This is a genomic window from Pseudomyxococcus flavus, assembly GCF_050038885.1.
Taxonomy (GTDB): Bacteria; Myxococcota; Myxococcia; order Myxococcales; family Myxococcaceae; genus Myxococcus; species Myxococcus flavus.
Map to the genome: position 1 here is coordinate 7698044 of NZ_CP143624.1, position 53882 is coordinate 7751925.

The 53882-nt window shown below is 68.3% G+C and carries 62 protein-coding genes (2 of these 62 running past the window's edge); 49 read left to right on the forward strand and 13 right to left on the reverse strand.

Features of this window, described 5'->3' with window-relative positions; all coding sequences use genetic code 11:
• The 3 genes from VZL07_RS32210 to VZL07_RS32220 form a co-directional block, all read right to left on the reverse strand.
• A protein-coding gene (locus VZL07_RS32210; protein WP_426751784.1) for an ATP-binding response regulator crosses the window boundary here: on the reverse strand, nt 1-1247 show its 5' portion. 454 nt of this gene lie to the left of the window's left edge; the window shows 1247 of its 1701 coding nt (coding positions 1-1247); the start codon lies at nt 1245-1247; its stop codon lies off the left edge, out of view.
• Nucleotides 1248-1347: 100 nt separating this feature from the next.
• Entirely contained in the window at nt 1348-2079 is a 732-nt protein-coding gene (locus VZL07_RS32215; RefSeq protein ID WP_426751785.1) for a HEAT repeat domain-containing protein, read from the reverse strand.
• A 91-nt stretch (nt 2080-2170) separates the two neighbouring features.
• The gene (locus VZL07_RS32220; protein ID WP_426751786.1) at nt 2171-3340 is read right to left on the reverse strand and encodes a DnaJ C-terminal domain-containing protein; all 1170 of its coding nucleotides are present in this window, start codon (nt 3338-3340) and stop codon (nt 2171-2173) included.
• A gap of 112 nt (nt 3341-3452) precedes the next feature.
• Between VZL07_RS32220 and VZL07_RS32225 the strand changes: the two genes are divergently transcribed.
• From VZL07_RS32225 to rplQ, 35 genes are all read left to right on the forward strand, one after another.
• Nucleotides 3453-4151, forward strand: coding sequence for a hypothetical protein (locus VZL07_RS32225; RefSeq protein WP_426751787.1), 699 nt, complete (start codon nt 3453-3455; stop codon nt 4149-4151).
• Nucleotides 4148-4642 (forward strand): ribosomal protein S18-alanine N-acetyltransferase, encoded by a 495-nt coding sequence (gene rimI / locus VZL07_RS32230; RefSeq protein WP_426751788.1) that lies wholly within the window; start codon nt 4148-4150, stop codon nt 4640-4642. Before VZL07_RS32225 ends, rimI begins: the two co-directional genes overlap by 4 nt.
• A gap of 221 nt (nt 4643-4863) precedes the next feature.
• Entirely contained in the window at nt 4864-5235 is a 372-nt protein-coding gene (rpsL, locus tag VZL07_RS32235; protein WP_002637381.1) for a 30S ribosomal protein S12, read from the forward strand.
• A 154-nt stretch (nt 5236-5389) separates the two neighbouring features.
• Nucleotides 5390-5860: a 30S ribosomal protein S7 gene (gene rpsG / locus VZL07_RS32240; protein ID WP_426751789.1), complete on the forward strand. Its 471-nt coding sequence runs from the start codon at nt 5390-5392 to the stop codon at nt 5858-5860.
• A gap of 144 nt (nt 5861-6004) precedes the next feature.
• Nucleotides 6005-8080 carry an elongation factor G gene (gene fusA / locus VZL07_RS32245; RefSeq protein ID WP_426751790.1) on the forward strand — a complete coding sequence of 692 codons (2076 nt, stop codon included), beginning with the start codon at nt 6005-6007 and terminating at the stop codon, nt 8078-8080.
• Between the two features lie 144 nt (nt 8081-8224).
• Nucleotides 8225-9415, forward strand: coding sequence for an elongation factor Tu (gene tuf, locus VZL07_RS32250; RefSeq protein ID WP_426751448.1), 1191 nt, complete (start codon nt 8225-8227; stop codon nt 9413-9415).
• A gap of 200 nt (nt 9416-9615) precedes the next feature.
• The gene (gene rpsJ / locus VZL07_RS32255) at nt 9616-9924 is read left to right on the forward strand and encodes a 30S ribosomal protein S10 (RefSeq protein ID WP_002633608.1); all 309 of its coding nucleotides are present in this window, start codon (nt 9616-9618) and stop codon (nt 9922-9924) included.
• A gap of 53 nt (nt 9925-9977) precedes the next feature.
• A complete protein-coding gene (rplD, locus tag VZL07_RS32260) occupies nt 9978-10601 on the forward strand; it encodes a 50S ribosomal protein L4 (protein ID WP_426751791.1) in 624 nt (207 codons plus the stop codon).
• Nucleotides 10598-10891, forward strand: coding sequence for a 50S ribosomal protein L23 (locus VZL07_RS32265; RefSeq protein ID WP_002633606.1), 294 nt, complete (start codon nt 10598-10600; stop codon nt 10889-10891). Before rplD ends, VZL07_RS32265 begins: the two co-directional genes overlap by 4 nt.
• 34 nt (nt 10892-10925) lie before the next feature.
• Nucleotides 10926-11771, forward strand: a complete 846-nt coding sequence (gene rplB / locus VZL07_RS32270; protein ID WP_426751792.1) for a 50S ribosomal protein L2 — start codon at nt 10926-10928, stop codon at nt 11769-11771.
• Between the two features lie 9 nt (nt 11772-11780).
• Complete coding sequence (gene rpsS, locus VZL07_RS32275; RefSeq protein ID WP_002633604.1) at nt 11781-12068, forward strand: 30S ribosomal protein S19; 288 nt, start codon at nt 11781-11783, stop codon at nt 12066-12068.
• 35 nt (nt 12069-12103) lie between these two features.
• Complete coding sequence (gene rplV, locus VZL07_RS32280) at nt 12104-12448, forward strand: 50S ribosomal protein L22 (RefSeq protein WP_013939877.1); 345 nt, start codon at nt 12104-12106, stop codon at nt 12446-12448.
• Nucleotides 12449-12489: 41 nt separating this feature from the next.
• Entirely contained in the window at nt 12490-13152 is a 663-nt protein-coding gene (gene rpsC / locus VZL07_RS32285; protein WP_426751793.1) for a 30S ribosomal protein S3, read from the forward strand.
• 66 nt (nt 13153-13218) lie between these two features.
• Nucleotides 13219-13638: a 50S ribosomal protein L16 gene (gene rplP, locus VZL07_RS32290; protein WP_426751794.1), complete on the forward strand. Its 420-nt coding sequence runs from the start codon at nt 13219-13221 to the stop codon at nt 13636-13638.
• A 45-nt stretch (nt 13639-13683) separates the two neighbouring features.
• The gene (gene rpmC, locus VZL07_RS32295) at nt 13684-13896 is read left to right on the forward strand and encodes a 50S ribosomal protein L29 (protein ID WP_426751795.1); all 213 of its coding nucleotides are present in this window, start codon (nt 13684-13686) and stop codon (nt 13894-13896) included.
• A gap of 82 nt (nt 13897-13978) precedes the next feature.
• Nucleotides 13979-14305, forward strand: a complete 327-nt coding sequence (rpsQ, locus tag VZL07_RS32300; RefSeq protein WP_426751796.1) for a 30S ribosomal protein S17 — start codon at nt 13979-13981, stop codon at nt 14303-14305.
• Between the two features lie 67 nt (nt 14306-14372).
• Nucleotides 14373-14741, forward strand: coding sequence for a 50S ribosomal protein L14 (gene rplN / locus VZL07_RS32305; protein ID WP_002633598.1), 369 nt, complete (start codon nt 14373-14375; stop codon nt 14739-14741).
• Between the two features lie 43 nt (nt 14742-14784).
• Nucleotides 14785-15120: a 50S ribosomal protein L24 gene (gene rplX / locus VZL07_RS32310; protein WP_426751797.1), complete on the forward strand. Its 336-nt coding sequence runs from the start codon at nt 14785-14787 to the stop codon at nt 15118-15120.
• Nucleotides 15121-15301: 181 nt separating this feature from the next.
• On the forward strand, nt 15302-15955 hold the full coding sequence (gene rplE, locus VZL07_RS32315) for a 50S ribosomal protein L5 (protein WP_426751798.1): 654 nt from the start codon (nt 15302-15304) through the stop codon (nt 15953-15955).
• A gap of 27 nt (nt 15956-15982) precedes the next feature.
• Nucleotides 15983-16168, forward strand: a complete 186-nt coding sequence (locus VZL07_RS32320) for a type Z 30S ribosomal protein S14 (RefSeq protein WP_002633595.1) — start codon at nt 15983-15985, stop codon at nt 16166-16168.
• A 188-nt stretch (nt 16169-16356) separates the two neighbouring features.
• Complete coding sequence (rpsH, locus tag VZL07_RS32325) at nt 16357-16773, forward strand: 30S ribosomal protein S8 (protein ID WP_426751799.1); 417 nt, start codon at nt 16357-16359, stop codon at nt 16771-16773.
• Nucleotides 16774-16837: 64 nt separating this feature from the next.
• Nucleotides 16838-17404 carry a 50S ribosomal protein L6 gene (gene rplF / locus VZL07_RS32330; RefSeq protein ID WP_426751800.1) on the forward strand — a complete coding sequence of 189 codons (567 nt, stop codon included), beginning with the start codon at nt 16838-16840 and terminating at the stop codon, nt 17402-17404.
• A 108-nt stretch (nt 17405-17512) separates the two neighbouring features.
• Nucleotides 17513-17869, forward strand: a complete 357-nt coding sequence (gene rplR / locus VZL07_RS32335) for a 50S ribosomal protein L18 (RefSeq protein WP_426751801.1) — start codon at nt 17513-17515, stop codon at nt 17867-17869.
• A 16-nt stretch (nt 17870-17885) separates the two neighbouring features.
• The gene (gene rpsE / locus VZL07_RS32340; RefSeq protein WP_002633591.1) at nt 17886-18407 is read left to right on the forward strand and encodes a 30S ribosomal protein S5; all 522 of its coding nucleotides are present in this window, start codon (nt 17886-17888) and stop codon (nt 18405-18407) included.
• A 3-nt stretch (nt 18408-18410) separates the two neighbouring features.
• Complete coding sequence (gene rpmD, locus VZL07_RS32345; protein ID WP_426751802.1) at nt 18411-18680, forward strand: 50S ribosomal protein L30; 270 nt, start codon at nt 18411-18413, stop codon at nt 18678-18680.
• A 20-nt stretch (nt 18681-18700) separates the two neighbouring features.
• Nucleotides 18701-19228, forward strand: a complete 528-nt coding sequence (gene rplO / locus VZL07_RS32350; RefSeq protein WP_426751803.1) for a 50S ribosomal protein L15 — start codon at nt 18701-18703, stop codon at nt 19226-19228.
• 134 nt (nt 19229-19362) lie between these two features.
• The gene (gene secY / locus VZL07_RS32355; protein WP_426751804.1) at nt 19363-20709 is read left to right on the forward strand and encodes a preprotein translocase subunit SecY; all 1347 of its coding nucleotides are present in this window, start codon (nt 19363-19365) and stop codon (nt 20707-20709) included.
• Nucleotides 20710-20871: 162 nt separating this feature from the next.
• On the forward strand, nt 20872-21519 hold the full coding sequence (locus VZL07_RS32360) for an adenylate kinase (RefSeq protein WP_426751805.1): 648 nt from the start codon (nt 20872-20874) through the stop codon (nt 21517-21519).
• Between the two features lie 330 nt (nt 21520-21849).
• On the forward strand, nt 21850-22068 hold the full coding sequence (infA, locus tag VZL07_RS32365; RefSeq protein ID WP_002614803.1) for a translation initiation factor IF-1: 219 nt from the start codon (nt 21850-21852) through the stop codon (nt 22066-22068).
• Between the two features lie 73 nt (nt 22069-22141).
• Complete coding sequence (gene rpmJ, locus VZL07_RS32370; RefSeq protein ID WP_002633586.1) at nt 22142-22258, forward strand: 50S ribosomal protein L36; 117 nt, start codon at nt 22142-22144, stop codon at nt 22256-22258.
• Nucleotides 22259-22312: 54 nt separating this feature from the next.
• Nucleotides 22313-22693 carry a 30S ribosomal protein S13 gene (rpsM, locus tag VZL07_RS32375; protein ID WP_426751806.1) on the forward strand — a complete coding sequence of 127 codons (381 nt, stop codon included), beginning with the start codon at nt 22313-22315 and terminating at the stop codon, nt 22691-22693.
• A gap of 62 nt (nt 22694-22755) precedes the next feature.
• Nucleotides 22756-23193, forward strand: a complete 438-nt coding sequence (gene rpsK / locus VZL07_RS32380; RefSeq protein WP_426751807.1) for a 30S ribosomal protein S11 — start codon at nt 22756-22758, stop codon at nt 23191-23193.
• A gap of 66 nt (nt 23194-23259) precedes the next feature.
• Complete coding sequence (gene rpsD, locus VZL07_RS32385) at nt 23260-23886, forward strand: 30S ribosomal protein S4 (protein WP_426751808.1); 627 nt, start codon at nt 23260-23262, stop codon at nt 23884-23886.
• Nucleotides 23887-24029: 143 nt separating this feature from the next.
• Nucleotides 24030-25052 (forward strand): DNA-directed RNA polymerase subunit alpha, encoded by a 1023-nt coding sequence (locus VZL07_RS32390; RefSeq protein WP_426751809.1) that lies wholly within the window; start codon nt 24030-24032, stop codon nt 25050-25052.
• Between the two features lie 182 nt (nt 25053-25234).
• Complete coding sequence (rplQ, locus tag VZL07_RS32395; RefSeq protein ID WP_426751810.1) at nt 25235-25657, forward strand: 50S ribosomal protein L17; 423 nt, start codon at nt 25235-25237, stop codon at nt 25655-25657.
• Between the two features lie 102 nt (nt 25658-25759).
• On the opposite strand, the gene VZL07_RS32400 is transcribed toward rplQ, so the two are convergent.
• The 3 genes from VZL07_RS32400 to VZL07_RS32410 all read right to left on the reverse strand — a co-directional run bounded on the left by VZL07_RS32400 (nt 25760) and on the right by VZL07_RS32410 (nt 28659).
• Entirely contained in the window at nt 25760-26341 is a 582-nt protein-coding gene (locus VZL07_RS32400) for a hypothetical protein (RefSeq protein WP_426751811.1), read from the reverse strand.
• A 132-nt stretch (nt 26342-26473) separates the two neighbouring features.
• Nucleotides 26474-27853, reverse strand: a complete 1380-nt coding sequence (locus tag VZL07_RS32405) for a tetratricopeptide repeat protein (RefSeq protein WP_426751812.1) — start codon at nt 27851-27853, stop codon at nt 26474-26476.
• A 14-nt stretch (nt 27854-27867) separates the two neighbouring features.
• Nucleotides 27868-28659 (reverse strand): lysophospholipid acyltransferase family protein, encoded by a 792-nt coding sequence (locus tag VZL07_RS32410; RefSeq protein WP_426751813.1) that lies wholly within the window; start codon nt 28657-28659, stop codon nt 27868-27870.
• A 235-nt stretch (nt 28660-28894) separates the two neighbouring features.
• On the opposite strand from VZL07_RS32410, the gene VZL07_RS32415 reads away from it, so the two are divergent.
• Genes VZL07_RS32415 through VZL07_RS32425 form a run of 3 tightly spaced genes read left to right on the forward strand, consistent with a single transcriptional unit; the run spans nt 28895 to nt 32435 of the window.
• Nucleotides 28895-29509, forward strand: a complete 615-nt coding sequence (locus VZL07_RS32415) for a deoxynucleoside kinase (RefSeq protein ID WP_426751814.1) — start codon at nt 28895-28897, stop codon at nt 29507-29509.
• Nucleotides 29506-30681: a DUF2314 domain-containing protein gene (locus VZL07_RS32420; protein WP_426751815.1), complete on the forward strand. Its 1176-nt coding sequence runs from the start codon at nt 29506-29508 to the stop codon at nt 30679-30681. The genes VZL07_RS32415 and VZL07_RS32420 overlap by 4 nt, the downstream gene beginning before the upstream one ends.
• A 56-nt stretch (nt 30682-30737) precedes the next feature.
• Nucleotides 30738-32435, forward strand: a complete 1698-nt coding sequence (locus tag VZL07_RS32425) for an FHA domain-containing protein (protein ID WP_426751816.1) — start codon at nt 30738-30740, stop codon at nt 32433-32435.
• 12 nt (nt 32436-32447) lie between these two features.
• Here VZL07_RS32425 and VZL07_RS32430 read toward each other — a convergent pair whose 3' ends face one another.
• Nucleotides 32448-33356, reverse strand: coding sequence for a DMT family transporter (locus VZL07_RS32430; protein ID WP_426751817.1), 909 nt, complete (start codon nt 33354-33356; stop codon nt 32448-32450).
• A 76-nt stretch (nt 33357-33432) separates the two neighbouring features.
• Here VZL07_RS32430 and VZL07_RS32435 point away from each other — a divergent pair, with 76 nt between their 5' ends.
• Entirely contained in the window at nt 33433-34344 is a 912-nt protein-coding gene (locus VZL07_RS32435) for a pseudouridine-5'-phosphate glycosidase (protein ID WP_426751818.1), read from the forward strand.
• A 19-nt stretch (nt 34345-34363) separates the two neighbouring features.
• On the opposite strand, the gene VZL07_RS32440 is transcribed toward VZL07_RS32435, so the two are convergent.
• Nucleotides 34364-34849, reverse strand: a complete 486-nt coding sequence (locus tag VZL07_RS32440) for a GAF domain-containing protein (RefSeq protein ID WP_426751819.1) — start codon at nt 34847-34849, stop codon at nt 34364-34366.
• A 99-nt stretch (nt 34850-34948) separates the two neighbouring features.
• Between VZL07_RS32440 and VZL07_RS32445 the strand changes: the two genes are divergently transcribed.
• Nucleotides 34949-35686, forward strand: coding sequence for an SIR2 family NAD-dependent protein deacylase (locus tag VZL07_RS32445; RefSeq protein WP_426751820.1), 738 nt, complete (start codon nt 34949-34951; stop codon nt 35684-35686).
• Nucleotides 35687-35760: 74 nt separating this feature from the next.
• Here VZL07_RS32445 and VZL07_RS32450 read toward each other — a convergent pair whose 3' ends face one another.
• Nucleotides 35761-37467, reverse strand: a complete 1707-nt coding sequence (locus VZL07_RS32450; protein ID WP_426751821.1) for a protein kinase domain-containing protein — start codon at nt 37465-37467, stop codon at nt 35761-35763.
• 122 nt (nt 37468-37589) lie between these two features.
• Between VZL07_RS32450 and VZL07_RS32455 the strand changes: the two genes are divergently transcribed.
• Nucleotides 37590-39545: an ABC-F family ATP-binding cassette domain-containing protein gene (locus VZL07_RS32455; protein WP_426751822.1), complete on the forward strand. Its 1956-nt coding sequence runs from the start codon at nt 37590-37592 to the stop codon at nt 39543-39545.
• 43 nt (nt 39546-39588) lie between these two features.
• On the opposite strand, the gene VZL07_RS32460 is transcribed toward VZL07_RS32455, so the two are convergent.
• Both VZL07_RS32460 and VZL07_RS32465 read right to left on the reverse strand, forming a co-directional pair.
• Entirely contained in the window at nt 39589-40278 is a 690-nt protein-coding gene (locus VZL07_RS32460; RefSeq protein ID WP_426751823.1) for a zf-TFIIB domain-containing protein, read from the reverse strand.
• Nucleotides 40279-40499: 221 nt separating this feature from the next.
• Nucleotides 40500-42746, reverse strand: coding sequence for an ATP-binding protein (locus VZL07_RS32465; protein ID WP_426751824.1), 2247 nt, complete (start codon nt 42744-42746; stop codon nt 40500-40502).
• Between the two features lie 107 nt (nt 42747-42853).
• Here VZL07_RS32465 and VZL07_RS32470 point away from each other — a divergent pair, with 107 nt between their 5' ends.
• The 8 genes from VZL07_RS32470 (at nt 42854) to VZL07_RS32505 (ending at nt 52329) form a co-directional block, all read left to right on the forward strand.
• Complete coding sequence (locus tag VZL07_RS32470) at nt 42854-45262, forward strand: transglycosylase SLT domain-containing protein (RefSeq protein WP_426751825.1); 2409 nt, start codon at nt 42854-42856, stop codon at nt 45260-45262.
• Between the two features lie 230 nt (nt 45263-45492).
• A complete protein-coding gene (locus VZL07_RS32475) occupies nt 45493-45696 on the forward strand; it encodes a cold-shock protein (RefSeq protein ID WP_011553379.1) in 204 nt (67 codons plus the stop codon).
• 134 nt (nt 45697-45830) lie between these two features.
• Nucleotides 45831-47228 (forward strand): L-seryl-tRNA(Sec) selenium transferase, encoded by a 1398-nt coding sequence (gene selA, locus VZL07_RS32480; RefSeq protein WP_426751826.1) that lies wholly within the window; start codon nt 45831-45833, stop codon nt 47226-47228.
• Nucleotides 47225-47818, forward strand: coding sequence for an HNH endonuclease (locus tag VZL07_RS32485; RefSeq protein ID WP_426751827.1), 594 nt, complete (start codon nt 47225-47227; stop codon nt 47816-47818). Before selA ends, VZL07_RS32485 begins: the two co-directional genes overlap by 4 nt.
• Before the next feature lie 232 nt (nt 47819-48050).
• Nucleotides 48051-49004 carry a P-loop NTPase gene (locus VZL07_RS32490; protein ID WP_426751828.1) on the forward strand — a complete coding sequence of 318 codons (954 nt, stop codon included), beginning with the start codon at nt 48051-48053 and terminating at the stop codon, nt 49002-49004.
• Nucleotides 49001-50959 (forward strand): helix-turn-helix domain-containing protein, encoded by a 1959-nt coding sequence (locus VZL07_RS32495; protein WP_426751829.1) that lies wholly within the window; start codon nt 49001-49003, stop codon nt 50957-50959. The genes VZL07_RS32490 and VZL07_RS32495 overlap by 4 nt, the downstream gene beginning before the upstream one ends.
• Nucleotides 50960-51044: 85 nt before the next feature.
• Nucleotides 51045-51308 (forward strand): hypothetical protein, encoded by a 264-nt coding sequence (locus tag VZL07_RS32500; RefSeq protein WP_426751830.1) that lies wholly within the window; start codon nt 51045-51047, stop codon nt 51306-51308.
• 10 nt (nt 51309-51318) lie between these two features.
• On the forward strand, nt 51319-52329 hold the full coding sequence (locus VZL07_RS32505) for an RluA family pseudouridine synthase (RefSeq protein WP_426751831.1): 1011 nt from the start codon (nt 51319-51321) through the stop codon (nt 52327-52329).
• Here the strand turns inward: VZL07_RS32505 and VZL07_RS32510 are convergent.
• Both VZL07_RS32510 and VZL07_RS32515 read right to left on the reverse strand, forming a co-directional pair.
• Nucleotides 52310-53620 (reverse strand): HD-GYP domain-containing protein, encoded by a 1311-nt coding sequence (locus tag VZL07_RS32510; protein ID WP_426751832.1) that lies wholly within the window; start codon nt 53618-53620, stop codon nt 52310-52312. The genes VZL07_RS32505 and VZL07_RS32510 overlap by 20 nt on opposite strands.
• A 4-nt stretch (nt 53621-53624) precedes the next feature.
• A protein-coding gene (locus tag VZL07_RS32515) for a HEAT repeat domain-containing protein (protein ID WP_426751833.1) crosses the window boundary here: on the reverse strand, nt 53625-53882 show its 3' end. 1509 nt of this gene lie beyond the right edge of the window; the window shows 258 of its 1767 coding nt (coding positions 1510-1767); the start codon falls outside the window, past its right edge; the stop codon is at nt 53625-53627.

Consider the following 53882-nt stretch of genomic DNA (forward strand, 5'->3'; position numbering starts at 1 on the left):
ATCTGGAAGGTGCTGCCCTCGCCGAGCACGCTGGCGCTCTCCATCCGTCCGCCGTGAAGGGCGACAATCTTCCCCACCAACGGCAGTCCCAGCCCCGCGCCGGGGGGCCGGGGCATGCCGGGGGTGGCGCGGTAGAAGGCGTCGAACACGTGCTCCAGCGCCTCGCTGGACATGCCCGGCCCGCTGTCCTTCACGGTCAGCATGGCCAGCCCGTCCTCGGAGGACACGCGCACCTCGACGGTGTCGTCGGCCTCGCTGTGGTGGATGCCGTTCTCCACGAGGTTGTGGATGGCCTCGGCGATGCGCTCGCGGTCGCCGCGGACGAAGACTTCGGGGCAGGGGGGAATCACCACCCGGACCTTGCAGTGCTCCGCCAGGGCACCCAGTGCACGGACCACTTCCTCGGCCACCGCCTTGAGCCCGAAGGGCCGCTGGTTGAGCTGCATCTTCCCGGACTGGAGCCGGGACATGAGCAGCAGGTCGTTCACCATGCGCAGCATGCGGTCCGAGTTCCGGTCGCAGATCTGCACCGCGCGCCGCTGGGCGTCCGTGAGGGGCCCCAGCTTCTCGCGGCCCATCATCGCCAGGTAGGACTTGATGGTGGTGAGCGGGTTCTTCAGGTCGTGCGAGACGTTGCCCAGGAGCTCCTCGCGGTTCTGCTCCAGACTCTTGAGTCCGGCGATGGCCGTTTGCAGGTCCTTGTTGCGTCGCGCGCTGTCATCGCGCAGGCGCGCTACCTCGTAGGCGGCCGTGAGCTGCGCGGCCAGTGACTGAAGCAGCGTGTCGGAGGGCTCGCGCCGGGCACCCAGCACCACCAGCACGCCGCCCACGCCCGAGGGGCCCTCGAGCGGCACGGCGATGGTGTCTCCGTCGCGCAGCAGGGCCTTCTGCGAGAAGGCCTTGCCCACCACGCCCTCTCCGGGGACGGCTGCCGTCACGCGGTCGTCGTAGCGGCCCCGCACGTGCTCGACGTGGAGCTGCTCCCGGGACGGGAAGTAGCGCGCCACGTAGCAGACCTTTGGCTTCAGCAGCGTGTGGAGCGTCTGCAGATGGGAGCGGAGCGCCTCGGTGGGCCCCGCGTTGTCCGTCAGGTGCCGCGCCATCTCCAGCAGGGCGCGGTGGGCGGCATCCGCATCCACCGGGGGAACCGGCTTCGCTGCACGCTTCTTGGGAGTCTTCTTCGTCGCCTTCGCAATCGGACGCAGCGGTACGACTTCCGCCAGCGTCGCCTTCTTCTTGGAGCGCACGGGTGAATCCTCGCTCAACTTCCGCGCGCATGGGAACGGCCCCCGCCCTCCGGGGCCTTCCGGAGGACAGTGGCCGTGTCACCTGGACGACAGCCGGGGCTCAGGCCCGGCGCTGGATGCGCTGGTCGTTGCCCAGGGCGTAGGGCTCCACCAGGAGCGGCTGCACCTTCTCCTGGTAGCCCTCCACGGAGAAGCCGCCCTCGGCCAGGGCGCTCAGGGCGGAGGTCTGCACCCGGCGAGCCGTCTCGTCGGCGGTGAGCAGCTTCAGCATGGGCTCGCGCGCCGGCTCGTACTTGAAGGCGCCCAGCGCCTTGAGCGCGGCGATCTTCACGTCGTCGGACATGTCTTCCAGGAAGGGCACCACCACGGGGGGGATGCGAGGGTCCTGGCTCCCGGCCACATGGTGCAGCAGCACCACCTTCTTCTCCGGGTTGCGCGTGTAGTGGGCCGACAGGTGCTGGAGCGCGTCCACGCAGGCGGTGATGACCTCTTCCTCGGACGTCAGCTCACCCAGCAGACGAAGTGCCCACGACGCGGCCTGCTCGCTGGTCCGGAGGAACTCCAGGATGGGCGGTACGGCGACGTCCTTGCCGAAGCTCTTCACCAGCTCGAAGGTGTGCTCCTTCTCGTCGGCGTCCGTGGTGAGCGGGTCCACGGTGATGGTGAAGCGGCTGAGCAGCACCGTGACGGCCTCGGGGATCTTCATCTCCCCCAGCTGCTGAATGGCCTTCTGCCGGGTCGAGGGGTCACCGTACTTCTGAATGACCTTGGGCTTGAGCTTGAGGGCTTTCTCGGGGCCCGAGCCGCCCGTGAAGAAGTCAAAGAGGCCCATGTTCGCGTGTGCTCCGTTTGGTTCGGCGGCGTGAAGAGATGGGGCGCCGTCCGTCTATGACGGTGCGGCGCCCAGGACAAGAGGCAAGAGGTTAGAGCGTCAGCTCGCGGCGGACGTCACCCTGGTACGCCCGGGCAAGGGCCTCCGCGGCGGCCCGGGCTTCGGGGGTGGTCTCCTCGGGGACCTTCACCTGGAGGTGGAGGTACAGGTCGCCCGGCGTCCCGCCCTTGAGCGAGGGGACGCCGCGTCCCTTCAGCCGCATGCGGCGGCCCGATTGGGAATGCGGCAGCACCTTCACGGTGACTTCTCCCTGGAAGGTGGGCACGCGCACGTCGGCGCCCAGCAGGGCTTCGGACACCGTCACGGGCAGGTCGAGGTGCAGGTCGTCGCCCTCGCGGCGCACCAGCGGGTGTTCCGCCACCTCGGTCTCGATATAGAGGTCGCCCGGTGGCCCGCCGCGGGTGCCCGCCGCGCCCTGGCCCGCGAGCCGGACCTTGGAACCCGTCTGGACGCCGGCGGGGATCTTCACTGTCAGCCGGGTCTGCTCCTCACGGACGCCCGTGCCCCCGCACTGGGGGCAGGACGGCGCGGCCTTGCCCGTGCCGTGGCAGTTGGGGCAGGCGCCAGCGCTCCCGAACAGGCTCCCGGCCCGGCGCGCCCTTCCGGTGCCGTTGCAGACGGTGCAGGTGGTCACCGCGCCCGACGTGCCCCGGCCACTGCACGTGGCGCACCGGCCCGGACGGGTGATGGCGAGCTGGCGCTCGGTGCCGGAGACGGCCTCGGCCAGGCTGAGGTGGACGCGGGCGGAGAGGTCCTCACCGCGCTCCGGACCGGAGCTCCGGGCGCGCCGGCCGAACATCTCGCCGATGTCGAAGCCGCCCGCGGCGCCCGCGCCGCCACCCCGGCCTCCGAACAGATCGCCAAAGAGGTCGCCCAGGTCGAAACCCTCGGCGCCGTAGGGGATGCCCCCCGCGCCCGCGCTCCCGGCTGAGGCTTTGTAGGCCCGGTAGGCCTCCGCCTTCTTCTCGTCGAAACCAATCTTCTCCGCGTCGGGGCCGAACTCGTCGTACAGCTTGCGTTTCCTGGGGTCCGACAGCACCTCGAACGCGGAGCTGAGCTGCTTGAACTTCTCCTCGGCGGCCTTGTTGCCCGGGTTGACGTCCGGATGGTACTTGCGTGCCAGCTTGCGGTACGCCTTCTTGACGTCCTCCGCAGAGGCCGACCGGTCGACGCCGAGGATCTGGTAGTAGTCGTCCGCCATTTGTTCCCGCCGTGGTGTACCCGTCTGAACGTAACCAGCCGGTAGGCACGCGCCAGCACGGACTGTCCGAACCGTGCGAGATGTATAAAGTCGCCGGAGGATGAGGGAGCCCATGTCACCGCCTCGCTGGCTCGGAGCGGATACCCTGTGGTTGGCGGGCTGGCTCTCACTGATGCCCGCCGCGGGCGCCGCGGCCGCGCCTCCGTCCAGCGTGGAGGGCAGGGTGGCGGACCGGGTGGTCGCCATCATCGAGGGCCAGGTCCTCACCCTGAGCGAGCTCCGCTTCGAGGCGCGGGTGGCGCTCATCCAGCGAGGAGGCGGCCAGGCCCTGGACCTCCCGCTCGACGAGGACACGCTCCGGGGCGCCCTGGAGCTCATCATCAATCAGCGGGTCCAGGTCCTGAATGCGGACCGGCTCCAGGCGTTTCCGGCCGAGCCCGCCGAGGTCCAGGCGCGCCTGGCGGCCTTCCAGGCGGCGCTGGGGGGCGCCACGGCGTTGAAGCAGTTCCTGGCCCGCCATGACGTCGATGCCCAGGGGCTGGAGCAGGTGCTGGCCCGGGGCCTGCGGGCCGAGCGCATCCTGGACAGCCGCATCCGGCTGCGGGCGCAGGTGGGGGAGACGGAGGTCCGGCGGCACTACGAGCAGCACACGGAGGAGTACCCGGAGGGCTACGAGGCCGCTCGGGCCACCATCCGGGAGAAGCTGGTTCGGGAGCGGTATGGGGCGCTGGCGGCAGAGGAGCTGGCGCAGGTGCGGGCCTCGGCGCAGGTTCGCCGCGTGGCGCCGTTTGCCCGGGAGGGAAGTCGATGAGGCGGATGCGCGAGGAGCCGGCGCCTGGTGCCCGGCACGGCTACACCATCCGGCAGATGATGGCGGAGGACCTGCCCGCCGTCATGGCGCTGGAGCAGGCCGCGTTCAAGAACCCCTGGTCCCAGGACCTGCTCAAGCGGGAGCTGCAACACGAGTGGTCCACCATCCTCCTCGTGGAGGAGGAGCGGGAGGAAGGCCCCCCCGAGCTGCTGGGGCTGGCCATCTTCTGGATCGTCCATGATGAGGTGCACGTGCTGAACGTGGCCACCGCCCCCAAGCACCGGCGCCGGGGCGTCGCACGCGCCGTCATGGAAGAGGTCCTGGAGCGCGGCCGGGCCCGCCGCTGCACGCTGGCGACCCTGGAGGTGCGCAAGAGCAACGAGGCGGCGCTCCAGCTCTACCGTGCCTTCGGCTTCCGCCCGGTCGGCATCCGTCCGAACTACTACGTGGACGAGGGTGAGGACGCCGTGGTGATGGTCCTCGACTTCTAGCCGCACGCGGAGTAGACGACCGCCCCGTTGTAAACCGGCCGTGCGCAGGCGCATCGAGGCTGGGAATGGGACCTGGGGCCCTCGCCGGTTGTAGGCAAGGGCCAGGCCGTGCTTGACACGGATAGGCCCCTTCCTATACTCGCGCGCCTTTCCGTAGTCTTGTAGGTAGATATGCGCCGCCTCGTGTCTCTGGCGGCGACGAACCCGAAGAAGAGGTATCAGTGCCGACCATTAGCCAGCTGGTCCGCAAGGGCCGCGAGAAGCTCGTCGTCAAGGGCAAGAGCCCCGCGCTCAAGGAGTCCCCCCAGAAGCGTGGCGTCTGCACGCGCGTGTACACCACGACCCCGAAGAAGCCGAACTCGGCACTCCGCAAGGTGGCCCGTGTTCGCCTGACGAACGGGATCGAGGTCACGTCCTACATCCCCGGCGTGGGTCACAACCTCCAGGAGCACTCGGTGGTGATGATTCGCGGTGGCCGTGTGAAGGACCTCCCGGGTGTCCGCTACCACATCGTCCGTGGAACGCTGGACTCCGTGGGTGTGGCAGGCCGCAAGCAGAGCCGCTCGAAGTACGGTGCGAAGCGCCCGAGCTGATTCGGTCGTCTCGCGGATCACCTTCTGAATCGAAGTGTCCGGACGTTTCGCCCCGCACCCTGGGGAGCGTCCTCGAGAAGTTCCTCCAGCAGTACGTGAAGCCCCGTGAGTGCTCTCCCAAGAGGAGGGTGGGGCGTAAGGGAAGAGAGAAGAGATGCCTCGCCGTCGCGTAGTCGCCAAGCGCAAGATTCTTCCGGATCCGAAGTTCCAGGACCGGCTCGTCACCAAGTTCGTCAACGACCTGATGCGGAAGGGCAAGAAGTCCATCGCGGAAGGCGTTTGCTACGGTGCCTTCGCCCTCATCGAGGAGCGCGCGAAGGAAGACCCCCTCAAGACCTTCAAGAAGGCCCTCGACAACGTCAAGCCGGTGCTCGAGGTGAAGAGCCGCCGCGTCGGTGGCGCCACCTACCAGGTGCCCGTCGAGGTCCGTCAGGACCGCCGCGTGGCGCTCGGCATGCGCTGGATCATCACCTACTCCAAGGCGCGTGGTGAGAAGACCATGAAGGAGAAGCTGGCCGGCGAGATCATGGACGCCGCCAACAACCGCGGCAACGCGGTGAAGAAGCGTGAAGACACGCACAAGATGGCGGAGGCCAACAAGGCCTTCGCTCACTACCGCTGGTAGGCCCTCGAGGCTTCGCGGTCGCCGCCCGGATGCAGAGGATGCATCCGGGCGGTTTTGTTAGATGAAGCAGGTTCTCTGAAATCGTCCGGCCGGCAGGTGTCGAGGCCTTGGGCCCGCCCTTCCTACCTGGAGAGGTATTGAGTCATGGCCCGTGAGTACCCCCTCGAGCGCTACCGCAACATCGGCATCATGGCGCACATCGATGCCGGCAAGACGACGACCACGGAGCGCATCCTCTTCTACACCGGCGCCATCCATCGGATGGGCGAGGTGCACGAGGGCAACACCACCACCGACTGGATGGTGCAGGAGCGCGAGCGCGGCATCACGATCACGTCCGCCGCCATCTCCGCCTTCTGGAATCGGCGCGAGCAGCGCTACCGCGTGAACATCATCGACACGCCGGGGCACGTGGACTTCACCATCGAGGTGGAGCGCAGCCTGCGTGTGCTGGACGGCGCCATCGCCGTCTTCGACGCGGTGAACGGCGTGGAGCCGCAGTCCGAGACGGTGTGGCGCCAGGCGGACAAGTACAAGGTCCCCCGCATCTGTTTCATCAACAAGATGGACCGGGTGGGCGCGGACTTCGAGATGTCCGTGGGCACCATCCGCGAGAAGCTGGGCGCGCGGGCGGTCCGCATGCAGCTGCCGCTGGGCGCGGAGGAAAAGCACCGCGGCGTCATCGACCTGCTGAAGATGAAGGCCCTGGTGTTCCACGACTCGGAGCAGGGCAGCCGCTACGACGAGACGGACATCCCCGAGGAGCTCAAGGAGGCCGCCGAGGCCGCCCGCGCCGAGCTGCTCGAGGCCGCGGCCGAGCAGGACGACGCGCTCACGGAGAAGTTCCTGGAGGGGGTGGAGCTGACCGAGGACGAGATCCGGGGCGCCATCCGGAAGGGCTGCGTGGGCCTGAAGCTGTTCCCGGTGTTCTGCGGCTCGGCCTTCCGCCACAAGGGCGTGCAGCCGCTGCTGGACGCGGTGGTGGACTACCTGCCGAGCCCGCTGGAGGTCCCCCCCATCCACGGCAAGACGCCCAATGGCGAGGACGCCGTGCGCGAGACGCGGGACGACGCGCCCTTCAGCGCGCTGGCGTTCAAGATCATGAACGACCCCGCGTTCCAGTCCCAGACGCTGACCTTCCTCCGGGTGTACTCGGGCAAGCTGGAGGCGGGCTCTGCGGTGTGGAACTCGGTGAAGGGCAAGCGCGAGCGCGTCAGCCGGCTCGTGCAGATGCGCGCGGACAAGAAGGACGAGATCACCGAGTGCTACGCCGGTGACATCTGCGCGGTGGTGGGCCTGAAGCTGGCGGGTACGGGTGACACGCTCTGCGACGACAAGCACCCCGTCATCCTGGAGCGGATGGAGTTCCCTGAGCCCGTCATCGACATCGCCATCGAGCCCAAGTCGACGGCGGACCAGGACAAGATCCTCCAGTCGCTGCAGCGCCTGGCCATGGAGGACCCGTCCTTCCGCGTGAAGACGAACGAGGAGACGGGGCAGACGCTGATCGCCGGCATGGGCGAGCTCCACCTCGAGATCATCGTCGACCGCCTCCTGCGCGAGTTCAAGGTCGACGCGAACATCGGCAAGCCCCAGGTGGCCTACCGCGAGACGGTCACCTCGCAGGTGGAGATGGAAGGAAAGTACATCCGCCAGACGGGGGGCCGCGGTCAGTACGGCCACATCTGGCTGCGCGTGGCGCCCAACGAGCCGGGCAAGGGCTTCTCCTTCGAGAACAAGGTGACGGGCGGCGTGGTGTCCAAGGAGTTCGTCGAGGCCGTGAAGGCCGGCTGCGCCGAGGCCATGCAGAACGGCCCGGTGGCGGGCTACCCCATGGTGGACGTGAAGGTGGAGGCCTACGACGGCTCCATGCACGACGTGGACTCCAGCGAGATGGCGTTCAAGATCGCCGGTTCGCTGGCGTTCAAGGACGCCGTCCGCACGGCCGCGCCCGTGCTGCTCGAGCCCATCATGAACTGCGAGATCGTCACCCCCGAGGAGTTCATGGGCGACGTCATCGGCGACCTGAACGGCCGTCGCGGGAAGGTGCTGGGCATGAATCCCCGGCCTGGCCGCGTGCAGGCCATCCAGGCACAGGTCCCGCTGGCGGCCATGTTCGGGTACTCGACCGACCTGCGCAGCCGCAGCCAGGGAAGGGCGACCTACACCATGCAGTTCAGTCACTACGCGCCCGCGCCGAAGACGGCGCTCAACCGCTGAGTGCCCTCCGCCCGGCGGGGTGCCTGCCGGGCGATTTCAGTTGACGTTGTGGCAGCTTTGGAGCAGGACGCAGCACCTTCGCAGTTGTTTTCCGCGAGTCGAGACGTGCCGGGCTTCGGACCGGCAACCCCGTGAGGAGAGGCCATGGCCAAGGAGAAGTTCGAGCGTAACAAGCCCCACGTGAACATCGGCACGATCGGACACGTGGACCACGGCAAGACGTCGCTGACCGCCGCCATCACGAAGGTGCTGGCGAAGACGGGCGGCGCCACGTTCCTGGCGTACGACATGATTGACAAGGCGCCGGAGGAGCGTGAGCGCGGAATCACCATTTCGACGGCGCACGTGGAGTACCAGACGACGAACCGGCACTATGCCCACGTCGACTGCCCGGGCCACGCCGACTACGTGAAGAACATGATTACGGGCGCGGCGCAGATGGACGGCGCCATCCTGGTGGTGTCGGCGGCGGACGGCCCGATGCCGCAGACGCGTGAGCACATCCTGCTGGCGCGCCAGGTCGGCGTTCCCTACATCGTGGTCTTCCTGAACAAGGTGGACATGCTGGACGACCCCGAGCTGCGCGAGCTCGTGGAGATGGAAGTCCGCGACCTGCTGAAGAAGTACGAGTTCCCTGGCGACACCATCCCCATCATCCCGGGCTCCGCGCTCAAGGCGCTGGAGGGTGACACCAGCGACATCGGCGAGCCGGCCATCCTGAAGCTGATGGAGGCGGTGGACAGCTACATTCCGACGCCGCAGCGCGCGACGGACAAGCCCTTCCTGATGCCGGTGGAGGACGTGTTCTCCATCTCGGGCCGCGGTACGGTGGCCACCGGCCGCGTGGAGCGCGGTGTCATCAAGGTGGGCGAGGAAGTGGAAGTCGTCGGCCTGCGTCCGACGCAGAAGACGGTCGTCACGGGCGTGGAGATGTTCCGCAAGCTGCTGGACCAGGGCATGGCGGGCGACAACATCGGCGCGCTGGTGCGTGGCCTGAAGCGCGAGGACATGGAGCGCGGCCAGGTGCTGGCCAAGCCGGGCAGCATCACGCCGCACACCAAGTTCAAGGCGCAGATTTACGTGCTGTCGAAGGAGGAGGGCGGCCGTCACACCCCGTTCTTCAAGGGGTACCGTCCGCAGTTCTACTTCCGCACCACGGACGTGACGGGCACGGTGAAGCTGCCGGACAACGTCGAAATGGTGATGCCGGGCGACAACATCGCCATCGAGGTGGAGCTGATTACCCCGGTGGCCATGGAGAAGGAGCTGCGCTTCGCCGTTCGCGAAGGCGGCCGCACGGTGGGCGCCGGCGTCGTGTCGGACATCATCGCGTAGCGTAGACCCCCAGCGGCTCCCTGGGTTCCCATTTGGGGAATTTTCAGGGAGCTGATGGGAATCCAGTTGCACACCCTGGGGCGGGATGGTAGACACCGCGCCCCTTCGTTCTGAAGAAACGGCTCTGTGAAATCCAGGGGACGTCGGTCGTAACGCCCTCCCGCGGCAGAGGCAGAGTCCGTTCAAAGAGGTTCTTGCGAATGGCGACACAGAAGATCCGCATCCGGCTGAAGGCGTACGACTCGAAGCTCCTGGACCAGAGCGCGGGTGAGATCGTCGAGACGGCCAAGCGCACGGGCGCGAAGGTGGCCGGTCCGATCCCCCTTCCCACGCGCATCAACAAGTTCACGGTGCTGCGGTCCCCGCACGTGGACAAGAAGAGCCGTGAGCAGTTCGAGATCCGCACGCACAAGCGCCTGCTCGACATCCTCGAGCCCACGCAGCAGACGCTGGATGCGCTGATGAAGCTGGATCTTTCGGCTGGCGTTGACGTCGAGATCAAGTCCTAGGAAGCGGGTGGGCGTCCGAGTGGTTTCACTCCGACCCCCGCGAGGAAAGTGCCATGGCGAAGTTTGACGTAGTCGACCTGGATTTGAAGAAGGTGTCGGAGATCGAGCTCTCCGACGATGTCTTCGGCGCTCAGCCGAACGCCCACCTGTTCTACGAGGTGGCGAAGATGCAGCAGATCAACCGGCGCCGCGGCACGGTCGGGGTGAAGAACACCTCGCTGGTCAGCGGCGGCGGCAAGAAGCCCTGGAAGCAGAAGGGCACCGGTCGCGCCCGCCAGGGCTCCATCCGCGCTTCCCACTGGGTGGGCGGCGGTAAGGCGATGGCTCCCAAGGCTCGCGACTACTTCTACCGGCCGCCCCGTAAGGTGCGCCGCGGCGCCCTGAAGTCCGCGCTGTCCCTGCGGGCCCAGGAGAAGACGCTCATCATCCTGGATGGCTTCTCCCTGGATGCTCCGAAGAGCAAGCAGGCCTTCGAGGTCCTCACCAAGCGCTTGAAGCTCCAGAACGCGCTGGTGATCGACGACAAGGGCAACACCAACCTGCACCGCAGCGTGCGCAACCTGGCGAAGTTCGACGTGCTCCCGCCCGAGGGTCTCAACCTCGAGGCTGTTCTCCGGCACTCGCACCTCGTGCTCACGTCCGCGGCCGCGAAGACCCTCGAGGGGGCGCTGTCATGAATCTGAACGACGTCATCAAGGGCCCGCTCATCACCGAGAAGCTGGACAAGGCCCGCGAGAAGTTCCGGCAGTACTCGTTCATCGTCGACCGCAAGGCGACGAAGCACGACGTGGCCCGCGCGGTGGAGACGCTGTTCAAGGTCACCGTCGAGGGCGTGAACACCAACATCGTCCGCGGAAAGATCAAGCGGGTGGGTCGTAGCATCGGCAAGCGGCCCAACTTCAAGAAGGCGGTTGTGACGCTGAAGCAGGGCGACTCGATCGAACTCTTCGAGGGAGGGGCGGCCTGACGCCACGGCGTCGAGCCAGCCTGAGGAACACACCATGGGCATCAAGAAGTACAAGCCGACTAGCGCCGCCCGCCGTCTGATGACGGTGTCCGACTTCGCGGACATCACCAAGGACTCGCCCGAGAAGAGCCTCACCGAGCCGCTCAAGCGCTCCGGTGGTCGCAACGTCCACGGGCACATCACCCGCCGGCACCAGGGCGGCGGCCACAAGCGCCGCTACCGCGTCATCGACTTCAAGCGCCGGGACAAGGATGGCGTCCCCGCGAAGGTCGTGGCCGTCGAGTACGACCCCAACCGCACCGCCAACATCGCGCTGCTGCACTACGCGGACGGCGAGAAGCGCTACATCCTCGCTCCGGTGGGTCTGAGCGTGGGTGACACGGTGTTCGCCGGCGAGTCCGCGGACATCCGGCCTGGCAACAGCCTGCCGCTGCAGAACATCCCGGTGGGTACGGTCATCCACAACGTGGAGCTGAAGCCGGGCCGTGGCGCCCAGGTCATCCGCTCCGCCGGCACGTCTGGCCAGCTGATGGCGAAGGAGGACCGCTACGCGCAGGTGCGTATGCCCTCCGGCACCGTCCGCAAGGTCCTCATCGAGTGCCGCGCCACCGTGGGCCAGGTGGGCAACATCGAGCACGAAATCATCCGTATCGGCAAGGCGGGTAAGAGCCGCTGGCTGGGCATCCGTCCCACCGTCCGCGGTCTGGCGATGAACCCGGTCGACCACCCGCACGGCGGTGGTGAAGGCAAGTCCGGTCAGGGTAACCCGCACCCGGTGTCGCCTTGGGGCAAGAAGACCAAGGGTCTCACCACGCGCACCAACAAGCGCACTGACAAGTTCATCGTGTCCGGCCGCCGCCAGGGCGCGCGCAGCCAGTAAGAGGATTCCATGGCTCGTTCGATCAAGAAGGGTCCGTTCGTCGACGACTTCCTCGTGAAGAAGATCGAGGACATGATCAAGACGAACAAGAAGGCCGTCGTAAAGACGTGGTCCCGCCGCTCCACCATCCTTCCGGAGTTCGTGGGTCACACCTTCGCGGTGCACAACGGGAAGAAGTTCATCCCGGTGTTCGTCACGGAGAACATGGTTGGCCACAAGCTCGGCGAGTTCGCCCCGACGCGTACGTTCGGCGGTCACTCGGCGGAGAAGAAGGTCGCCAAGGCCCCGGGCAAGTAGCCTGGCGCATTGCCTGAGAGCCTGAGGAGAAGACCATGGAGTCGACTGCACATCTGCGTTTCCTGCGCATGAGCCCCCGCAAGATTTCCACCGTTGCGGAGCTCGTCCGGGGCAAGCCTGTCGAGGCGGCCCTCAACATCCTGAAGTTCACCAAGCGCGCCGCGGCCAAGCCGGTGGAGAAGCTCATCAAGAGCGCCGTGGCCAACGCGACTGACAAGTCCAAGGGCCAGGTCGACGTGGACACGCTCTACGTGAAGACCATCTCCGTGGACCAGGGCCCCACCCAGCGCCGGTTCATGCCGCGCGCCATGGGCCGGGCCACCCCTATCAAGAAGAAGACGGCCCACGTCCACGTGGTGCTCGCCGAGGCGAAGAAGTAGGACCCGTCGGGCCCTGCCCGGACGCTTCAAGGAGATTCACGTTGGGACAGAAAGTTCATCCGATCGGGTTCCGGCTGGGAGTCATCAAGACCTGGGACTCCAAGTGGTTCGAGCACAAGAACTACGCGCAGTGGCTCCATGAGGACATCCGCATCCGCGAGTTCGTGAAGAAGTCGCTGAACCACGCGGGCGTGTCCAAGGTGGAGATCGAGCGCGCCGCCAACAAGGTCAAGGTCAACGTCCACACCGCGCGGCCGGGCATCGTCATCGGCAAGCGTGGCGCGGGCATCGAGACGGTGAAGAAGGACCTCCAGCAGTTCACGAAGAACGAGGTCTTCCTCAACATCGTCGAGGTCCGCAAGGCGGAGACCGACGCGCAGCTCGTGGCGGAGAACATCGCCACGCAGCTCGAGCGCCGCATCGCCTTCCGCCGCGCCATGAAGAAGGCGCTGCAGACGGCCATGAAGTTCGGCGCCAAGGGTATCCGCGTGTCCTGCTCGGGCCGCCTGGGCGGCGCGGAGATGGCGCGCTACGAGTGGTACCGCGAGGGCCGCGTGCCCCTGCACACCCTGCGCGCGGACATCGACTACGGTTTCGCCGAGGCGAAGACGACCTACGGCAAGATCGGCTGCAAGGTCTGGGTCTGCAAGGGCGAGGTCCTCCCGGGCAAGGGCGGCCAGGCCCCCATGCCCTCCAACCGGTAATCAGCCCACCCGCACCGGGCGCTCTCTCTGGGAGCGTCCGGGGCAGGGCGGCGAAGGACAGCGACGATGCTTCAGCCTGCTCGTACGAAGTACCGCAAGATGCACAAGGGCCGCACGCCCGGCAGTGCCCACCGTGGTAGCGACATGACCTACGGTGAGTACGGCCTGATGAGCCTCCAGCCTGGGTGGATCACCTCCCGGCAGATCGAGGCGGCCCGTATCGCGATGACGCGTCACGTGAAGCGTGGCGGCAAGATCTGGATCCGTATCTTCCCGGACAAGCCCATCACCAAGAAGCCCGCTGAGACCCGTATGGGTACCGGTAAGGGTGGCGTGGAGTACTACGTCGCGGTGGTGAAGCCCGGCCGCATCCTCTACGAGATGGAGGGCATGACGCCGGAGGTGGCCACCGGGGCGCTGAAGCTGGCGCAGGCGAAGCTGCCGGTGCTCACGAAGATCGTGAAGCGGGCGGACCTGAGCCTCTAAGGCACCGAGCGGCGGGGGCCGGTCGTCAGGACGGCTTCCGCTCGCATGGAGAGAGAAATGGCGACTGCGAAGGAATTGAAGGAACTGTCGGCGGACGACCTGAAGCAGCGCGCGGCCGAGCTGCGCGAGACGCTGTTCCAGGACCAGCTGAAGCGGCGGACCGGTTCGCTGGACAACCCGGCCGAGCGCACCCAGCACCGACGGGACCTGGCGCGGGTTCTGACCGTGCTGACCCAGAAGACGAAGGCTCAGGGCTGAACCCCACGACTCCAAGCGCGCCCAGGTGAGTGAGGGGCGCGTGCGGCCATCCGGGCAGGAAGGCCCGGGTGCATGAGAGACAGTGAGAGAGAAGATGGCTGAAGCGACCGAGACGCAGGCTCCCGCGACTTCCACCCGTGGCCGTCCCAAGACGCGCGTGGGGATCGTCACTTCCAACAAGATGCAGAAGACGGTCGTCGTCACCGTCCAGCGCCGGGCTCCGCACCCGAAGTACGGGAAGATCATGAGCCTGCGCGAGAAGTACAAGGCGCACGTGGAGGACCACGACTACCCCAAGAAGATCACCATCAACGAGGGTGATCGGGTCCGGATCGCCGAGACCAAGCCCGCTTCGAAGGACAAGCGTTGGCGCGTGGTCGAGGTGCTGGAGAAGAGCAAGAACGTCTAGCACGCATGTCCCTTCCGCGTGGCCGTGAGGCGGCGCGGGACGGTCACCGGCGACAGGAGATTCCCAGATGATTCAGATGACGAGCGTGCTCGACGTGGCGGACAACTCGGGCGCGAAGAAGGTGTTCTGCATCAAGGTGCTCGGCGGCTCGAAGCGCAAGTACGCGTCCATCGGCGACGTGATTGTCGTGTCGGTGCGCGAGGCGCTGCCCAACTCGAAGGTGAAGAAGGGTGACGTGGCCAAGGCCGTCATCGTCCGCACCAAGCGCGAGGTGGGTCGTCCGGACGGCAGCTACATCAAGTTCGACGGCAACTCCGCGGTTCTCATCAACAAGGACATGGAGCCCATCGGTACGCGTATCTTCGGGCCTGTTGCCCGTGAGCTCCGCGCCCGCAAGTTCATGAAGATCATCTCGCTGGCGCCCGAGGTCCTCTGAGAGGACGGCAGGCCGGACGGCGAGCAGCCAGAGAGAGGAAGCCATGCAGAAGCTGAAGGTGGGAGACACGGTCCAGGTCATGGCCGGGGCCGAGGCCTCCGAGAAGAATCCGGCGACCAAGCGCGGCAAGGTGCTGAAGATCGATCGCGAGGCGGAGCGCGTGACGGTCGAGGGCCTGCGCCTGGTCAAGCGTCACTTGAAGAAGACGCCCCAGAGCCCCGAAGGCGGCATCGTCGAGAAGCCGGGCACGATCGCGCTGGCGAACGTGCAGGTGGTTTGCGCCAAGTGCGACAAGCCGACCCGGGTGGGCATCCGTACCGAGGGTGAAGAGGGCAAGAAGAAGCGGTTCTGCAAGAACTGCGACGCCCTGATTGACTAGGTGTCCGCGTTGGTGCATGTATGCGCGCCCTTTTCCCACCCGGGTGGTGGGGAAGGGCGGGCGTGCAGGCATTGGGGGCCCGTGGAGCAACAGGGGCCCTCGCGGTGTTTCCAGGTTCCAAACGAAGGACTGATCGGGCGTGCTGGGTCCACGACGGCGCCCCGAAGCAGAGGACAGGACGATGGCTGACGAGAAGAAGGCCGAGCAGAAGGAAAAGAAGGCGAAGCGCGGTAAGAAGGAAGAGGCCAAGAAGGTTGGCTTTGCCGCCAACATCGAGGAGGGCCTCGAGTCCAAGCCGGCGCGCCTGAAGGTGCGTTTCTTCAAGGAAGGTGTTCCCTCCCTCCTGAAGGAACTGAACCTGAAGAACCCGATGCAGGTTCCCCGGCTGGAGAAGATCGTCGTCAACATGGGTCTGGGCGAGGCGCTCGCCAACAACAAGATCCTGGAGTCGGCGGTGGATCAGCTCGCGGCGATCACCGGCCAGAAGCCCATCGTTACGCGCGCTCGCAAGTCCATCGCGAACTTCAAGCTGCGCCAGGGGCAGGCCATCGGTGCCGCCGTGACGCTGCGCGGCGACCGCATGTACGAGTTCATGGACCGCCTCATCACCGTGGCGCTGCCGCGCGTGCGTGACTTCAAGGGCGTGTCCCCCAAGGCGTTCGACGGGAAGGGCAACTACACGCTCGGCGTGCGGGAGCAGATCATCTTCCCTGAGATCAACTACGACCAGATCGAGAAGGTGAAGGGGCTCAACATCAGCTTCGTCACCACTGCGGTCAACGACGAGCAGGGGCTGGCGCTGATGCGTCACTTCGGCATGCCGTTCCGTCAGTAAGCCCTCGAGCCAAGGACCCGACGAAACATGGCCAAGCTCTCCAAGATCGCCCAGGCAAAGCGCAAGCCGAAGTTCTCGGTGCGCCAGTACAACCGCTGCCCGCTGTGTGGCCGGCCGCGCGCGTTCCTGCGCAAGTTCAAGATGTGCCGTATCTGCCTCCGCAATCGCGCCCTCCGCGGCGAGATCACCGGCGTCACCAAGTCGTCCTGGTAGTCGGAAGGGCAGGGCGCCTGGTCGGAAGCTCCCACCAGGCGCACTCGCGGTGGCTCCTCCGGAAGCCTCCGCACTGATGTCCGCAGTTCGAAGTGGCGGTCGCTGCGAACCCCCGGGATGGGCCCGGCAGGCGTAGTGGCTGCAAACGCGGGGCGCCCGGACAGGGGCCTCGCTTCGGAAGGTACTCCATGCCGGTCAATGATCCCGTCGGCGACATGCTGACCCGCCTGCGCAACGCTTCGCGCGCGCGTCACGACAAGGTCGTCATTCCCCACTCGAAGCTCAAGCTCGAGATCATCAAGGTCCTCAAGGACGAGGGCTACATCGGCGAGTACGTGGTTCACGAGCGCACCGTGCAGAACAAGCGCACCGTGTTCCCGGAGATCTCCGTGCAGCTGAAGTACGGCCCGGACCGCGCGCCCGCCATCACCGGCATCCGCCGCATCTCGAAGCCGGGTCTGCGCCGCTACGCGACCGTCCGCGAGATTCCTCAGGTGCTGGGTGGCCTGGGTATCTCCATTCTCTCCACCTCGCGCGGCGTCATGGTGGATTCCGAGGCCCGCAAGCAGAAGGTCGGCGGCGAGCTGCTCTGCACCGTCTACTAGCCAGCCGCCAGGGAGCGGCGCCCCGTGAGGGTGCGCCCCCCAGGCACAGAGGACCGAGGCAACCATGAGTCGGATTGGAAAACTGGCGATCAAGCTCGGCGACAAGACGAAGGCCGTCATCGCCGGCGAGCAGGTGAACTTCGAAGGCCCCAAGGGCAAGCTGTCGGTGAAGGTGCCTGGCAAGGTCAAGGTCGAGATCAAGGACGGCCAGGTGACGGTGCAGCGCGTGGATGACTCGCGCGAGGCGCGCAGCCAGCACGGCCTGACGCGCACCATCCTCGCGAACGCCGCGAAGGGTGTGACGACGGGCTTCGAGAAGAAGCTGGACATCCGCGGCGTCGGTTTCCGCGCCGAGGTGAAGGGCAAGGCCATTCACTTCGCGCTGGGCTACTCGCACCCGGTGGTCTTCAACCTGCCCGAGGGCGTGACGGCCGAGGTCGACAAGGCTCCCCGCACCGAGGACAGCCTGCCCACCGTGGGCCTGACGCTGCGCTCGTCGGACAAGGAAGTCCTGGGCGCGACGGCGGTGAACATCCGCTCGCTGCGTCCGCCCGAGCCGTACAAGGGCAAGGGCATCAAGTACGCCGAGGAGCGCATCCGCCGCAAGGAGGGCAAGACGGGTACGACCTAGTCGTTCCGCCTTCCCTGAGTGTTCCAAACTCCACCAGGTCCTCAGGCCCTGGTGGCATCATCCGGCGGCGGAAGGCCGCATCGCCGCCGGACGGAAAAGGAAGCAGCCATGCCTACGAAGATCGACGCCCGTCTCAAGAGGAAGAACCGCATCCGCAAGAAGCTGTCGGGAACGACGGAGCGGCCGCGGCTCACCGTTTACAAGAGCCTCAAGCACATCTACGCGCAGGTGGTGGACGACACCACGGGCAAGACGCTCGCGTTCGCCTCGTCGCTGTCCAAGGACCTGAAGGGTCAGGACGAGGGCGACAAGAAGGCGGATGCGAAGCGTGTTGGCACCCTGATTGCGCAGAAGTGCAAGGCCGCCAACGTCGAAGCGGTGGTGTTCGACCGCAACGGCTTCCCCTATCACGGGCGCATCGCCGCCGTGGCCGACGCCGCGCGCGAGGCCGGGCTGAAGTTCTAAGAAAGGAATCCCCCAAGTGGCAACTCCGATCAATCCGAACGATCTGGACCTCACCGACCGCGTGGTGAACATCAACCGCGTGGCGAAGGTCGTGAAGGGCGGCCGCCGTTTCTCGTTCGCCGCCCTCGTGGTGGTGGGGGACGGTGCCGGGCATGTGGGCGTCGGCCTGGGCAAGGCCAACGAAGTGCCCGAAGCCATCCGCAAGGGTGGTGAGAACGCGAAGAAGAACCTGTTCCGCGTTCCGCTCGTGGGTCACACGATTCCGCACGAGGTGCTCGGGCACTTCGGCGCTGGCTGGGTGCTGCTGAAGCCGGCCAGCCAGGGTACGGGCGTCATCGCCGGCGGCGCGGTTCGCGCGGTGCTGGAGGCGGCTGGTATCCGCAACATCCTGACGAAGAGCCAGGGGTCGCGGAACCCGCACAACGTGCTGAAGGCCACTGTCGCGGGCCTGAAGCTGCTGCGCAGCGCGGAGCAGGTCTCGCGCCTCCGTGGCAAGGACGTCGAGCCGGCGAAGCTCGCCGGGGAGCAGAGGGCTTAGTCCATGGCGCTCAAGGTGAAGCTGGTGAAGAGCTTTGCGGGTGCGTCCAGCGACATGCTGGACACCATCCGTGGGCTGGGCCTGAAGAAGTTCGGTGAGGAGCGGATCCTCAAGGACACGCCCGCGATTCGCGGCATGTGGTTCAAGGTGAAGCACCTGGTCACCCTGGAAACCGTTTCTGGCGAGGCGCCGGCGCCCAAGCGTCGCAAGCCGGCCAAGGTCGCCCTGCGTGAGCGGGCGCGCGCGTATCAGGCCAAGCAGAACCAGGCCTGAGTCACGAGAGGATCGAGACGATGAGCACTCTGAACAAACTGCAGCGTCCGGCGCGCTCGTGGCACCGCAAGAAGCGCGTGGGCCGCGGCCAGGGTAGTGGTCTTGGCAAGACGGCCGGCCGGGGTGGCAAGGGCCAGAAGGCCCGCACCGGCAACATGCGGTTCGAAGGCTTCGAGGGTGGCCAGAGCCCCCTGCAGCGGCGCCTGCCGAAGTTCGGCTTCACGCCGCCCAACCGCACCATCTACGCGGTCATCAACCTGTCGGACCTCGAGCAGCACTTCGACGCGGGCGCCACGGCGGACGTGGAGACGCTGCGCAAGGTCGGGCTGGTGAAGGGGCGCTACCACGGCGTCAAGCTGCTGGCCCGCGGCGAGCTGACCAAGAAGGTCACCGTGGTGGTGCACAAGGCCTCTGAGGCTGCCAAGGCGGCCATCCAGAAGGCGGGCGGTGCGGTGGAGGAGATTCCTCTGGTCGCCCACAAGCCGGAGTCCGCTGCCAAGGCCCACGCGGGCAAGGGCGTGAAGGCTCCTCGGCAGCCCCAGGCCTGAGCGTGTTAGGCACGCATCACTTGCTGGTGGTGCGTGTCGTTTCGCTTGTGTAGGCTTCTGCGCCCCTTTCCCGCTCGTGGAACAGGGGCGTTTTGTCGTCCTGGCAGAACCCTCTCGAAGAGGATGGCTACCCCGTGGCTCTGAACGCCTTCGCCAACGTCTTCCGTATCGCTGAGCTGCGCAGTCGGCTCGCGTATACGCTCGCGCTGCTCGCCGTCTATCGCATCGGCATCTTCATCAACACGCCAGGCGTGGACCGTTCGGCGATGAACGCGTTCATGGACGCCCAGAAGCAATCGGGCGGCCTCGTCTCGCTGTTCAACCTCTTCTCCGGTGGCGCACTGGAGCAGATGTCCATCTTCGGCCTGGGCATCATGCCGTACGTCAGCGCCTCCATCATCATGCAGCTGCTGGCCGTCGTGGTGCCCAGCCTGGAGCGCCTCCAGAAGGAGGGCGCGGGCGGCCGGCAGAAGATCAACCAGTACACCCGGTACGGCACCATCGTCCTGTCCATCATCCAGGGCGTGGGCATCTCCCGGTGGCTGGCGACGCTGGGCCGCTCGGACGGCGGTCAGGGTGGCTTCAACCAGGTGGTCGTCCCCGACGACAGCGTCTGGTTCACGTTCATGACGGTGATCAGCCTCACGGCGGGCACCGCGTTCATCATGTGGCTGGGCGAGCGCATCACCGAGCGGGGCATCGGCAACGGTATCTCGCTCATCATCTTCGCCGGCATCGTGGCGGGCCTGCTCCCGGGCGCCAAGACGCTGCTGGACCTGACCCAGAACGAGGTCATCTCGGTGGCCGGGGTCCTCGCCCTGGTCGTCTTCATGCTCGTCATCATCGCCGCGGTCGTCTACGTGGAGCGCGGCATGCGGCGCATCCCCATCCAGTATGCGAAGCGGATGGCGGGGCGCCGGATGTTCGCGGGCCAGGCGACGTACTTCCCGATGAAGGTGAACACCTCGGGCGTGATCCCGCCCATCTTCGCCGGCGCGGTGCTGTCCTTCCCCGCGACGCTGGGGACCTGGTTCCCGTTCCTGCAGGGCTTCCAGCGCGCCATCGAAGGCAACCTGTGGATCTACAACGGCCTGTTCGTCGTGATGGTCATCTTCTTCGCCTACTTCTACACGGCGCTGACGTTCCGGCCGGACGATGTGGCGGACAACATCAAGAAGCAGGGCGGCTACATTCCGGGTATCCGTCCTGGCCGTCAGACGGCTGAGTTCATTGAGCGTGTGCTCAACCGGCTCACGTTCGGTGGCGCCATCTACCTGTCCGTCATCTGCGTGATTCCGTCGGTCATCAGCGGTCTGCTCGGCGTGCCCTTCACCTTCGGCGGCACGGCGCTGCTCATCGTCGTGGGCGTTGCGCTGGACACGGTGCAGCAGATCGAGGGCCACCTCATCAGTCGTAACTACGAGGGCTTCGCCGGTCCTCGCGGCCCGCGCATCCGGGGCCGGGTGCGCGTGGCGGCCTGAGCCTCCGCGCGGGCGTACCAGGCGCCTCTCCCTGTCGCGGGGAGGGGCGCCTCGTCGTTCCAGGCTAGGTGTCGTTCAAGATATTCGCTGGTGCACACGGAGCGCGCGCGGAGGTTTGAGTCCTACGACTTCCGTGCCTTCCTTCGGAGCAGAGAGGAGCACATGAACCTGATCCTTTTGGGGCCGCCGAACGCGGGGAAGGGCACGCAGGCGAAGCGACTGTTCGCCGACTTCCAGATTCCCCAGATCTCCACCGGGGACATCCTCCGCAAGGCGGTTGCGGAGGGAACGGAGCTGGGCAAGGTCGCCGGTCCGCTGATGGCCGCTGGCCAGTACGTCCCGGATGACGTCGTCATCGGCATCGTCGAGGAGCGCCTCAAGGAGGCGGACGTCGCCAAGGGCTTTGTCCTGGACGGCTTCCCGCGGACGCCCGGCCAGGCGGATGCACTGGACAAGATGCTGAGCCGCCTGGGCAAGGAGCTCGACGCCGTCATCTCGCTCGAGGTGCCCCACGAGAAGCTCGTGGAGCGCGGCTCCGGGCGGCGGGTGTGCCCGGTGGATGGCAGCGTCTACCACGTGTACCAGAGCCCCCCGAAGCGGGCAGGCTACTGCGACAAGTGCAACACGGGCCTGGTCCAGCGGCCGGATGACATGCCGGAGGTCATCGAGAAGCGGCTGCAGAAGTACGACTCGGAGACGGCCCCGCTGAAGGCCTTCTATGCGAAGAAGGGCCTGCTGAAGAGCGTGGACGGCGTGGGGACGCCCGAGGGCATCTACGAGGAGATCAAGGCCGCCGCAGGAAAGGCCTGATCCACGGGCCTGGCGGGGCGGGCGCTGGCCTTGCGAGCGCCAGCCCGCTGGCTCCCCCTGCGGACATGGTGAGCTCCTCGCCTGCGCCTCCTGGACTCCCGGTAGGGTAGGACACAGGTTCACCCTGCAGTAGACCCCCAGGGCGTGGAGGCGGGACGTGTGGTGTCAGCGGGGCTTGATAGAGTGCAACTGCGGGTGAAGTCGCTCGCTGTTATGTCGGGTTGGTAGGAATCCAAGTTTTGCAGTCGCGCGACGCTTGCCACTTGCGGACCAAAGTGCTATGCCGCCGCGCTTCCAAGAGGTTCGTGGTCCGGGAAGAGAGTCTGACGCTTGCCGAAGGATGATTCCATCGAAGTCGAGGGGACCGTAATGGAGCCCCTCCCGAACGCGATGTTCCGCGTGGTGCTGGACAACGGCCACAAGGTGCTCGCGCACATCTCGGGCAAGATGAGGATGCACTTCATCCGCATCCTCCCGGGTGACAAGGTGAAGGTCGAACTGTCTCCGTACGACCTGACGCGCGGGCGGATCACGTACCGGGCGAAGTAGTAGGGTGCACCCGCCGGGGAATGGCGGGACGCCCGCAGGGCTTTTCTTTAGCTGAGGAAGGAAGTTCGCTCCCATGAAGGTTCGGGCGTCCGTCAAGAAGATTTGCGACAAGTGCAAGGTTGTTCGCCGTAAGGGTATCGTGCGCGTCATCTGCGCTTCCAACCCCCGGCACAAGCAGCGCCAGGGCTAACGGCCAGCCGGCCGTTGGCTTCAGACCAACTCCACCTAAGAAGGAAGACCGAAGATGGCTCGTATCGCCGGCATCGATCTGCCGCCCAACAAGCGCGCGGTGATCTCGCTCCAGTACATCTACGGGATCGGCAACAAGTCCGCGCAAGACATCATCAATGCGGCGGGCATCGATCCCACGACCCGGACCAAGGACCTTACCGAGGAGCAGGCCCGCAAGATCCGCGAGATCATCGAGGCCAGCTACAAGGTGGAGGGTGACCTTCGGCGCGAAGTCACCATGAACATCAAGCGGCTGATGGACCTGGGTTGCTACCGGGGGCTTCGTCACCGTAAGGGCCTGCCTGTTCGCGGCCAGCGGACGCACACCAACGCGCGTACCCGCAAGGGTCCGAAGCGGGGCATCGTCCGGGCCAAGCCGGCCGCCGGTCGGTAGACGCAGCGCCGGTGCCGTGAGGTGCCGGCGTCGATCACCTCCTCCCAGGAGCAGCAATCCACATGGCTGACGAGATCAATACGGCTGCGGCGCCCACGGGCACCGAGGGCGAGGCCCCTGCCGCCAAGAAGTCCAAGCGCAAGGGCAAGAAGAACATCCTCAACGGCGTGGTCCACATCCAGTCCACGTTCAACAACACCATCATCACGATCACGGACGTGTCCGGGAACGTGATCTCCTGGTCGTCCGCCGGGGCGCGTGGCTTCAAGGGAAGCCGCAAATCCACCCCGTTCGCGGCCCAGGTGGCCGCCGGCGATGCCGCGGCGAAGGCGATGGAGCACGGCCTGAAGAACGTGTCCGTGTTCGTGAAGGGCCCGGGTGCGGGCCGCGAGTCCGCGCTGCGCGCGCTGGCCGCCGCCGGTCTGAAGATCAACCTCATCCGCGACGTGACGCCCATCCCGCACAACGGGTGCCGTCAGCCCAAGCGTCGCCGCGTCTAACTCCTTCCGGGCATCCCCCACGCCCTGGTGTGGGGGACGCTCCAGATCATCTCTAAGGACCTCTCAATGGCTCGTTACACTGCCAGCGCCTGCCGCATCTGCCGGCGCGAAAACCTGAAGATGTACCTCAAGGGCGACCGTTGCTACACGGACAAGTGCGCCATTGAGCGTCGCCCCTATCCCCCGGGCCAGCACGGCCAGGGCCGCGTGAAGTTCTCCGGCTACGGCGTGCAGCTGCGCGAGAAGCAGAAGGTCAAGCGCATGTACGGCCTGCTGGAGAACCAGTTCCGCGGCTACTACCACCGCGCGTCCGCCGCCAAGGGCAAGACGGGTGAGAACCTCCTGCAGCAGCTGGAGCTCCGTCTGGACAACGTGGTGTTCCGCATGGGCTTCGCGGACACGCGCAACGAGGCGCGCCAGCTGGTGCGCCACGGTCACTTCCAGGTCAACGGCCGCAAGGTGAACATCCCTTCGTTCGCCGTGAAGCCGGGCAGCGCGGTCGAGGTGGTGGAGAAGAGCCGCAAGGTGCTCCGCATCTCCGAGGCTCTGGAGACGGTGGACCGCCGTGGCGTTCCGCAGTGGATCTCCCTGGACAAGAAGGCGTTCAAGGGCACGGTCACCACGGTTCCGAACCGTGAGGACCTGACAATGCCCATCTCCGAGCAGCTCATCGTCGAGCTCTACTCGAAGTAAGCGCTTCGGATGTCGCAGTGGACGCCCTGGCCGACGAGGCCGGGGCGTCTTGCTTTCCAGCAGTCGCAGTCTTCGCGTGCGCATCCTCCCGCCAGGCCGGTGGGTAAGTCGGTGGTGCGGCACGTCTCGAGGAGCAGTCCATCATGGCAGATACGTTTGTTGCGAAGAACTGGCGTGACCTGATCAAGCCCCGTCGCATGGAGGTGGATCAGGACAGCGCGACCCCCACCTACGGCAAGTTCGTCGCGGAGCCGCTCGAGCGCGGTTTCGGTACGACGCTGGGCAACTCGCTGCGCCGGGTGCTGCTGTCGTCGCTGCAGGGCGCCGCCATCACCTCCGTGAAGATCGAGGGTGTGGACCACGAGTTCACCACCATCCCCGAGGTGTCCGAGGACGTCACGGACGTCGTGCTGAACCTGAAGGAAGTCCTCCTTCGGATGCACACGAACGAGACGAAGACGCTGCGCATCGAGGCGGAGGGCCCCAAGGAGGTCAAGGCCGGTGACATCATCACCGACCCGGACACCGAGATCCTCAACCCCGGTCACCACATCTGCACCATCTCCGAGGGCGGCAAGCTCCGGATGGAGCTGACGTGCCGGCGCGGCCGCGGGTACACCCCGGCGACCGCGAACAAGATTCCGGGCTCGCCGATTGGCACCATCCCCATCGACTCGCTGTTCTCGCCCATCCGCAAGGTGAACTACCAGGTCACCAACGCGCGTGTCGGTCAGGTCACCGACTACGACAAGCTGTCGCTCGAGGTCTGGACGGACGGCTCGGTGTCGCCCCAGGACGCGGTGGCGTACGCGGCGAAGATCATCAAGGAGCAGCTCACCGTCTTCGTGAACTTCGACGAGACGGAGGAGCCCGTCGTCGCCGAGGCGCCGAAGGAAGAGGCGAAGCTCAACGAGAACCTGTTCCGCTCGGTGGATGAGCTCGAGCTGTCGGTCCGCTCGGCGAACTGCCTGCAGCAGGCGAACATCAAGACCATCGGCGACCTCGTGCAGCGCACCGAGGCCGAGATGCTCAAGACGAAGAACTTCGGCCGCAAGTCCCTGAAGGAGATCAAGGAGATCCTCGCGGAGATGGGCCTGTCTCTGGGCATGAAGCTGGAGAACTGGCCGCCGAAGCAGGCGCCGGCGCCCGCGCAGCCGAAGGCGTAGTAGGGTTCACGCAGGGCCTCCCCACGCGTCCGCGGGCACGGCGGTCAGCGGCGCGAGGGGAGGGGGCTGGATGTCCTCCGGCCCGAATGACAGCGGCGGACTCCGTGCCGGGTCCGCCCATCCCACCCGGTACCTGATACGGCCGGAGTGGTGGAGTCCCACCGGGACTCCGGAGCACGACGATGCGCCACAAGGTTGGACAGAGGAAGCTGCACCGCACCACGAGCCACCGTCTCGCGATGCTCAACAACATGGTGACCTCGCTGCTGGAGCACCAGGCCATCCGCACCACGCTTCCCAAGGCCAAGGAGGCCCGGAAGATCGCGGAGCGGATCATCACCCTGGGCAAGCGTGGCGGCCTCGCCAACGTTCGCCTGGCGGCCCGGACGGTCAAGGACCGCGAGGTGCTGCAGAAGGTGTTCGGCGAGTACAAGGACCGGTACGCCAGCCGTCCCGGTGGCTACACCCGCATCGTCCGGCTCGGCTTCCGCCGGGGCGACGCCGCGGAGATGGCCCTCCTGGAGCTCGTGGATCGGCCGGAGAAGGCCGCTCCTGTCGACGCCGAGGCGGCTGCTGCGCCCGAGGCCGAGACGAAGGCCGAGTAGTTCGCGGCCGGCATCCCTGGCCCCATCGTGAGGTGGGGCCAGGAGCAACGCGAGGGCGCGCTTCCGACGAGGAAGGGCGCCCTTCGTGTTTCCGGGCCCGCCCTACCGGGAGGTACGGATTCGCTCCCAGGCGCGGTTGAGGTCCTCCGTAAGGTCCGCGCTGTCGTCCCGGCTGCGCATCTGCAGCGACTGGAAGCGCAGGTCCGCAGGGGCGGCGCCGCTGGAGCTCATGAGCTGCTTGGGGGTGATGGTGATGAACTCCCCCGGCGCCACGGACGGCACCGCCGCCTGGTACTGCCCGTTGACGGTGAGGGTGACGTCGTACCAGGGCTCCTTGCTCTCGTTCCAGATGGTGACGGAGGGGCGGTCCAGCTTGTCGCTGAGCACCAGGCGCGCATCCATCTCCCCGCGGCGCACGTCGCTTCCCGGGCAGGCAATGGCCAGGCTGACCGCGGTCATCATCACCCAGCCGGTGACGATGGAGGCCTTGTACTTGAAGAAGCGGTCGCGCTGACGGAAGTCCGCGACCAGCTCCTTGAGGATGGCGAGCCCGTTGAGGAGGTAGTTGGACGCGTCCCCGGCGAGGCGTTTCCCCAGAGGGCCTTCCGGCTTCTCCTTCTGGAGAGGCTCGGCGCGCGCGGCGGACATCACCCGCAGGTTGGTGGCGCTCGGCGCGCGCGGCATGCCCGGGTTCGTCGGCGTGCGTGGGTGGGCGCCAGACGGAGACGCAGCACGGGGAGGCTGCGTGCCTGGAGGTGAGGGCTTGCGACCGTCGCTCATCGGACAGCGAGTGTAGAGGGCTGGGCCCGTGAATGGCTACTGCGCCTTGAGCTGTTGAAGCGCGCGCGACGCCACCGCGTTCTCGGGCTGGGTCTCCAGCACCTTCATCAGCCAGCGCTCGGCTTCCGCCGCCGCCGTCTTCCGCGCTTCGGGCCGCGTGGCCTTCAGCGCCTGCTCGGTGAAGAGCAGCCCCAATCGCAGGGTGAACTCCATGTTCTCCGGGTCCTTTTCGACCACGTGCCGCAGCTCGCGCTCGGCGCCGGCGAAGTCACCCTCCAACTGGTACACGAGGGCCAGCTTGCCCCGCATGGGCACGGCGTCTGGCGCCAGTGACGTGGCGACGAGGAACGCCTGGCGGGCGGCGGTGAGGTCCCTGCGCTCCAGGTGGAGGTCGCCCAGGTGGAACCAGGCCGTCTCCAGCAGGGGATGCAACGCGACGGCCTTCTCGAAGGACGCGCGGGCCGCGTCGGGACGCTGGCGGGCCAGGTAGAGCTCGCCCAGGTAGAAGTGGTTCTTCCCGTCGCGCGGGGCGCGCTCGATGGCCTGCTTGAACTCGTCCACCGCGCGACCGGCGTCGTCCAGGCGCTGGTAGGCGAGGCCCAGCAGCGCGTGCACCACCGCGACGTCCGGGTAGTCGAGGAGGATCTCCTCGAAGGCGAGGATGGCGTGCTGGGGCGCGTCCAGGTCCTTCAGGTAGCGCATGCCCTCCTCGAGCTTGCCCTCGGCGGCCTTGGGGAAGCCCGAGAAGGGGTCCGCAATCTGCTCCATCAGCGCCCGCGCCGTGGCGACCTCGGCGGGCGTGGGCTGGCCACGCACCACCGCGCCCAGCGCCTCCACCGCGCCTGGGGCGTCTCCCGTACGGTGCAGGGCCTTGGCCAGGGGCAGCCGCCAGGCGTTGCGGTCCGGCGCCAGCGCCGTCGCCCGCTTCAGCGGCGGCAGGGCCTCGGCATACTGCTCCGACTCCAGCAGCGCGAGCCCCAGCCGGTAGTGGTACTCCGCCGTGTCGGGCGCCAGGGTGGTGGCCCGCTCGAAGGCCGCGACGCTGGGAGCCCCCGCGTCTCGTGCACGGGAGAAGAGGGCCAGCCCCAGCATGTACTGGTCGACGGCGCGCTCACCCGAGGCGATGCGCTTCTGGAGCTCTGCAATCCACGCGTCCGTCTGGCCCGCCTTCACCTGGGCTTCGGTGAGGAGCCGGGCCACGTCCAGGTCGTCCGGAGACTGGCGGTGCAGCTCCGTCAGCAGGCCCAGGGCTTTCGTGGGCTGGTGCTCGTCCAGATAGGCCCGCGCCTGGGAGTGCGCGTCCATGGGGCGCGCGCTGTCGGGAGCGGACGGGGTGTGGCTGCAGCCAGACAGAAGGCCCACGCCGAGCACGGCGGCGCGAATCCAGGGACGGGTACGGAGCGAACGGAGCGTCATCTCGATGGCGGGTCTCAGATGGAGGAGAGGGCTTGGGGGCTCGAGTCGCTGACGCCCTCGGCGCCCGCGGCGGCCACGGCGTCATCCGGGTCGCCGCCCTTGCCCCCCAGGGCCAGGTTGTCCGCGATGATGACGGCGCGGACGGCCCGGGCCAGGCCTTCCCGGTCGTCCTCGGCGAATGCGGTGGTGTCGATGGGCTTGCCCACCTTCACGCGGATGGGGCCTGGGGTGATGTTCCAGGTGGACTTGGGCATCAGCGCGCCCGAGCCCTCGATGGTGACGGGGCAGATGGGGACGCGGGCCTTCAGCGCCAGGGCGAAGGGGCCCTTCTTGAACGGGAGGACGCGCCCGTCCGAGGAGCGCGTGCCCTCCGGGTACAGGAAGATGCTGGTGCCACTGCGAATCTTCTCCGCGGCCCTGTCCAGCGAGGCGATGGCCTTCTTCCGGTTCGTCCGGTTGATGAAGATGTTGCCCGTGATCCACAGGTACTGGCCGATGATGGGCACCCACTTCAGCTGCGACTTCGCGACGTAGCGGAAGGGGATGGGAACGGCCAGGAAGTGGGCCGGGATGTCGATGGTGGACTGGTGGTTGGCCACATAGATTGTGGGCCGCTTCGGGTCCACGTTCTCCTGGCCGATGACCTCCAGCTTCGCACCTCCGGCCCACAGCAGCACGGGCGACCACATCCGGCGGGGAATCCAGAGCGTGATGGCCGGGGTGAACGTCAGCATCGACAGCAGGACAAACGGGAAACAGACCGCGGTCCAGGCTCCGGCCACGAATATGCAAAAGAGCTTGCGCATCCCTCAGCCCTCCTCCCGGGGGCCGATGTTCAGGGCCGGAAGGTGCCCGGGCCCGCGGGCATGCCTCCTGCGACTCCCCGTCCAGGCTGGCGGGCGGCCGGCCCCGGTCGGGAGGACGGCGGTGCCTGTCATGCGTTGAACGGAGCGGCAGGAGGGCATGCACTTCTTCTACCACGTCCTACCTACACGTTGTTTCTGGTGCGCGCCGCTTGCCGGGGTTACAAGCAGGGGTGGTGTGGCCAGGAAAAAGTTCATCGCCATCGCGGGCAACATCGGCGCCGGGAAGACGGAGCTGACGTCCTTCCTCTGCCGGAAGTACGGGCTGACGCCCTCCTTCGAACCGAACGACCAGAACCCCTATCTGGCGGACTTCTACAAGGACATGAAGACGTGGGCGTTCCGCTCGCAGCTCTTCTTCCTGACGCACAAGTTCCGCCTGCATCGGGAGCTGGAGCGGACGTCCGGGACGGTGCTCCAGGACCGGACGCTCTATGAGGACGCGGAGATCTTCGCCAAGAACCTCCACCGGCAGCGACTCATCGACAAGCGGGACTGGAAGACGTACTGGGAGTTGTACGAGACGATTTCGGAGTCGTTGCGGCCCCCCGACCTGATGATCTACCTCCGCTGCCCGGTGCAGACCATTCGTGAGCGCATCCGCATCCGTGGACGAGCCATGGAGCGGGACATCCCCACCCGCTATCTCCAGCGCCTCAACGCCCTCTACGAGGAGTGGTTCGAGGGCTACCGGCTGTCGCCAGTGCTGGTGCTGGCCACGGACAAGCTCGACTACTTGACCAACCTGGTGGACCGCGTGGACCTCTTCCGGCAGATCGAGAAGCACCTGTGAAGGAGGTCTACCTGCTGGCGACGGAGCAGGAGGGGCCGGTTCCCCTTGAGGCCCTGCGGGCGTCCTTCGCGAACGACGAGGTGGAGTTCATCCCGGACGCGGACGGGGAGGGCTTCACGCTTCGCGCGGATGGCTCCGAGGTCCAGGTGCGCGTGACGCGGGGGGCCGAGGGCCTGCCGCGCTTCCGCAAGGAGGTCTTCAGCGGCAGTCCGGACGCCTTCGAGCGGCTGGGGCGCTCCAAGGCCTTCTACCACCTGTCGGTGGAGCCGGGCGGCGCGCAGCCCACGCTGCCCGTCTTCGAGGCGCTGTGGGCCGTGCGCACGGTGCTGGAGCACGTGCAGGGTGTGCTGGTGGACCTCACCGCCTTCAAGCTGCACGAGCCCGAAGACGTGGTGGAAATCACGGAGCTGGACTTCGACATCCGAGACCATGTCCACCTCCACGCCGTGGAGGCGACGGAGGGGGAGACGCCCCTGTGGGTGCACTCCCATGGAATGGAGAAGTTCGGGGCCAGGGACCTGGAGATCTTCCACCTCGCGGAGAAGGACCTGCTGGCCGCGGAGAGCTTCCTCCACGAGCTGTGCACGGACCTGGCATTCGCGCAGGGGCCCGCGCTTCGCACGCAGGTGGGCACCAGCGAGGGACAGGTGTTCATGCTCGTGCCGTCCGAGGAGGCCCGGGCCAACCTGCTGGGCGTGCCGCTGGACACCTTCGAGGGCCATGAGGGCCTCTTCCTCACCGTGGTGTCCCCGCTGGGCCGGCACAACACGTCCGAGCTGCTGGCGCCCTACCGGGAGCGCTTCGAGAAGGAGCCCGAGGAGCAGACGCAGGCCATGCGGCGGGAGACGCAGGCGCTGCTCCCGTCCTTCCTGGCGCGCTTCCAGCGCAAGGGATTGATGGAGCCCCTCACGTTCCTGGTGCGCGCCCCCTTCGACACCCACCCGGACGGAAACACCGTCACCGAAAATCTGTGGCTGGAAGTCATGGCCCGGGACGAAGGCTCTGTCGTGGGGAAGCTGGTGGATGGCGCCGTGCATACCACCGAGTGGCGCAAGGGCGCCCATGTGGAGGTCGCGGAGACCCAGGTCAATGCGCTGGCCATCAGCCGTGAGGGCCGGGCGCTGGACGAACGGGAGCTTCGTGAGCTTCTGGACGCTGAACGGCCGATGTAGCGGCCGTTCCGTGGGGTTTTGCCCGCGCTTGGCGGGGCGATAGGCTCAGTGGGCCCATGCCCGCCCTCCTGCTGCTCTCCGGCCCTTCCGCGGGGCGACGTTACGACGTCCTCGCGGAGGCGACGATTGGCCGCAGTCCGTCGTGTGACATCCCGCTGGAGGACCATCAGGTCTCCCGCAGGCATGCGTTGATCTCCGTCGTCGACGGGCAGGCGCGGATCCGCGACCTGCGCTCGCGCAATGGGACGCTGGTCAATGGCGAGCGCCTCGCCGGCGAGGTGGTGCTCAAGCCGGGAGATCAGGTGCGGGTGGGCGCGACGACGGCCCTCTTCGAGCCGCCCCCGGTGACGCTGGTGGCCGACGCGCCGGAGCGCATGGGGCAGGTCCCCATCGAGGAGGTGCTGCCGCACGTCGGGACGGCGGCGGCGATGTACTCGGCGGGCATCGCGCTGCTGGGCGCGACGAGCGGCGCGCTGGTGCTGCGGCGGCTGGCGGACGAGGTCGCGCACGCGCTCAACGCGGACCGCGCCGCGGCGCTGCTGGGGAGCAGCGAAGGCCTGCTCACCGCCGCGGTGGCGGGTGCGGAAGCGCTGACGATGCCGCGCGTGCTGGCGCAGGCCGCGCTGGAGCGCAAGGAGCTGATCCAGACGGATGACGTCCTCTGCGCGCCGCTGGTCGCCTCGGGCGGAATGCCCTTTGGCGTGCTGTACGTCACGCGCGCGGAGCCGAAGTTCACGGAGGGCGAGGGCCAGTTGCTCGCGGCGCTGGGGCGCCTGGGCGGTGAGGCCTACACCACCGTGAACGCGCGGGTGGAAGGCGAGGCCCCGGCGCCCGCGCTCGCCGGGACGTCCCGGCCCCTGCGCGCGTTGCTGGAGCTGGCCCGAAGGGTGGCGGCCAGCGCGGCGCCGGTGGTCATCCACGGCGAGGCGGGGGTGGGCAAGGCGCTGCTGGCCCGCTACGTCCACGCGCGCTCACCACGGGCCCTGGGGCCCTTCGTCGTGGTGGACTGCCGCGAGCCGTCCGGGGCCGTCGAGGAGTCCCTGTTCGGCCGCCCGAGCGCTCCCGGCCAGCCGCCCGTCGTCTCCGCGCTGCTGCGTGCCGATGGCGGCTCGCTCCTGCTGTTGCACGTGGAGTCGCTGTCGCGGCCCGCCTCGGAGCGGCTCGCGAGGGCGCTGGCACGCCGCGCGGCGCCAGCGCGGCAGGGGGGCGAGGAGCCCGTGGACGTGCGCATCCTCGCCACCGCGCCCGCGCCCGTCACGCTGCTTTCGGCCCGGGGGGACGTGGAGCCTTCGCTGGCGCGCGTCCTCGGGGGCTTCGAGCTGGATGCGCCGCCCATGCGGGAACGCAAGGCGGACGTCATGTCGCTGCTGGAGCAGTTCGCGCAGCGCGCGGCCCGACGGGTTCGCAAGGAGCCTCCGACATTCAGCCCCGAGGCCCGGCGCCTGCTCACGGAGTATGCGTGGCCGCAGAACCTGCGAGAGCTGGAGTTGGTGGGGGAGCGGCTCGGCCTCCTGTATGCGGGCAGCTCGGTGGGCGCGCTGCAACTGCCTCCGGAGATTCAGGAAGGGGGCGACTCCGGCGCAAAGACGCTCCAGGGCCGCGTGGCCCGCCTGGAGCGGGACGCCATCGCCGAGGCCCTCCGTGAGGCAGCCGGCAAGAAGGTCCGCGCCGCGGAGTTGCTCGGCATCAGCCGGCCCACGCTGGACAAGAAGATTGAGGAGTACGGCCTGGCGGTGGAGCGGCGTCGGGGATGAGCCCGCCCGGGCCTACTTCCGGCGGCTGAGCAGCACACCACCGAGGACCAGCGCCGCGCCCAGGACCTGGAGCAGGGTGGGCCGCTCGCCGCGGACGGCCCAGGCGGTGAGGGCGGCCACCACGGGGATGCCCGTGTTGTAGAGGCCCGCGCGGCTGCTGCCCACCTTCTGCACGGTGCGGCCCCAGATGAAGTACGCGAGCACCAGCGGCACCAATGCGGAGTACACCACGCCCGCCCAGGCGCCGAAGCGGATGTGCGTCGTGTCCAGCCGCATCAGCTCGGGCACGCCCGCGAGCACCACGCCCGGCGCGCCCGTCAGCATGCAGATGGCGGTGATGCGCAGCGCGGAGACCCCGGGGCCCAGGGTGCGGATGCCCACGGTGTAGATGGCCCAGCACACGCTCGCGCCGACGATGAGCCCGTCCCCGAGCCAGGTCGCGCCACTCAACGAGGAGCCGCGTCCTCCCAACACCAGCAACATCCCCGCGACACCCAGGGCGAGCGCCGTGACGAGCGGGCGGGTGAGGCGCTCCACGCCGAGCACCGCGCCGAGTGCCGCCACCAGCACCGGCGTCACCGCCGTCAGCATCCCGCTGTTCGCCACGGAGGTGTTCGCCAGGCCGAGGATGAAGCACAGCTGGTACACGGTGTTGCCCACCAGTCCGAGCCCCATCAACTTGAGGAACACCGGGCGGGGCAGCGGCTTCCAGCCCTCGATGCCGAGGAGCAGCGCGCCCATGGCCAGCGCCGCGATGGTGAAGCGCAGCGACATGAAGGCCAGCGGAGGCAGGGTGTCCATCGCCTCCTTCACCACCGTGTAGTTGGTGCCCCAGACAATGACGACGCCGACGATGGCCAGGTCGGACGCGGAGAAGGCGCGCGGAGGCGCGGGGACCACGGAGGTGGTGGTAGTGGACACGGCGCCAGGGGAATAGGCCCCAAGGGCTTCGCGCGCAAGCCGACGTGGGGAGGCGGGCGTGCTAAACGCCTGGGCCATGGACCTACGCTTTTCGGACGAGGTGCGCCGCGCGCTCGAGGCCGGCCAACCCCTGGTGGCGCTGGAGACGAGCGTCGTGGCCCAGGGCCTTCCGTACCCGGACAACCTGGCCGCGGCCCGAGCCTGCGAGGAAGCCGTCCGCCGAGCGGGCGCCGTTCCCGCGGCCACCGCCATCATCGATGGCCAGCTGTGCGTGGGCCTGGAAGAGGCCGAGATGCGCCGGTTGGCGGAGGGAAAGGAGCGCCTGCTCAAGCTCGGCTCGCGGGACCTGGCCGTCGCCGTGGCCACGCGCGCCACGGGGGGCACCACCGTGAGCGCCACCTGCGAGATGGCCGCCGCCGCGGGCATCCGCGTCTTCTCCACCGGAGGCATTGGCGGCGTGCATCGGGGGGCGTCAGAGCACTTCGACATCTCCCAGGACATCGCCGCCCTGGCCCGTTTCCCCGTCGCCGTGGTGTGCGCGGGGGCCAAGTCCGTGCTGGACCTGCCCAAGACGATGGAGCTGCTGGAGACGGCCGGCGTGCCCGTCATCGGTGTGGGGACGGAGGAGCTCCCGTCGTTCTACAGCCGCGGCTCCGGCATTTCCCTGGAGCACCGCGTGGACGACGTGGACACGGCGGCGCGCATCGCCCGCGCTCGCTTCGAGTCCCTGAAGCAGGGCGGGGTGCTCTACACGGTGCCCCCGCCCGAGGAGACGTCCCTGCCGCGCAACGAGGTGGAGCTTCACATCGCCGCCACGCTCGCCGACGCGGACCGGCAGGGCATCCGTGGCAAGGCCGTGACGCCCTTCCTGCTGTCGGAGATGGCGAAGCGCACGGGAGGCAAGACGCTCAAGGCCAACCTGGCGCTGCTGACGAACAACGCGCGCTTCGCTGGTCAGCTCGCCGTGGCGTACGCACGCGCGCGCTGAGTGGGAGCACGGGCCGCCGCTACTGCTGGAACCAGTGCACCAGGTCTTCCAGCTCGCGGCGGTCCACCTCGTCGAAGGTGCCCTTGTGCTCGGAGTCGATGTCGAGCACGGCAATCAGCTCCCGGTTCCGGCCAAACACCGGGACGACAATCTCCGACGCCGAGCGCCCGTCGCAGGTGATGTGGCCCGGGAAGGCGTGGACGTCCTCCACCACCACCGTCTCACCCTTGGCCGCGGAAGCGCCGCACACGCCCTTGCCGAAGGGAATCTCCAGGCACCCGAGCGTGCCTTGATAGGGGCCCACCCGCAGCAGCCGGCCCGGCGTGACGACGCGGTAGAAGCCCGTCCACAGGTGGCCGAAGGCGTGGTGCAGCAGGCAGCTCATGGTGGACATGCCGGTGATGTCGTCGTCGATGCCCTCGAGCACCGCCCGCACGTGCTGCTTCAGCTCGGCGTAGGCTTCGGCCTTGGGCAGGCCGCGCAGATCCAGAGTGACTTCCGCCATGATGGGACCTCGAAGCGCGACCTTCGCGAGGCGTCAGGCCCCGGAAGGGTCAGCGTCCCATCCATAGCTTGAATCTCGATTCGCCGCACAGGAGCCGACATGGATTCGCTCATCCTCGATTCGCGTACCTGGCTGCTCGTCCTCACGGGCGCGGGAGTCTCCGCTGAAAGCGGAGTTCCCACCTTCCGCGGGATGGGCGGACTCTGGGAGGACCAGCCCGTGGAGGCCGTGGCGTCGCCACAGGGTTTCATGAGGGACCCGGCGCTGGTGTGGCGCTTCTATTCGGAGCGCCGCAAGGCCGCGGCGGCCGTCCATCCCAACCCGGGCCACGAGGCGCTCGTCGCGTGGGAGCGCCACCTGGGGGACCGCTTCCTGCTCGCCACCCAGAACGTCGATGGCCTGCACACGCGCGCGGGCAGCCAGCGCGTCGTGGAGATGCACGGCAACCTGTTCAAGACGCGGTGCAGCCACTGCGACCGGCCCGCGTTCGACGACGCCACCGTGTACCCGGCGGGGGCGGTGCCCGAGTGCGACGCGTGCGGCAAGCGGCTGCGGCCCCACATCGTGTGGTTCGGCGAATACCTGGATCCGGCCGACATGGCGCGCATCGAGGACTTTGCCCTGCGGGGCTCCACCTCCGGTGGGCGCTTCGTCTTCCTGGCGGCGGGGACCTCCGGCGCCGTGTACCCGGCCGCGGGCATCGTCGACCACGTGCGCAAGGCCGGTGGCGAGACGTGGCTCGTCAACCTCGACCCGGCGGAGAACTCCAGCCGCTTCGAGAACCTCGTCCAGGGGAGGAGCGGGGAGGTCCTGCCCACCCTGGCGAAGCTCGTCTGAGGCGGGCGGAGCGTTGACTCGGCGTCACCGATGGGCACGGGTGAAGGCGCGTGCCCACCGGGCCGAACGGCCAGCTACTCGAACACGGAGATGTCGGGACCGGACGGGCTCGACGGCTTCGGCGCGGGGCGCGCCGGACGAGCAGGGGCGGCGGCACGCACGGGGTCCAGCACCACGTTCGCCGTCTGCGTATCTCCCGCGACACGCCGAAGGTTGAGCGTCAGCTCCTTGTCCTGATGCCCCGGCGAGCGGAAGGTGAAGGTGTGCACCTTGTCGCGGCGCAGCTGCAGCTTCGTGGGCGTGCTGCCCACCATCTCCTCACCCTCGTAGATGGAGGCGCCCGTCGGCGTCGAGTCGAGGCTGACGGTGATGAGGGCCGACTCGGTGGGCGCCGAGGCCGTGTTGCCCGCGGCGACCTGCGTCGTTGGAGGCGCGCTGTCCTTCGGGACGTTCACCACCACCGGCGTCGCCGGTGGGGCGCTGCCCTGGTTGCCCAGGACGACCGCGGCGCCGATGCCCAGCAGCACCAGGGGCACCGCGACGAGCGCCGCCTTCTTGGCGGTGGACATGCCCTCCGGCTCGGGAGGCGGGGCCGGGGGAGGGGGCGTCGCACCCCGGGGAGCCGCGGCACGTACCCGGCTGGCGGAGGTAGCGCCGCTGCCACCCTGGGGCCTGGCCACCACGACGTTGGACGGGGTGGAGCCCCGGCCCAGCGTCGGCGAGGCGCCCACGCGCGAGGAGCGGATGCCGCTCTGGCTGCCCTGACGGCTGGAGCGGCTCCCCGGCCGGCTGCGGCTGCCGCTGCCGCGCTCGTTTCCGCCCGAGGCGCCGCCGCTCGGCATGGCGTCGAGCTCCTCGTTGGAGAGGTCCGCCACCGTGTCCAGCATCGCGTCGATGAACTCCTGCGCGTTCTGGTAGCGGTCCTCCTTCTCCGGGGCGAGCGCCTTCTTGAAGAAGGCATCCAGCGCGGCAGGGACGGGGGCTCCCTGGCGCTTGGTGTTGACGGAAGGCACCGCCTGGGTGAGCGACGCCGTCAGCGCCTTGCGCACGGTGTTGGCGCCGAAGGGCGAGCTGCCCGTGAGGCAGAAGTAGAGGACGCCCGCCATGGAGTAGAGGTCGGAGCGCTGGTCCACGGACTCGCCGCCGGCCTGCTCGGGCGGCATGTACTGCGGCGTCCCGAGCACCTGTCCGGTGGAGGTGAGCTGCTCCTCCTCCTCGGACTCCATGGCCTTCACCAGACCGAAGTCCAGCACCTTCACGAAGTCCTGGCCGCTGAGCTGCTGCACCATGATGTTGTGCGGCTTCAGGTCGCGGTGGACGCAGCCTTCCGCGTGGGCGTGCGCCAGACCCTGGCACGCCTGCTCCACGAGGCTGAGCGCGCGGCGCAGGGACATGGGGCCCTGGCGCTTCACCATCTCCTTGAGGCTTTCGCCCTCCAGGAGCTCCATCACGTAGTAGCAGGTGCCATCCGGGGACCGGCCGAAGTCGAAGATGGTGATGACGTTCGGGTGGCGAAGGCGGCTGGCGAGCTCCGCCTCGCGGCGGAAGCGCTCGAAGAACTGGGGCGCGGCGGCGAGCGACGGGTTGAGCGTCTTCACCGCCACCGGGCGCTGCACGGAGGTCTGGGTGGCGCGGAACACCATGCCCATGCCGCCCTGGCCCAACACGCTCTCAATCTTGTAACGGCCGTCGAGGACCTGGCCGAGGAGCTGGAGGCTCTGGCCGGAGCAAAGGTGGTCGACGCCGTCAGTGCTTCCGCAGTGTGGACAGGGGGCAGCCATGTGGGCCCGGAGTATAGACAGGCCCAGCCCCGGTCCGGAAAGCCCCTGTAGGGCCGTGAAGCAAACGGGCGGGCACATCCGACATTCCCGAGGGCCTCGCGGGCTGTTACATCCCCGCCGCCATGAGCCTCGTCATCGCCCAGGACCTCTGCCTCGCCTACGGAAAGAAGGTCCTCTTCGATCATGACAGTTTCACTCTGGGTCCAAGGGACCGGGTGGGCCTCGTGGGGGCCAACGGGACGGGCAAGAGCTCGCTGATGAAGATCCTGGCGGGCGTGTCCCAGCCGGACTCCGGGACGGTGCAGTACAGCCGCAAGGCCCGGGCGGGTTACCTGCCGCAGGAGATCGCCGGGCTGCCGGACGGGACGGTGGTGGAGGCGGTAATGAGCACCGTGCCCGGCCGTGATGCCCTGGAGGCCCGCCTCAAGGAGACCGAGGAGGCGCTCGCCGCCGCCACGGACGAGGAGGACCAGCTCGAGCTGTCCCAGTCCCTGGCGGACCTGCACGCGGAGCTGGACGACTTCGAGAACCGCTACGGCCGGCACCACGCCGAGCGCATCCTCAAGGGCCTGGGCTTCCGCGACACGGACCTGGCCAAGCCCACCTCGGCGCTGTCCGGCGGCTGGCGCATGCGCGCGGCCCTGGCGGGGCTGTTGCTCCAGGACCCGGACCTGCTGCTGCTGGACGAGCCCACCAACCACCTGGACGTGCCCACGCTCACGTGGTTCGACGACTTCATGCGCCGCTCCAACAAGGCGCTGGTGCTCATCTCCCACGACAAGGACTTCCTCAACCGGCAGATCAACCGGGTGGTGTCCCTGGAAGTGGAGGGCGTGCGCGAGTACGCGGGCAACTACGACGAGTACAAGCGGCTGCGCGCGGAGGAGAAGGAGCTGCTGAAGGCGCGCGCCGAGAAGGTGGAGGCCCGCCGCGCGGAGCTGCAGGGCTTCATCGACCGCTTCGGCGCCAAGGCCACCAAGGCGCGGCAGGCGCAGAGCCGCGCCAAGATGTTGGAGAAGCTGGAGAAGGTGCAGGTACTGGAGGAGCGGACCTCGATGAAGTTCCGCTTCCCCGAGGTGGAGCGGAGCGGCCGCGACGTGGTGACGCTGGAGGGCATCACCAAGCGCTACGGCGCCCAGACGGTGTACGACGGCCTCTCCGGGCGGGTGGAGCGTGGCCAGCGCATCGCCGTGGTGGGCGCGAACGGCGCGGGCAAGACGACGCTGCTGAAGATGGTGGCGGGGGAGCTGACGCCGGACTCCGGCACCGTGACGCTCGGGCACAATGTGGTCGTGGGGTATTACGCGCAGCACCACGCGGACAAGCTGGACCGGCGGAACACCATCATCGAGGAGGTCCGCCCGCTGGCCGCGGACAAGCCGGAGAGCTACGTGCGCGGCGTGCTCGGCGCGTTCCTCTTCAGCGGCGATGACGTCGAGAAGCCCATTGGCGTGCTCAGCGGCGGTGAGCGCGCGCGCGTGGCGCTGGCCAAGCTGCTGCTGGTCCCCTCCAACTTCCTGCTGATGGACGAGCCCACCAACCACCTGGACCTGGACTCGTCCGAGATGCTGATTGAAGCGCTGAAGAGCTACAGCGGCACGCTGCTGTTCGTCAGCCACAACCGCAGCTTCATCAACGGACTGGCGTCCCATGTCTGGGAGGTGGCGGACGGCAAGCTCACGCCGCACCCGGGCAACCTGGACGACTACCTGTACCACCAGCAGCAGCTCCAGCAGGCCGCGGCGGCGGGGAGCGCCCGGGGCGAGAAGGTGCCCTCCGGGCCGATGACGGAGAAGGACCGCAAGCGCCTGGAGGCGGAGGCCCGTCAGCGTCGCAGCGTGGTGGAGGGGCCCATCAAGAAGGAGATCGCGAAGCTGGAGGCGCGCATCGCCGAGGTGGAGGCCAGTCAGAAGGAGCGCGAGGCGCAGCTCGCGGACCCCGACCTCTACAACGACTTCGCGCGCGCCAAGCCGCTGATGGACACGCACCGGGCCGGCAAGGAGGAGCTGGAAGACCTCTATGCCCGGTGGGAGGCCGCGCAGGAGAAGCTGGCCGAGGCGTCCGCTTCGCTCGGGTGAGCCGGCGCGGAGGGCCCGTGACGGGGGTCGCCGCGCACGGGCCTCAGCCGATGCCCGCCCGGCCGCGGCGCTTCAGCTCCTGGAACAGCCACCTCAAGGCGGCGGAGGCGAACCCTCCGACGTTGAGCGCGGCACCGCCGTCCGAGGTCGGGACGAAGAGGGGAATGAAGTCCTCCCGGTTGAGCTCGTTCGTGAAGGGAATGGCGCCGCTGGGGGCACAGCTTCCGCAGTAGAACGCGTCCTCCCAGACGAAGCCGTGCTCCGGCCGCAGGTTGCGCTGGCACGTGGTGCAGCTCGGCCTCCCTTGGATTTTCACGGAGGGGCGGACCGTGGTGGTGATGGGCTCGTTCCGGTACGCCTCTACGGCCTCCTCCAACAGCTCGAGCTCACCCGCGTCCAGCGCCACGCCCGCGCAGTCCGCGCACACCTCCATGGGCACCCCCAACGCCTCCACCACGGGCATGGGCGCCTGGTGACAGCGCGGGCACGTGGGGGCGCGGGTGCCGCAGTCGGTGCAGTGTGGGACGCGCCGGAGCTCAGCCTGACAGCCCTTGCAGATGCCCGGTCGGCTCTCCGCGCGACGCAGGAGCGCATCCGAGATGGAGCCTCCCATCACCTTCGCGAGGGCCTCTCCCTCGAACCACACAGCGCCGCAGTCCGTGCAGCTTTCCATGGGGAGCTCGCCGCTTGGGGCGAGCTGCATCGCCGTCTGGCAGAAGGGGCAGGCGCTCATACCGACGAGCCTATAGGCGCCCACTGCTCGGGCCGAAAGCAGTCTGTGCCGTGTTTGCCTGATTCGACGAGGCCCCCAGGCGTGGGCAGCATCGGTGTCCCTGGTGTCGGAGGAGGTTGGCAGGCTCGGCGTCTCACGGGCCTGATGCCGTGAAGTGCCGCCACCCGGAACCCGGCGGGCCAGGCCGACTGGGCGGCCTGAGTGTGCACCGCCCGGGGGCGTTACGCCCGCACCCGCTTGCGGCGCTCCCGCTTGGCGCGAGGCTCCCGCGGCGCCGGCTTCGCCGCATCCCGCAGCTCCTCGGGCATGGGCAGTGATTGCGACGGACGTGTGCTGGGGGCAGGCAGCCCGTCGACGGAGGAGGCCTCCGCGGGTGACTGCTCGGAGGGCAGGGCGGGGAGGCGGATGATGAACGTGGTGCCTTCGCCCACCTTGCTCTGCACCGAGATGCTGCCGCCGTGGTTCTTCACGATGCGCTGGCAGATGGCCAGCCCCAGGCCCGTACCCTTCTGCTTCGTCGTGTAGAACGGCACGAAGATGTGCGGGTGCTGGTCCGGAGGAATGCCGGGCCCGTTGTCGGACACCTGCACCTCCACGAACTCGGCGCCCGCGCTGCGCAGCTCGCCGAAGCGCTCCGGCTTCTCCGTGCGCACGCTGATGCGTCCCTCGCGCGTGCCCAGCGCCTGCACCGCGTTCTGCACCAGGTTGATGAGCACCTGCTTGAGCTGCTCCGCGTCGCCATCCACGCGCGGCAGCATCAAATCCAGCTCCACGGCGAGGTTGAGGTTGGACGGCACGTCGTTCTGGATGAGCCGCATGGTGCGCGTCACCACCTCGTTGAGGTCGGTGGTGCCGAAGCTCTGCTTCAGCGGACGCGCGTAGTCCAGGAACGCCGTCACCACGCCGTTGAGGCGGTTGACCTCCTCGACGATGACCTCCAGGAACTCGGCGTCCTCGCCGTGGAACTGCGCCGGGTCCAGGCACTGCGCCGCGCCCTTGATGGCCCCCAGCGGGTTGCGAATCTCGTGCGCGAGGCCCGCCGCCATCTCACCCAGCGCGGCCAGGCGGTCGCGCTCGCGAATCTTCTCGTACAGCTTGGAGTTCTCCAGCACCGTCGCCAGCCGCTCCGCCACCTCCAGGATGATGGCGATTTCGTCGGACGCGTACGCCTCCGGCACCCGTTCATCCCACAGGTTGAGGAACCCGATGACGCGGTCATTGCCCATCAGCGGCACGGTGATGCCGGCCTTCACCTGCACCAGCGCCGCGCGCGTGTCGTTGAGGCGCTTGAGCTCGTCGCGGTAGCGCTTGCCCTCCACGGCCTGCAGCCGCATGGTCGCGATGCGGCGCTCCACGTTCTCCCGCAGCACCGCCTTCTGGCCGCTGGCCGCCGCGAAGAGCAGGCCGCGCGCCACCGCCGTGTCCAGGAAGGCCACGGGCAGCGGGCCCCGTGAGTCCAACAGCCGGTACCCGGGTCGGTCCTCCGCCAGCAGGTACACCGACGCGTGCGTCACGCGCCCTGTCTCGTGGAGGGTGTCCAGTACCAGCCGGGCCAGCTCGGAGATCTCGATGACGTTCGCCATGCGCGCGCGCAGCGAACCCAGCGACTCCAGCAGGGCGAAGCGCTCGCGGAAGAAGATGCGCACCACCATCTCCTCCACCTTCACCTTCAGCGGCTCCAGGAGGATGAGGATGACGAACGCGGCCACCACCGTGTTGAAGAGGAACAGTCCCGTGTTCTCCTCCACCCACGCCGTCAGCACCGTGAAGACGGCCGCGAGGATGCTGGCCAGCACCGTCTGCGAGGCAATCTTGCCCAGCAGCTCGTGCAGGTCCATGAGCCGCAGCCGCAGCAGCGTGTGGGCCAGGAAGAACAGGTACAGCGTGGAGAAGACCGACCCCAGCGTGGGGAAGGGGATGCCGAAGCTGACCAGGAAATCCAGCGCCGAGAAGAGGATGGCCGCGCCCGCGCCGATGGCCAGGTACGCCAGCCGGAACTTCTCGATGCGCGACTCCGTGGTGCGGACCCGGTGGAGCAGCAACGAACCGTAGGTCACCAGCGTGCCCAGCACCCACACGCCCATGCACACCCGCGCCCAGAGCTTGTCGGCCAGGGGGGTGACGGCCACGGTCAGCCCCAGGAAGGCGGACAGGAGGGCGAGCCGGCGGCCCATCAGGTGGGTGCCCTTGCTGACGCCCAGGAACTCGAGGAAGAAGGCGACGGCGGCGCCCGGCACCAGGGAGGCCACCAGGATGGTGGCGCCCACGGAGATACGGGATGTCCACGGGTAGTCGGCCGCGGGGAAGATGCTGTGAAAGAACAGCGAAAGGTAGTAGCCGGCGACCGTCAGCGCGAAGACGGAGTACAGCGTCAGCACCCTGGGCCGGCCGGGCCGCAGCAACATGGACACGCCCAGGGCGAGCCCGATGATGGAAGCGAGCAGCGCGCTCTGTGTCCGGATGTCCATGAGGAGGCGGACAGTCTAACCTGTGTCCGCCTCCGGAAATTTTCCATGTCCTGCTGGTTGTCCTGGGGCGAGCCCGCGCGCATCTCCCTGCGAACCAGCCCCCGCGTATGAAGAAGCCCTTCCTGTCCAAGCTCGCCGTCGTCGCCTCCGCGCTGTTGGTGTCCGCGCAGGCCCCCGCCCCACCGGCGGTTTCGTCCACGCCGGCCGAGCCCGAGGCGTCCGAAGCGCCGGCCCAGCACCCCAGCAACGCGCCCCCCGAGGCGCAGCTTTCGCCGCCTCCCGACTCGGAGAAGGCGCCGCTGCCCGTGGGGTACGTGGAGGTGCTCAACCCCGCCTTCCCCAACGCCGCGCCGCCCACGCCGGTGGTGCACCGGGGCCGCCGGTACGGGCTGGAGGACCTGGCTCCGTACTTCGGGGAGGGGAAGAAGAAGGAGGCCCGGGACGCGTTCGACCGCGGACAGTACACGCGCGCGCGCGAGCTGCTGAAGGACGAGGGCGACAGCGCGCCGGTGCGCTACCTGCGGGCCCTGGCGGCCGTGCGCGCCGGGGATGACGCGGCCGCCGCGGCGGAGTTCTCCGCGCTGGCGCCCGACTACCCCGCGCTGAGGGACCGCTGCTTGACGCATGGCGGCGTGGCGCTGGAGAGCCTGCGCCGCTTCGACGAGGCCGCGGCGCTGCTGGAGCAGGTTCCGCCCGAGTCGAAGCTGTACGTGGACGCGCGGCTGGCGCTGTCCCGGGTGCTGCGCAAGAAGAAGGACGCGGCGGGCGCCATGGCCGCGCTGGAGCCGCTGACCGCTCGCGCGGCGCCGAGCTGGGGCCGCAACGTGGGCGCCGAGGCGCTGATGGCGATTGCCGACATCGCCGCGGAGAAGAAGGACAAGGCCGCCGAGCGCGCCGCGCTGTGGCGCCTGTGGGCCGCGCATCCGCTGTCCGCCCTGGCGAAGCAGGCCGAGCGGCGCCTCAAGGGGCAGACGCCGCCGCTGGAGGCGAAGGTGGGCCGGGGCGAGACCCTGGTGGAGCTGCACCGCAACAAGGCGGGACTGGACCAGCTCGAACCGCTGCTGCCGAAGCTCCAGCTGCCGGACGCGCTGGCCTGCCGCGCGCACTTCGCCTTCGGCAAGGGCCTGCGCAAGGAGCGCCAGCACACGCGCGCCATCCAGGTGCTGACGCCAGTGGCGGAGAAGTGCCAGGACCGTGACCTGCTTCCGCGCGTGCTGTACGTGCTCGGCTCGTCGCGCTCCATCGTCGACCAGGCGCGGGGCATGGAGACCTATGAGCGGCTGGCGCGCGAGTTCCCGGACCACTCGTTCGCGGACGACGGCCTGTTCTACGCGGCCGACCTCTACCTGAAGACGGGGCGGCCCCAGGAGGCGATGGCCCGGCTGGACACGCTGGCCCGGCTCTATCCGCAGGGGGACTTCCTGGGTGAGGCGCTCTTCAAGGCGTACTGGATTGCACGCACGACCGGCGCCGAGGACGCCGGCCTGTCGTTCCTGGACCGCATCGAGGCCCAGTTCGCCAAGGCCGACGAGAGCTACGACGTGGAGCGCGCGCGCTACTGGCGGGCGCGGACGCTGCAGGAGAAGGGCAACATCGAGGGCGCGGCGGAGCTGTTCGAGAAGCTCTCGGTGGACCACCCCGCCACGTACTACGGGCTGATGGCCCGCTCGCAGCTGGCGAAGGCGGACCCGTCGCGGCTGGAGCGCGTGTCCGCCGAGATTTTCACCGTGCCCGAGGCCGTCAGCCCCTGGCCGCTGTTCGCCGGCCCCATGGGCGAGGACCCGCACTTCCGCGCGGGCGTGGAGCTGTACCGGCTGGGCTTCACGGAGGCGGTGTCGTCCGAGCTGCTCGCCGTCAACCGGACGAACCTGCCCGCGGAGTCCCTGCGGCTGCTGGTGCTGGTGCTGCACGAGGCGGGCGACGAGCGCGCCGCGCACGCGGTGGCGCGGCTGGCGCTGCGCAAGGACCTGAGCGGACGCATCACCCCGGAGACGCGCGGGATATGGGAGGTGGCCTATCCCAACGCCTTCCGCGAGCTCATCGAGAAGCACACCGCCGTCGCGGGCGTGGAGCCGGACCTGCTCCAGGCGCTGATGCGGGAGGAGAGCGCGCTCGACCCCAAGGCGCTGTCGTGGGCGGGCGCGCTGGGGCTGACGCAGCTGATGCCTTCCACGGCGAAGAGCGTGGCGCGCCAGTTGAAGCTCAAGCGCTTCAGCGTGGACCAGTTGCTCGATCCGGACCTGAACATCCGCCTGGGCGCCCACTACCTCGGCGGGCTGCTGAAGCGCTTCGACGGGCACACGCCGTACGCGGTGGGCAGCTACAACGCCGGGCCGGGCGCGGTGAATCGTTGGAGGTCCGACAAACCGGACCTGGCGCTCGACGCGTGGGTGGAGGAAATCCCCATCTCCGAGACGCGCGGCTACATCAAGCGCGTGCTCCGCTCCTTCAACACGTACCAGCTCCTGTATGGCCGGGCGCCCAAGTTGCCCGTGCTCAAGAGCGCCGCGAAGTAGGGAAGCGGCCTCCATCCGGGTGGGAACCGGGTGGTGGCAGCGGAGAATTCGGGCGGAATGCGGCGTGGATGCCGTCGGTTATGTCCACGCCCGGAAAAAGGGTGCTGTTGAAGGTGTACCCCCCTATGCAACCGGGTGGAAACGTGTCACACGGCGGGGGCCGCACCCGTATACGGCGTGGCAACCAGCTCAATTCATGAAGCTGGAAGAGAAAGAAGAAGAGAAGCGTAATGGCGACTGGTACCGTGAAGTGGTTCAACGACGCGAAGGGCTTTGGGTTCATCATGCAGGACGGCGGGGGCGAGGACCTCTTCTGCCACCACACTGCGATTCAGACCCAGGGCTTCCGCACGCTGCAGGAAGGCCAGAAGGTCGAGTTCGACGTGGCCCGGGGCCCCAAGGGCCTGCAGGCTCAGAACGTTCGCCCGGTCTGAGTTCCCACTGAGCGCGCGCCGCGCTCGGTTCGAAGGCTCAGTCTCCCGAGGGAGGCTGGGCCTTTTCCTTTTTGTCACCCCGATGTTGGGGGGCCTGCCTGGAAGTTGGCCGGCTGCTCTCCTAGACTCGGGCCATGGGCGCCCCGTCGAACAGTGGAGACGGTGGGAAGAATGCGCTCCTGCGCGCGCTCCCCTCCGTCGAGCAGCTCCTGCGGCGCCCGTCGCTGGAACCCCTGTTGAGCCGAGTCCCCCGGGCCCGTGCGGTGGCCGCGCTCCGGCTGGCCGTGGACCGTGCCCGCGGCCGGCTGGTGTCAGGCGCGGGGCCTGGCTTCGAGGACGCGGACGTCCGGTTCGCGCTGGACACGCTGGCCACGCCGGGCTTGCGGCCCGTGCTCAACGCCACCGGGGTGGTGCTGCATACCAACCTGGGCCGCGCCCCCCTGGCGCCCTCGGCGGTGGAGCGCGTGGCGGCGGTGGCCCGGGGCTACTCCAACCTGGAATACGACCTGGAGGAGGGCGAGCGGGGGAGCCGCTACGCGCCGCTGGTGGGCCTGCTGCGCTCGCTGACGGGCGCGGAGGACGCGGTGGTCGTCAACAACTGCGCGGGCGCGGTGCTGCTGGTGCTGGCGGCGCTGGCGTCCGGCCGCGAGTGCGTGGTGTCTCGCGGGGAGCTGGTGGAGATTGGCGGTGGCTTCCGCGTCCCGGACGTGATGCGCCAGTCCGGCGCGAAGCTGGTGGAGGTGGGCACCACCAACCGCACGCGGCTTTCGGACTACGCGGCGGCGGTGGGGCCGGAGACGGGGCTGCTGGTGAAGGTGCACCGCTCCAACTTCGCGATGGTGGGCTTCACGCACGAGGCGCCGGTGGCGGAGCTGGCCTCGCTGGGGCGGGCGCGCGGCGTGCCGGTGTTCCAGGACCTCGGCGCGGGCGCGCTGGTGCCGCTGACGGGCGAGGGGCTGAGCCCGGAGCTCACCGTGGCCCAGGCGGTGGCGGCGGGCGCGGACGTGGTGGCCTTTTCAGGAGACAAGTTGTTGGGAGGACCCCAGGCGGGAGTGGTGGTGGGCCGGTCCGCGCTGCTGGCGCGCATCAAGGCCCATCCGCTCATGCGGGCCCTGCGGGTGGACAAGCTGACGGTCGCCGCGCTCGAAGCCACCCTGGAGCTGTACCGGGATGGCCGGGCGGAAGACGTTCCGGTGCACCGCCTGCTTGCCCAGTCGCCAGAGGCGCTGCGCGCCAGGGCGGTGCGGCTGCAGGGCTTGCTGGCGGAGCAGGGCGTGCGTGCTCGGGTTGCCAGCGTGGTGGGACAGGTGGGTGGGGGTGCCATGCCGCTGGCCGGGTTGCCGTCCTTCGCCTGCATCCTCACCCTAGAGACGCCGGAAACATTCCTCGACCGCCTGCGCGGGGGAATGCGGCCGGTTATTGGCAGGATCGCGGATGGCGAGGTGCTCCTCGACGTCCGATGTCTCGAGGAGGAGGAGCTCCAGACGGTCGCGGATGCCGTCGCGGCCGCCATTCCAGGGAACCCGCCATGATCAACAGCGCCGTGCTTGTCCTCAACCGGTACTACCAGCCGGTGCACGTCACCTCGGTGAAGCGGGCATTTTCGCTTCTGTACCTGGGGGTGGCGAAGGCCATCGACTCGCAGTACCGGCTCTACGAGTTCGCGGATTGGGCAGAGCTGAGCGCCACGCAGGACTGCATCACCACCATCGACCGCACCATCCGCATCCCTCGCGTCCTGGTGCTCAGCGCGTATGACCACCTCCCCCGGGGGCGGGTGCGCTTCTCCCGGCTCAACATCTACGCGCGCGACAACGACACCTGCCAGTACTGCGGGAAGAACCTGCCGCGCAGCGAGCTGAACCTGGACCACGTCCTGCCGCGCACGCAGGGAGGCAAGACGACGTGGGAGAACGTCGTGTGTTCCTGCGTGCCCTGCAACCTGAAGAAGGGCGGACGGACGCCGGAGCAGGCCAGCATGAAGCTGCTCAAGAAGCCCGTGCGCCCGCGCTGGACGCCGCTGTTCCGGGGCGCCACCCGCAAGGTGACGTACAGGGAGTGGTTGCCGTTCCTGCACCTGGCGGATGCCTCGTACTGGAACGTCGAGCTCCTGGACGAGTAGTGCCTGCCCGGTGGGCGGCCGGGCACGCCTCAAAGGGCGTCGGACGGAAGCGGCTTCCTGGGAGTGACGGGTTTCCGGCGCACGCGCGGTCCAGGTTGTTGCACTGAACGGATGCGGAAGGTCGGGGAGTCGACGCGACCCCGGGTTCGGGATTTGATGGGGGGGCATGTCCGAACCCTCGCGAGTGCCCCGGACGGAATCCCGTGTCCTGGGCCCTACGGAGCCAGGTCCCATGGTCTCCGGTCCACCTGGGCTGTCACGCCGTCCGCGTCCCCGGCGCATCATCGCCGTGGGAGGCGGCAAGGGTGGCATTGGCAAGTCCATGGTGTCCGCGAACCTGGGCGTGGCCCTGGCGCAGTCGGGCGCCAACGTGCTGCTCGTGGACGTGGACCTGGGCGGGGCCAACCTGCACACGTGCCTGGGCGTCGGGCAGCCCAACGCGACCCTGTCGGACTTCCTGCGGCGGAACAAGGCTCAGATTGAAGAGGTCATCGTCCCCACCGGGGTGCCCCGGCTGTCGCTGATCGCAGGCGCGCAGGACGCGCTGGACGCGGCGAACCTCAAGTACGCGCAGAAGCAGAAGCTGCTGCGGACGCTGATGAGCACGTCGGCGGACTACCTCATCCTGGACCTGGGCGCGGGGACGAGCTTCAACACCATCGACTTCTTCGTCCTCGCGGACCACGGGGTGCTGGTGATGCTGCCGGAGCCCACGTCGGTGGAGAACGCCTACCGCTTCGCGAAGGCGGCCTTCTTCCGCAAGCTCCAGCAGGTGGAGTCGCAGTACGGCATCGAGGACCTGGTGGAGGACGCGCTCACCACCCGCGAGGGCGCGCTGCGCACGCTGCATGACGTGATGGCCCAGGCGCGGCGGAAGGACCCGGCCATCGCGGAGCGCCTGGAGCGCGAGCTCTCGGCCTTCCGCATCCGGCTCATCGTGAACCAGGCGCGCACGGACGCGGACCTGTCGGTGGGCGCCTCGGTGGCCGCCGCGTGGAAGAAGTTCTTCGGCATCGAAATGGATGTCCTGGGCGCCATCCGCTACGACGACGAGGCCTGGCGCGCGGTGCGTAAACGGAAGCCCGTGCTCATCGAACGGCCGGATTCGGCTGCGGCCACTGCCATTCAGGGCATCGCAACGCGTATCCTTGCGCTCGACGGCCCCCCTCAGCGCACCGCACCATGAAGCCCTTCGAGCAGCAGACCTACTACGAGATTCTCGAAGTTCCCGTCACCGCGCCCCTGGAGGAGATTCGCGCGGCCTACGACCGGCTGATGGAGCTGTATTCGCCGGACTCCATCGCCGTCTATGCGCTCGTGGACGAGGGCCAGGTGGAGGGGCTCCGCGCCCGGATGGCCGAGGCGCTGGAGATTCTCAGCGACGAGGACTTGCGTGCCGAGTACGACAAGGACCTCGGGCTCCCCGCGCGGCGGCTGATGGACGCCGTGGCCACGGGCGGCGCGATGACGCACAAGGAGGCCGCGCCGGAGCCAGAGCGTGCGGAGCCGGAGCGGGTTGGGGTTGCCGCATCCGTCGCGGAAGATCAGACTGCGCCTCTTGTCACGCAGGTCCCCGAAGCGGGGACGAACGGGAGGCCAGAGGCAGTGCGACACGTGCCGGTACAGGATCCGGATTGCGCGAGCGGAGAGCGGGAGGCGGACAGGCAGGACGCGGCCGAGGCGCCGCAGGCCGCCGCACCACCGGTGGCGGTGCCAGCAGGGAAGGCCGACTTCCGCGCCTCGTTCTTCCGCGGCTTCTCGTTCGCGTACGTGTCCAGCTCTCTCCAGGACACGCAGAGCCTGGGGAGCGCGGTCAATGTGCCGGCGGCTTCGATGCAGCCCGCGGCGGCGCCTGTACCCGCCGCGAGCGTGCCTGCCGCTGCGACGCTGGGGGCGACGGCTTCGTCCGCTCCGGCGCCGGTGGCTCAAGCTGTCGAGGCACCCCAGAATGTCTCGTCCGCCGCGACGGTCAGCGTCGCGCCCGCCAGTGCGGTTCCCGCGGCGGCCGACGTTGCGGCTCCGGCCACTGGCTCGGTGTCCGGGACGTCGGCCCCGTCTGCTCCGCAAGCACCTCAGGGCGGGTCGGCTCAGACTGCCGCCGAGCATGGCTCGGACGCCAGCGCTGCGCCGGGAGCAGCGTCCGGTGCACAGGCTCCGGCTGTCCCCGTGCACGCCGCGGACGCCAACCGCGCGGCCGGAGGCGCGTCCACAAGCGCTCCGGCTTCGAGCGACACTCAGGCCCCTGACGCCAACGCCTCGTCGAACGGCGCGTCAGCATCGGTCTCTCCGTCTTCCTCGGCGGTGATTCCGAGTGGCGCGGCCGTCGCCCAGGCGCCCCAGGCGTCAACGCCGGCAAACACGGATCCGGCCGTCGCCCAGGCGTCAACGCCGGCAAACACGGAGCCAGCCGTCGCCCAGGCGTCAACGCCGGCAATCACGGATCCGGCCGCTGCCCAGGCGCCCCAAGCGCCAACGCCGGCGAACACGGAGCCGGCCGTCGCTCCCGTGCCGGACGCCGCACCGGCGGCATCGCCGTCGTCCTCGGCCCCCGCCGTCACCTCCGTGCCGGCCGCGGTTCAGACGACCGCGCCGGCCACCATGGCGCCTCCTCCCGTGCCCGCCCAGTCGCCAACTGGGCCGGATGCGTCACGCGCGGCGGCGACCGTGTCCGAGTCGACGGCCATCGTCCCTGCCCATGCGCCGACGGCCGCCGAGCCATCGTCCGAAGCGCCGCGTCCGCCCGCGCGCACCGGGCGCCCGCTGGGGGATGCGCCGCAGATCGCCCAGGACGCCGCCATTGCCACGGCGGAGGCAGCCCTGGCGCAGGTGTCCCAGGCCGCGTCCCGGGCCCGCGAGCCGCGTCCTCGCATCCCGGACATCCCCGCTGACGCCGAGTTCAATGGCGAGCTGCTCCGCCAGGTGCGCGAGGCCCGGGGGATGACCCTTCAGCAGGTCGCCGACCGCACCCGCATCTCCCGCAGCCACCTGGAGAACGTCGAAGCGGACCGGTACAACGTCCTCCCGGCGGCCGTCTACCTGCGAGGTATCCTGATGAACCTCGCGCGGGAGCTGGGGCTGGATCCGCTCCGGGTGTCCAAGAGCTATCTCGCCCTGGCTTCTGAGAAGTCGGGCAGGAAGTAGGGGAGCCAGCGGACGGTGTCGGGATGTCACCGGCGTTGCGAGGAAAGTTGACTCGTCTCCGGGCGCTGCCTAAGTAGGTAGCACGATGACGGACGAGGAAAAGGTCAAGGCGATGCGGCTCGCCCGTGCGATTGCCTCGGATATCTCGCTCTACAACGAGCAGAAGATCATCAAGGGAATCGAACAGGACAACCTCTTCGAGGTCCTCAAGGAGGAACTGGAAGAGGGCCGCGAGCTCTACAAGAGCCGCGTCAGCCCGGAGATCTTCACGAAGATGAACTTCTTCGAGCGGGCGATCAACGACATCGTCCTGCGCTCGAAGGCGCATGTGAAGTCGAAGATCTGGTAACTCCTTCCCCGTGGTAGCGCCCGACACGCGAGAGCACCGCGCTCCGCCCGAAGCACGTGGCGAGCGCGTGGACCAGTACCTCGCGCGGGCGTTCCCGGACCTCACCCGTTCCCGCATCCATGGCCTCATCGAGGCCGGCCACGTCCTCGCGGACGGCCAGCCCGCCAAGCCGTCCCGGCGGCTGCGGGGCGGCGAACTGCTCGTCCTCCACGTCCCCGCGCCCGTTCCCGCCGTCCCGGTGGCCGAGGAGCTGCCCCTCGCGCTGCTCCACGAGGACCGGGACCTCGTCGTGGTCGACAAGGCCGCGGGCATGGTCGTCCATCCCGGCGCGGGCCATGCCTCGGGGACGCTCGTCAACGCCTTGCTGCACCGGGTGAAGGACCTGGCCGGCGTCGGGGGCGAGCTGCGGCCGGGCATCGTCCACCGGCTCGACAAGGACACCACCGGCTGCCTCGTCGTCGCGAAGAACGAGCAGACGCTGGTGGCGCTGCAGAAGGCCTTCAAGACGCGCGCGGTGGAGAAGACGTACCTCGCGCTGGTGCACGGCGTGCCGCCCGCGGAAGGCCGCATCGAGACGCTCTACGGCCGTCACCCCATCCACCGCCAGCGCTTCACCGGCAAGGTGAAGGAGGGCAAGCCCGCCATCACCGAGTTCCGCGTCCTCGAGTCCTTCGACGGCGCGGCGCTGGTGGAGGTGGACCTGCTCACCGGGCGCACGCACCAGATTCGCGTGCACCTGTCCGAGGCCGGCCACCCCCTGCTGTGCGACGCGCTCTACGGCGCCGGGCGCAAGGGGAAGGGCGCGGCGGCCGAGGCCCAGGAGAAGCTGGGCCGGCAGGCGCTGCACGCGTGGCGCCTGTCCTTCGCGCACCCGCGCACGGGCAAGGTGCTGAAGCTGGAGGCGCCCATTCCGGCGGACTTCGATGCGGCGCTGACGCTGCTCCGGGGCACCGTTCCCGCCCCCGAGAGGAAGCCCTCCGCGGCGGCGGGCCGGAAGCGGACTACAGGCCGGACACGCTGAGCGACTGCTGGCGCTTGGACAGCACCTTCACGGGCTGGATGGCCATGACCCGCATGAAGACGGACAGCAGCTCCGGGTCGAACTTGTTCCGCATCTCCGACCACATCAGCATCAGGGCCACCTCGGGCCCATAGGCATCGCGGTAGGGGCGCTTCGAGGTGAGCGCGTCGTAGGCGTCGCAGATGGCGATGATCTTCGCGTACACCCCGAGGTTCGTCTTCGGGATGATCATCTGGATGTTGCCGCGCGAGTCGCGCACCGCGGTGCCGAAGTCCGTCTTGTGCTCGAACGTCGTCACCACGCGCAGCAGGGTGGAGCGGCTGAAGCCCTTCTCCATGAGGATGTTGCGCACGGAGATGAGCGGCGCGCGCTGCACCGTCTGCTTCTCCTCGGGCGTCAGCGCGCCGCGCTTCGTCGACAGCTCCTCCGACAGCGTGGCCATGCCGGCGTCGTGGAAGAGGGCGATGTAGCCCAGGTCTCGCAGCTGCGGCTTCGTCAGCCCCAGCTCGGCGCCGAAGACGATGCTCATGAGGCACACGTTGACCTGGTGGTACACGAGGTAGTCCTCCTCGCGCCGCATGGTCGTCATGCCCAGGAAGTGCGTCTTCTGCTCGAAGGAGATGTCGACGAAGTCCTGTACCAGCCGCAGCGCCTTGGAGGCGTTGATGGGCTTTCCGGCCCGCACCGACTCCAGGTACTTGGTGATGAAGAACACGGCGCGGGCGTAGATGGTCATCGCGTACTTCTTGCGGTCCACCTTCTGGTCGCCCGGGTTGTCCAGGTCCTTGTTCAGCTTCTCCTTCAGCTTGGAGAACTTGGCCACCCGCATGTTGAGCAGCTTGCGGTTCGCCAGGCCGTCCTCTTCGGACGAGGCCGTCTGCTCCTTGCTGAAGATCCAGATGAAGTTCTTCAGCTCCGGGACGGTGACGGGCTTGGTGAGCGTGAAGCCGCCCACGTCCTTGGAGCGCATCTCCGCCAGCAGGTAGCGCTGGTTCTCGATGGAGTTGAGGTCCACCTTCACCAGCATGCCGTTCAGGTAGTAGGACTCCTTGACGCCCGTGAGCTCGAGCCGGCCTTCCTTGCCGATGATTTGATTGATGATGTCCTGGAGCTGGTGCAGCGGCTTCTGGAAGACCGCGTTCTCCGGGTCATACATCTTCACCGAGCGCACCAGCATGTAGAGGCCGGCCACCAGCGAGCGCGCCAGGCCCTGGAGCTTCTCGTTGTGCTCGCGGCCGAACTCGCTGGTGCTCTCTTCCTGCGCCTGGGTGATTTTCAGATTGTCGGCCATGTGCCTATGCCTCCTCTGACAGCGCCGAGTCTCCGAAGAGCGCCTTCTTCGTCTGGTACATCGCCTTGCGCGCCGAGGTGAGGACCTCCAGCGGCTGCGTCTTGTCCTCCACCACCGCTTGCAACAGCTTGTAGCCCTGGATGGAGCACGCGCCGCCCAGGCCGTGGATGGCCAGCAGCTTGTCCTCCAGCACCCGCTTCTTGTTGAGCAGCGAGGGTTTGACGGCGAGCATCTGCTGCAGCATCGACAGGGCCCCCGGGGT

Bases quoted from the DNA above. Each gene is read 5' to 3' on its own strand.
- rplE (WP_426751798.1), top strand. From the start codon at position 15,302: ATGGCTGACGAGAAGAAGGCCGAGCAGAAGGAAAAGAAGGCGAAGCGC.
- VZL07_RS32220 (WP_426751786.1), bottom strand. From the start codon at position 3,340: ATGGCGGACGACTACTACCAGATCCTCGGCGTCGACCGGTCGGCCTCT.
- VZL07_RS32435 (WP_426751818.1), top strand. From the start codon at position 33,433: ATGGACCTACGCTTTTCGGACGAGGTGCGCCGCGCGCTCGAGGCCGGC.
- rpsG (WP_426751789.1), top strand. From the start codon at position 5,390: ATGCCTCGCCGTCGCGTAGTCGCCAAGCGCAAGATTCTTCCGGATCCG.
- tuf (WP_426751448.1), top strand. From the start codon at position 8,225: ATGGCCAAGGAGAAGTTCGAGCGTAACAAGCCCCACGTGAACATCGGC.
- VZL07_RS32510 (WP_426751832.1), bottom strand. From the start codon at position 53,620: ATGGCCGACAATCTGAAAATCACCCAGGCGCAGGAAGAGAGCACCAGC.
- VZL07_RS32360 (WP_426751805.1), top strand. From the start codon at position 20,872: ATGAACCTGATCCTTTTGGGGCCGCCGAACGCGGGGAAGGGCACGCAG.
- rpsH (WP_426751799.1), top strand. From the start codon at position 16,357: ATGCCGGTCAATGATCCCGTCGGCGACATGCTGACCCGCCTGCGCAAC.
- rpsS (WP_002633604.1), top strand. From the start codon at position 11,781: ATGGCTCGTTCGATCAAGAAGGGTCCGTTCGTCGACGACTTCCTCGTG.
- rplO (WP_426751803.1), top strand. From the start codon at position 18,701: ATGAGCACTCTGAACAAACTGCAGCGTCCGGCGCGCTCGTGGCACCGC.
- rplQ (WP_426751810.1), top strand. From the start codon at position 25,235: ATGCGCCACAAGGTTGGACAGAGGAAGCTGCACCGCACCACGAGCCAC.
- rplN (WP_002633598.1), top strand. From the start codon at position 14,373: ATGATTCAGATGACGAGCGTGCTCGACGTGGCGGACAACTCGGGCGCG.
- VZL07_RS32410 (WP_426751813.1), bottom strand. From the start codon at position 28,659: ATGCGCAAGCTCTTTTGCATATTCGTGGCCGGAGCCTGGACCGCGGTC.
- VZL07_RS32225 (WP_426751787.1), top strand. From the start codon at position 3,453: ATGTCACCGCCTCGCTGGCTCGGAGCGGATACCCTGTGGTTGGCGGGC.
- VZL07_RS32495 (WP_426751829.1), top strand. From the start codon at position 49,001: ATGAAGCCCTTCGAGCAGCAGACCTACTACGAGATTCTCGAAGTTCCC.
- rplX (WP_426751797.1), top strand. From the start codon at position 14,785: ATGCAGAAGCTGAAGGTGGGAGACACGGTCCAGGTCATGGCCGGGGCC.
- VZL07_RS32490 (WP_426751828.1), top strand. From the start codon at position 48,051: ATGGTCTCCGGTCCACCTGGGCTGTCACGCCGTCCGCGTCCCCGGCGC.
- rpmJ (WP_002633586.1), top strand. From the start codon at position 22,142: ATGAAGGTTCGGGCGTCCGTCAAGAAGATTTGCGACAAGTGCAAGGTT.
- VZL07_RS32425 (WP_426751816.1), top strand. From the start codon at position 30,738: ATGCCCGCCCTCCTGCTGCTCTCCGGCCCTTCCGCGGGGCGACGTTAC.
- rpsM (WP_426751806.1), top strand. From the start codon at position 22,313: ATGGCTCGTATCGCCGGCATCGATCTGCCGCCCAACAAGCGCGCGGTG.
- VZL07_RS32215 (WP_426751785.1), bottom strand. From the start codon at position 2,079: ATGGGCCTCTTTGACTTCTTCACGGGCGGCTCGGGCCCCGAGAAAGCC.
- VZL07_RS32500 (WP_426751830.1), top strand. From the start codon at position 51,045: ATGACGGACGAGGAAAAGGTCAAGGCGATGCGGCTCGCCCGTGCGATT.
- VZL07_RS32390 (WP_426751809.1), top strand. From the start codon at position 24,030: ATGGCAGATACGTTTGTTGCGAAGAACTGGCGTGACCTGATCAAGCCC.
- rpsK (WP_426751807.1), top strand. From the start codon at position 22,756: ATGGCTGACGAGATCAATACGGCTGCGGCGCCCACGGGCACCGAGGGC.
- rpsJ (WP_002633608.1), top strand. From the start codon at position 9,616: ATGGCGACACAGAAGATCCGCATCCGGCTGAAGGCGTACGACTCGAAG.
- rplF (WP_426751800.1), top strand. From the start codon at position 16,838: ATGAGTCGGATTGGAAAACTGGCGATCAAGCTCGGCGACAAGACGAAG.
- rimI (WP_426751788.1), top strand. From the start codon at position 4,148: ATGAGGCGGATGCGCGAGGAGCCGGCGCCTGGTGCCCGGCACGGCTAC.
- VZL07_RS32440 (WP_426751819.1), bottom strand. From the start codon at position 34,849: ATGGCGGAAGTCACTCTGGATCTGCGCGGCCTGCCCAAGGCCGAAGCC.
- fusA (WP_426751790.1), top strand. From the start codon at position 6,005: ATGGCCCGTGAGTACCCCCTCGAGCGCTACCGCAACATCGGCATCATG.
- rplP (WP_426751794.1), top strand. From the start codon at position 13,219: ATGCTTCAGCCTGCTCGTACGAAGTACCGCAAGATGCACAAGGGCCGC.
- rpmC (WP_426751795.1), top strand. From the start codon at position 13,684: ATGGAGAGAGAAATGGCGACTGCGAAGGAATTGAAGGAACTGTCGGCG.
- rplV (WP_013939877.1), top strand. From the start codon at position 12,104: ATGGAGTCGACTGCACATCTGCGTTTCCTGCGCATGAGCCCCCGCAAG.
- VZL07_RS32445 (WP_426751820.1), top strand. From the start codon at position 34,949: ATGGATTCGCTCATCCTCGATTCGCGTACCTGGCTGCTCGTCCTCACG.
- VZL07_RS32485 (WP_426751827.1), top strand. From the start codon at position 47,225: ATGATCAACAGCGCCGTGCTTGTCCTCAACCGGTACTACCAGCCGGTG.
- VZL07_RS32475 (WP_011553379.1), top strand. From the start codon at position 45,493: ATGGCGACTGGTACCGTGAAGTGGTTCAACGACGCGAAGGGCTTTGGG.
- rplR (WP_426751801.1), top strand. From the start codon at position 17,513: ATGCCTACGAAGATCGACGCCCGTCTCAAGAGGAAGAACCGCATCCGC.
- rpsD (WP_426751808.1), top strand. From the start codon at position 23,260: ATGGCTCGTTACACTGCCAGCGCCTGCCGCATCTGCCGGCGCGAAAAC.
- VZL07_RS32455 (WP_426751822.1), top strand. From the start codon at position 37,590: ATGAGCCTCGTCATCGCCCAGGACCTCTGCCTCGCCTACGGAAAGAAG.
- selA (WP_426751826.1), top strand. From the start codon at position 45,831: ATGGGCGCCCCGTCGAACAGTGGAGACGGTGGGAAGAATGCGCTCCTG.
- VZL07_RS32400 (WP_426751811.1), bottom strand. From the start codon at position 26,341: ATGCCGCGCGCGCCGAGCGCCACCAACCTGCGGGTGATGTCCGCCGCG.
- VZL07_RS32450 (WP_426751821.1), bottom strand. From the start codon at position 37,467: ATGGCTGCCCCCTGTCCACACTGCGGAAGCACTGACGGCGTCGACCAC.
- VZL07_RS32460 (WP_426751823.1), bottom strand. From the start codon at position 40,278: ATGAGCGCCTGCCCCTTCTGCCAGACGGCGATGCAGCTCGCCCCAAGC.
- rplB (WP_426751792.1), top strand. From the start codon at position 10,926: ATGGGCATCAAGAAGTACAAGCCGACTAGCGCCGCCCGCCGTCTGATG.
- rpmD (WP_426751802.1), top strand. From the start codon at position 18,411: ATGGCGCTCAAGGTGAAGCTGGTGAAGAGCTTTGCGGGTGCGTCCAGC.
- VZL07_RS32320 (WP_002633595.1), top strand. From the start codon at position 15,983: ATGGCCAAGCTCTCCAAGATCGCCCAGGCAAAGCGCAAGCCGAAGTTC.
- VZL07_RS32265 (WP_002633606.1), top strand. From the start codon at position 10,598: ATGAATCTGAACGACGTCATCAAGGGCCCGCTCATCACCGAGAAGCTG.
- VZL07_RS32465 (WP_426751824.1), bottom strand. From the start codon at position 42,746: ATGGACATCCGGACACAGAGCGCGCTGCTCGCTTCCATCATCGGGCTC.
- VZL07_RS32405 (WP_426751812.1), bottom strand. From the start codon at position 27,853: ATGACGCTCCGTTCGCTCCGTACCCGTCCCTGGATTCGCGCCGCCGTG.
- VZL07_RS32470 (WP_426751825.1), top strand. From the start codon at position 42,854: ATGAAGAAGCCCTTCCTGTCCAAGCTCGCCGTCGTCGCCTCCGCGCTG.
- rplD (WP_426751791.1), top strand. From the start codon at position 9,978: ATGGCGAAGTTTGACGTAGTCGACCTGGATTTGAAGAAGGTGTCGGAG.